General features: G+C 59.2%; 45 protein-coding genes (2 of these 45 running past the window's edge). 24 read left to right on the top strand and 21 right to left on the bottom strand.

The genetic code is table 11. The features are described from left to right. The 7 genes from GBC55_RS05440 to tpx all read right to left on the bottom strand — a co-directional run. Nucleotides 1-160: the 5' portion of an SDR family oxidoreductase gene (locus tag GBC55_RS05440; RefSeq protein ID WP_162436719.1), read on the bottom strand. The gene continues 587 nt to the left of window position 1, outside the view; only the first 160 of its 747 coding nucleotides appear in the window; it begins with the start codon at nucleotides 158-160; its stop codon lies off the left edge, out of view. A gap of 200 nt (nucleotides 161-360) precedes the next feature. Beyond that, nucleotides 361-2442: an EAL domain-containing protein gene (locus GBC55_RS05435; protein WP_162436720.1), complete on the bottom strand. Its 2082-nt coding sequence runs from the start codon at nucleotides 2440-2442 to the stop codon at nucleotides 361-363. A 352-nt stretch (nucleotides 2443-2794) separates the two neighbouring features. Continuing rightward, nucleotides 2795-4267: an efflux transporter outer membrane subunit gene (locus GBC55_RS05430; protein WP_162436721.1), complete on the bottom strand. Its 1473-nt coding sequence runs from the start codon at nucleotides 4265-4267 to the stop codon at nucleotides 2795-2797. Continuing rightward, on the bottom strand, nucleotides 4264-7371 hold the full coding sequence (locus GBC55_RS05425; protein WP_162436722.1) for an efflux RND transporter permease subunit: 3108 nt from the start codon (nucleotides 7369-7371) through the stop codon (nucleotides 4264-4266). Before GBC55_RS05425 ends, GBC55_RS05430 begins: the two co-directional genes overlap by 4 nt. Then, the gene (locus GBC55_RS05420) at nucleotides 7368-10472 is read right to left on the bottom strand and encodes an MdtB/MuxB family multidrug efflux RND transporter permease subunit (RefSeq protein WP_162436723.1); all 3105 of its coding nucleotides are present in this window, start codon (nucleotides 10470-10472) and stop codon (nucleotides 7368-7370) included. Before GBC55_RS05420 ends, GBC55_RS05425 begins: the two co-directional genes overlap by 4 nt. Beyond that, a complete protein-coding gene (locus GBC55_RS05415; RefSeq protein ID WP_162436724.1) occupies nucleotides 10469-11779 on the bottom strand; it encodes an MdtA/MuxA family multidrug efflux RND transporter periplasmic adaptor subunit in 1311 nt (436 codons plus the stop codon). The genes GBC55_RS05420 and GBC55_RS05415 overlap by 4 nt, the downstream gene beginning before the upstream one ends. A 443-nt stretch (nucleotides 11780-12222) precedes the next feature. Next, nucleotides 12223-12723, bottom strand: a complete 501-nt coding sequence (gene tpx / locus GBC55_RS05410; RefSeq protein ID WP_162436725.1) for a thiol peroxidase — start codon at nucleotides 12721-12723, stop codon at nucleotides 12223-12225. A gap of 217 nt (nucleotides 12724-12940) precedes the next feature. On the opposite strand from tpx, the gene GBC55_RS05405 reads away from it, so the two are divergent. Then, entirely contained in the window at nucleotides 12941-13366 is a 426-nt protein-coding gene (locus tag GBC55_RS05405) for a YciI family protein (protein ID WP_162436726.1), read from the top strand. 287 nt (nucleotides 13367-13653) lie between these two features. On the opposite strand, the gene GBC55_RS05400 is transcribed toward GBC55_RS05405, so the two are convergent. Next, nucleotides 13654-14325: a DUF3313 domain-containing protein gene (locus tag GBC55_RS05400; RefSeq protein WP_162436727.1), complete on the bottom strand. Its 672-nt coding sequence runs from the start codon at nucleotides 14323-14325 to the stop codon at nucleotides 13654-13656. A gap of 614 nt (nucleotides 14326-14939) precedes the next feature. Here GBC55_RS05400 and ccoN point away from each other — a divergent pair. Together ccoN and GBC55_RS05390 are read left to right on the top strand one after the other, a co-directional pair. Next, nucleotides 14940-16367: a cytochrome-c oxidase, cbb3-type subunit I gene (ccoN, locus tag GBC55_RS05395; protein WP_162436728.1), complete on the top strand. Its 1428-nt coding sequence runs from the start codon at nucleotides 14940-14942 to the stop codon at nucleotides 16365-16367. Nucleotides 16368-16381: 14 nt separating this feature from the next. Then, nucleotides 16382-16603, top strand: coding sequence for a cbb3-type cytochrome c oxidase subunit 3 (locus GBC55_RS05390; RefSeq protein WP_162436729.1), 222 nt, complete (start codon nucleotides 16382-16384; stop codon nucleotides 16601-16603). A 143-nt stretch (nucleotides 16604-16746) separates the two neighbouring features. Here the strand turns inward: GBC55_RS05390 and GBC55_RS05385 are convergent, their stop codons facing one another. Next, nucleotides 16747-17241: a hypothetical protein gene (locus GBC55_RS05385; protein WP_162436730.1), complete on the bottom strand. Its 495-nt coding sequence runs from the start codon at nucleotides 17239-17241 to the stop codon at nucleotides 16747-16749. 154 nt (nucleotides 17242-17395) lie between these two features. On the opposite strand from GBC55_RS05385, the gene GBC55_RS05380 reads away from it, so the two are divergent. Beyond that, complete coding sequence (locus GBC55_RS05380; protein WP_162436731.1) at nucleotides 17396-18088, top strand: aspartate/glutamate racemase family protein; 693 nt, start codon at nucleotides 17396-17398, stop codon at nucleotides 18086-18088. Nucleotide 18089: 1 nt separating this feature from the next. Here the strand turns inward: GBC55_RS05380 and GBC55_RS05375 are convergent, their stop codons facing one another. From GBC55_RS05375 to GBC55_RS05365, 3 genes are all read right to left on the bottom strand, one after another. Continuing rightward, nucleotides 18090-18611, bottom strand: coding sequence for a GNAT family N-acetyltransferase (locus GBC55_RS05375; protein WP_162436732.1), 522 nt, complete (start codon nucleotides 18609-18611; stop codon nucleotides 18090-18092). Between the two features lie 174 nt (nucleotides 18612-18785). Then, nucleotides 18786-19706, bottom strand: a complete 921-nt coding sequence (locus GBC55_RS05370) for a LysR family transcriptional regulator (RefSeq protein ID WP_162436733.1) — start codon at nucleotides 19704-19706, stop codon at nucleotides 18786-18788. Nucleotides 19707-19792: 86 nt separating this feature from the next. Next, nucleotides 19793-20233 carry a carboxymuconolactone decarboxylase family protein gene (locus tag GBC55_RS05365; protein WP_162436734.1) on the bottom strand — a complete coding sequence of 147 codons (441 nt, stop codon included), beginning with the start codon at nucleotides 20231-20233 and terminating at the stop codon, nucleotides 19793-19795. A 204-nt stretch (nucleotides 20234-20437) separates the two neighbouring features. On the opposite strand from GBC55_RS05365, the gene GBC55_RS05360 reads away from it, so the two are divergent. The 4 genes from GBC55_RS05360 to GBC55_RS05345 all read left to right on the top strand — a co-directional run bounded on the left by GBC55_RS05360 (nucleotide 20438) and on the right by GBC55_RS05345 (nucleotide 23841). Continuing rightward, nucleotides 20438-21871, top strand: a complete 1434-nt coding sequence (locus GBC55_RS05360) for a PLP-dependent aminotransferase family protein (protein WP_162436735.1) — start codon at nucleotides 20438-20440, stop codon at nucleotides 21869-21871. A gap of 123 nt (nucleotides 21872-21994) precedes the next feature. Continuing rightward, nucleotides 21995-22288, top strand: a complete 294-nt coding sequence (locus GBC55_RS05355) for an antibiotic biosynthesis monooxygenase family protein (RefSeq protein ID WP_162436736.1) — start codon at nucleotides 21995-21997, stop codon at nucleotides 22286-22288. Nucleotides 22289-22483: 195 nt separating this feature from the next. Continuing rightward, on the top strand, nucleotides 22484-22900 hold the full coding sequence (locus GBC55_RS05350; RefSeq protein WP_162436737.1) for a cupin domain-containing protein: 417 nt from the start codon (nucleotides 22484-22486) through the stop codon (nucleotides 22898-22900). A 230-nt stretch (nucleotides 22901-23130) separates the two neighbouring features. After that, nucleotides 23131-23841 carry an ATPase gene (locus tag GBC55_RS05345; RefSeq protein ID WP_162436738.1) on the top strand — a complete coding sequence of 237 codons (711 nt, stop codon included), beginning with the start codon at nucleotides 23131-23133 and terminating at the stop codon, nucleotides 23839-23841. A 190-nt stretch (nucleotides 23842-24031) separates the two neighbouring features. On the opposite strand, the gene GBC55_RS05340 is transcribed toward GBC55_RS05345, so the two are convergent. Beyond that, nucleotides 24032-28933 (bottom strand): NAD-glutamate dehydrogenase, encoded by a 4902-nt coding sequence (locus tag GBC55_RS05340; RefSeq protein ID WP_162436739.1) that lies wholly within the window; start codon nucleotides 28931-28933, stop codon nucleotides 24032-24034. A gap of 504 nt (nucleotides 28934-29437) precedes the next feature. On the opposite strand from GBC55_RS05340, the gene GBC55_RS05335 reads away from it, so the two are divergent. The 15 genes from GBC55_RS05335 (at nucleotide 29438) to GBC55_RS05265 (ending at nucleotide 49567) form a co-directional block, all read left to right on the top strand. Further along, on the top strand, nucleotides 29438-29794 hold the full coding sequence (locus GBC55_RS05335) for a hypothetical protein (RefSeq protein ID WP_162436740.1): 357 nt from the start codon (nucleotides 29438-29440) through the stop codon (nucleotides 29792-29794). 112 nt (nucleotides 29795-29906) lie between these two features. Continuing rightward, a complete protein-coding gene (locus tag GBC55_RS05330; RefSeq protein WP_162436741.1) occupies nucleotides 29907-30617 on the top strand; it encodes a FadR/GntR family transcriptional regulator in 711 nt (236 codons plus the stop codon). Between the two features lie 107 nt (nucleotides 30618-30724). Then, nucleotides 30725-31918, top strand: a complete 1194-nt coding sequence (gene lhgO, locus GBC55_RS05325) for an L-2-hydroxyglutarate oxidase (protein WP_162436742.1) — start codon at nucleotides 30725-30727, stop codon at nucleotides 31916-31918. A gap of 61 nt (nucleotides 31919-31979) precedes the next feature. Continuing rightward, nucleotides 31980-33308: an MFS transporter gene (locus GBC55_RS05320; protein ID WP_162436743.1), complete on the top strand. Its 1329-nt coding sequence runs from the start codon at nucleotides 31980-31982 to the stop codon at nucleotides 33306-33308. A gap of 691 nt (nucleotides 33309-33999) precedes the next feature. Beyond that, entirely contained in the window at nucleotides 34000-35175 is a 1176-nt protein-coding gene (locus GBC55_RS05315; RefSeq protein ID WP_247266863.1) for a YcaO-like family protein, read from the top strand. A gap of 31 nt (nucleotides 35176-35206) precedes the next feature. Next, entirely contained in the window at nucleotides 35207-36922 is a 1716-nt protein-coding gene (locus tag GBC55_RS05310) for an ABC transporter ATP-binding protein (RefSeq protein WP_162436744.1), read from the top strand. A 170-nt stretch (nucleotides 36923-37092) separates the two neighbouring features. Continuing rightward, complete coding sequence (locus GBC55_RS05305) at nucleotides 37093-38052, top strand: MoxR family ATPase (protein WP_003218556.1); 960 nt, start codon at nucleotides 37093-37095, stop codon at nucleotides 38050-38052. Between the two features lie 5 nt (nucleotides 38053-38057). Beyond that, nucleotides 38058-39002: a DUF58 domain-containing protein gene (locus GBC55_RS05300; protein ID WP_162436745.1), complete on the top strand. Its 945-nt coding sequence runs from the start codon at nucleotides 38058-38060 to the stop codon at nucleotides 39000-39002. Continuing rightward, on the top strand, nucleotides 38999-39493 hold the full coding sequence (locus GBC55_RS05295) for a DUF4381 domain-containing protein (RefSeq protein WP_162436746.1): 495 nt from the start codon (nucleotides 38999-39001) through the stop codon (nucleotides 39491-39493). The genes GBC55_RS05300 and GBC55_RS05295 overlap by 4 nt, the downstream gene beginning before the upstream one ends. Beyond that, nucleotides 39486-40565, top strand: coding sequence for a VWA domain-containing protein (locus tag GBC55_RS05290; protein ID WP_162436747.1), 1080 nt, complete (start codon nucleotides 39486-39488; stop codon nucleotides 40563-40565). Before GBC55_RS05295 ends, GBC55_RS05290 begins: the two co-directional genes overlap by 8 nt. Next, nucleotides 40562-42301, top strand: coding sequence for a tetratricopeptide repeat protein (locus GBC55_RS05285; protein ID WP_162436748.1), 1740 nt, complete (start codon nucleotides 40562-40564; stop codon nucleotides 42299-42301). Before GBC55_RS05290 ends, GBC55_RS05285 begins: the two co-directional genes overlap by 4 nt. Beyond that, on the top strand, nucleotides 42298-43947 hold the full coding sequence (locus GBC55_RS05280) for a BatD family protein (RefSeq protein ID WP_162436749.1): 1650 nt from the start codon (nucleotides 42298-42300) through the stop codon (nucleotides 43945-43947). Before GBC55_RS05285 ends, GBC55_RS05280 begins: the two co-directional genes overlap by 4 nt. 144 nt (nucleotides 43948-44091) lie before the next feature. After that, nucleotides 44092-45336 carry an exonuclease SbcCD subunit D C-terminal domain-containing protein gene (locus tag GBC55_RS05275; protein WP_162436750.1) on the top strand — a complete coding sequence of 415 codons (1245 nt, stop codon included), beginning with the start codon at nucleotides 44092-44094 and terminating at the stop codon, nucleotides 45334-45336. Further along, nucleotides 45333-48974, top strand: a complete 3642-nt coding sequence (locus GBC55_RS05270) for an AAA family ATPase (protein WP_162436751.1) — start codon at nucleotides 45333-45335, stop codon at nucleotides 48972-48974. The genes GBC55_RS05275 and GBC55_RS05270 overlap by 4 nt, the downstream gene beginning before the upstream one ends. Then, the gene (locus tag GBC55_RS05265) at nucleotides 48971-49567 is read left to right on the top strand and encodes a glutathione S-transferase (RefSeq protein WP_162436752.1); all 597 of its coding nucleotides are present in this window, start codon (nucleotides 48971-48973) and stop codon (nucleotides 49565-49567) included. The genes GBC55_RS05270 and GBC55_RS05265 overlap by 4 nt, the downstream gene beginning before the upstream one ends. Nucleotides 49568-49797: 230 nt before the next feature. On the opposite strand, the gene GBC55_RS05260 is transcribed toward GBC55_RS05265, so the two are convergent. The 8 genes from GBC55_RS05260 to GBC55_RS05225 all read right to left on the bottom strand — a co-directional run bounded on the left by GBC55_RS05260 (nucleotide 49798) and on the right by GBC55_RS05225 (nucleotide 56615). Further along, on the bottom strand, nucleotides 49798-50055 hold the full coding sequence (locus GBC55_RS05260) for a hypothetical protein (protein ID WP_162436753.1): 258 nt from the start codon (nucleotides 50053-50055) through the stop codon (nucleotides 49798-49800). Then, complete coding sequence (locus GBC55_RS05255) at nucleotides 50052-50264, bottom strand: hypothetical protein (RefSeq protein ID WP_162436754.1); 213 nt, start codon at nucleotides 50262-50264, stop codon at nucleotides 50052-50054. The genes GBC55_RS05260 and GBC55_RS05255 overlap by 4 nt, the downstream gene beginning before the upstream one ends. Before the next feature lie 264 nt (nucleotides 50265-50528). After that, entirely contained in the window at nucleotides 50529-50708 is a 180-nt protein-coding gene (locus GBC55_RS05250; RefSeq protein WP_162436755.1) for a hypothetical protein, read from the bottom strand. 156 nt (nucleotides 50709-50864) lie between these two features. Then, entirely contained in the window at nucleotides 50865-52034 is a 1170-nt protein-coding gene (locus GBC55_RS05245) for a lactonase family protein (protein WP_162436829.1), read from the bottom strand. After that, nucleotides 52027-52320 (bottom strand): DUF5629 family protein, encoded by a 294-nt coding sequence (locus tag GBC55_RS05240; RefSeq protein ID WP_162436756.1) that lies wholly within the window; start codon nucleotides 52318-52320, stop codon nucleotides 52027-52029. The genes GBC55_RS05245 and GBC55_RS05240 overlap by 8 nt, the downstream gene beginning before the upstream one ends. A gap of 237 nt (nucleotides 52321-52557) precedes the next feature. Continuing rightward, nucleotides 52558-54138 (bottom strand): aldehyde dehydrogenase (NADP(+)), encoded by a 1581-nt coding sequence (locus GBC55_RS05235; RefSeq protein WP_162436757.1) that lies wholly within the window; start codon nucleotides 54136-54138, stop codon nucleotides 52558-52560. A gap of 10 nt (nucleotides 54139-54148) precedes the next feature. Next, nucleotides 54149-55141 (bottom strand): AraD1 family protein, encoded by a 993-nt coding sequence (araD1, locus tag GBC55_RS05230; RefSeq protein ID WP_162436758.1) that lies wholly within the window; start codon nucleotides 55139-55141, stop codon nucleotides 54149-54151. Nucleotides 55142-55292: 151 nt separating this feature from the next. Then, nucleotides 55293-56615 (bottom strand): MFS transporter, encoded by a 1323-nt coding sequence (locus GBC55_RS05225; RefSeq protein ID WP_162436759.1) that lies wholly within the window; start codon nucleotides 56613-56615, stop codon nucleotides 55293-55295. 193 nt (nucleotides 56616-56808) lie between these two features. On the opposite strand from GBC55_RS05225, the gene GBC55_RS05220 reads away from it, so the two are divergent. Beyond that, nucleotides 56809-57671, top strand: partial view of an IlvD/Edd family dehydratase gene (locus GBC55_RS05220; RefSeq protein ID WP_162436760.1) — the 5' end (the start) only. The gene runs 874 nt beyond the window's last position; 863 of the gene's 1737 nt are visible here — the first part of the coding sequence; it begins with the start codon at nucleotides 56809-56811; the stop codon falls past the right edge of the window.

The following is a 57671-nucleotide window of genomic DNA, read 5'->3' as shown; positions in this document are numbered from 1 at the left end:
CTTGAGCGCCGAGGGCGCGCACCTGTTCGAGCACGTTATGCGCGGCTTCTTCGTCAGCCTGATAGTTGATGCAGATCCGGAAGCCCTGTTCGGCGGCCAGAAGCGCTGTCGCGGCGCCGATGCCTCGGCTCCCACCGGTGATGACGATGACTTTGTCCATGCTGTCTTTCCCCATTTGCAAGCTTAAGCAGTCGGGGCCAAGAATAACCGGCATTCGCAGGATTTGCATGGTAAGCGTGCTGCCATTGTGGCGAGGGAGTTTACTCCCGCTGGACTGCGCAGCAGGCCCCTTCTTCTCAGTATTAAAAAGGGGCTGCTGCGCAGCCGAGCGCGAGCAAGCTCGCTCGCCACAGGTGGTTGTTAAACGGCGGCCAGCTGCTCTCCACGAACAATGTCCATCATGAACCGCTCAGCCGGCAGCGGATGTCCGAGCAGGTAGCCCTGCAACGAATCACACCCCAACTGCGTCAGGAAATCCTGCTGCATGTCGGTTTCCACCCCTTCGGCAACGATGCGCAAACCCAAAGCCTGGCCCAAGGCGACGATGGCCGACACGATCGCCGCATCATCGCTGTCGCGTTCCAGATCGCGGACAAACCCACGGTCGATCTTCAGCTCATTGGCCGGCAGGCGTTTGAGGTACATCAGGCTTGAATAGCCAGTACCAAAGTCATCGATGGACAGGTCGACGCCCATTTCCGACAACGCCTGCAGCACGGTCATGCTCGCGTCGGCGTCGCTCATCGCCGTGGTCTCGGTGATTTCCAGGGTCAGGCTGTTGGCCGGCAAATGGTGGGTGGCCAGGGCCTTGGCAACGCTCTGGACCAGACCGACGTGGCAGAATTGCAGCGCTGAAAGGTTCACCGCAATGCGCCAGTCGGTGTAACCGAGCACGTACCATTCGCGCATTTGCCGGCAGGCTTCGTTCAATACCCACTCGCCAATCGGAATGATCAGGCCGGTCCGTTCCGCGAGCTCGATGAACTTGTCCGGCAACAGCATGCCCTGAGTCGGGTGTACCCAGCGCAGCAGCGCCTCGGCGCCAACCGGCCGGCCATTGGCGGCGTCGAACTTGGGTTGGTAATACAGGCTGAATTGCTGTTGTTCCACGGCAGTACGCAGGTCTTGCAGCAATTGCAGCTGTTTGCGGGCGTTACTGTTCATTGACGCGTCGAAGAAGCTGTAGCCGTTTTTGCCGGCGCCTTTGGCGTGATACATCGCGGCATCGGCGTTCATCAGCAACTCCTGAGCCGTTTCACCGTTACCCGGATAGATCGCGATGCCGACGCTGGCGGAGATCTGCAAATCGTGTTCAGCGACACGGAACGAACGCCCGATCAACCCGACCTGCCGTGCTGCCAGATTCAGCGCGTCATTCTGTTCGGCCAGTTGCACCAGCAGGAGAAATTCGTCGCCACCAATCCGTGCCAGGGTGTCGTGGCTACGCAGGTCCTCGCGCAGGCGAGCCGCGACTTCGCGCAACAACTGGTCGCCCATATGGTGGCCGAACGCATCGTTGACCGGTTTGAAACCGTCCAGATCGATAAACATCAGCGCAAAACAACCGCCCTGTTCGCGGACCATCAGCATCGCCTGGTCGATCCGGTCGGCGAGCAAGACCCGATTCGGCAGGCCGGTCAGGGGATCATGCAGGGCCAGCTGCGTGAGTTCGCGGTTGGCTTCGGTCAGCGAGTGGGCAAGACTCGCGGTGCGTGCTTCCATCCGCGCATCGAGAATCGAGGTCAGCAACGCAATGCTCAACACTGCCAGCGTGGTGATCAGCACCAGGTTGTCGAGGCCCTTGCTGTTCAGGCCGTTGACCGCCGCACCGCAGAAACTGCCGTCCGGAAACCGCGCCGCAGCCATGCCGGTGTAGTGCATGCCGACGATGGCGACGCCCATGATAATGGCCGCGCCACAGCGGATCAGAGCGACGTAAGGGGTGTTCTGGCGCAGTCGGAAGGCGATCCACAACGCCGCTCCTGATGCGCCGACAGCGATCAGCAGCGAGGCCGTGAAGAGTGTGGGGTCGTAATCGATACCCGGCTGCATGTGCATCGCCGCCATGCCGGTGTAATGCATGGCGCTGATCCCGCCCCCCATGATCAACGCGCCGAACAGCAGTTGCCACGCGGGCAGTCGGGGTTGACTGACCAGCCACAGGGCAAAGCCGCAGGAGAGGATTGCAATGAGCAACGACAGCGACGTGAGGGTGACGTCGTAACCCAGGTCAATGGGCAGCTTGAACGCGAGCATGCCGATGAAATGCATCGACCACACCCCGACCCCCATCGCCAGCGCGCCACCCGCCGTCCATAAATGCACGGCTCGGCCCTTGGCCGTGGCAATACGTTCGGTGAGGTCGAGCGCGGTGTAAGAGGCGAGAATCGCTACAAACAGCGAAATGACGACCAGCGTGGGCGAATAGCTTCCGATGAGCATGTGGCTTCTCTGAATCCCCCCCGTACCGCTTCCCTTCTCGGAGGCTGAAAAGTGGCGATTGTACTGATTCCAAATGGGAACGCACTCACAAAATGAGCAAAATGCCAGCAGTCCGATGAAACGCTTGTTTGATTTCATTGGAGTGTCGCAATTGCCGAGCTTTAGAGGCTACGGGAATCAGGAATTACGGTTGCAATCTTGAGAATCGGGGGGCGCTTCGCCCCCCAACGCAGGCTTCGCCAGCTGCTACATGAGGCGTGGTGCGGCTCTGTAGTAGCTGTCGAGCCTGCGAGGCTGCGTTCGGCTCGGGCCGCGATCGGACGCAGCAGCCGCGCTCCTGAATCGGCCTCACCTACATTGGTTCGGTGTGCCCGTCCCAACCGCCGCCCAGCGCTGCGATCAGTTGCACACTGGCGATCAGACGACTCTGCAGCAGATCGAGCATGCTGCGTTCGTTGTTCAGGGCCGTGGCTTGAATCACAACCACGTCGAGGTAGGCAATCAAACCGGCCTTGTACTGGTTCTGGGTCAGGCGCAGGGACTCGCGGGCTGCGTCCAGCGCTTGCTGGCGCACTGCGGATTCGTTTTCCAGCACCTTGAGCTGGACCAGGTAATTTTCCACTTCACGAAAGCCATCGAGCACGGTCTGGCGGTACTTGGCCACGGTCTCGTCGTAGGCAGCTTCGCTGCGGTCGACTTCCGCCGAGCGCTGGCCGCCGTCGAACAGGGTCATGGCCAGTTGCGGGCCGACCGACCAGAAGCGGTTCGGTACGCTGATCCAGTTGGAGGAAGTGCTGCTGCTGTAACCGCCATTGAGGCTCAGCGTCAGGTCCGGGTAATAGGCCGCCTTGGCCACGCCGATGTTGGCGTTGGCCGCCATCACTGAACGTTCGGCGGAAGCAATGTCCGGTCGCCGTTCCAGCAATTGCGATGGCAAGGTCAGCGGCACTTCTGGCAACACCGGAATGTTCCGGGATTCTGCCAGGCTGAAGTCAGCCGGAGGCAGCCCGATCAGCACGGCAATGGCGTTTTCGAACTGTGCCCGCTGCCAGATCAGGTCGATCATGTCAGCTTGGGTGCTCTTGAGCTGAGTCTGGGCCTGCGCCACCGCATCCTTGCCGGAGACGCCTGCACGGTACTGGTTCTGAGTCATTTTCAGCGAGCGCTCATAGGCCTCGACCGTGGCTTCCAGCAGGCGTTTTTGCTGATCGATGACTCGCAGTTGCAGGTAGTTCTGCACCAGCTCCGACTGTTGGCTCAAACGCATTGCCGCCAGATCGGCAAAACTCGCCTGGGCGTTGGCTGTGTCAGCTTCGAGCCCGCGACGCAGCTTGCCCCAGACATCCGCCTCCCAACTCACACCGGCCTGCGCCGTGTAGGTGTCGCGAATACCGCTGGAAGAACTGCTCAGGCTCGAACTGCTGCTCCCCGTGCCCTGGCTGGAGCGGTTCTTGCCAACGGTCAAGTCCACGGTCGGAAAAAACGCACCGCGCGCGCTGCGCACCAAGGCCTGGGCCTGACGGTACTGGGCTTCGGATTGAGCCACGGTCTGGTTGGCGCTGTTGAGTTTCTCGATCAGTGCGTTGAGCTGCTGGTCGCCGTACAACTCCCACCAGGCACCCCGCGCCAGGGAGTCACTGGGATTGGCTTGCCGCCATCCGGCGGCTTCCTTGTATTGCACCGGTGCCGCTGCTGGCGGGCGCTGATAGTCCGGGCCGATGGCACAGGCACTGAGCATGCCCACGCACAGCGCCAGGCTCAACAATCGCGAGCCTCGGGCCGTGATCACGGGTGCAGCCAGGGAGAAAAGCGAACGGTCAGTCATAGCGGAGTTTCCAGAGCAGCATCGGTACGCACCCCACGCCAGTGGTTGAAGCGATGGCGCAGTTTGTCGAGATAGAGGTAAACCACCGGGGTGGTGTAAAGGGTCAGCACCTGGCTGAAGATCAGCCCGCCGATAATCGTCAGGCCCAATGGCTGACGCATTTCCGCCCCTTCGGCGCGGCCGAGCAGCAAGGGCAAGGCGCCAAGGATCGCCGCCAGCGTGGTCATCAGGATCGGCCGCAGACGCTGCAGACAAGCGCTGCGAATAGATTCCAGCGGCGTCATGCCTTGATGTCGCTCAAGCTGCAACGCGAGGTCGATCATCAGAATGGCATTTTTCTTCACCACGCCGATCAGCAGGAACAGCCCCAGCAACGAGATCAGGCTGAATTCCCCCCCTAGCGCGTAGATCGACAGCAGCGCCCCCACCCCGGCGGACGGCAAGGTCGACAGAATGGTCAGCGGATGAATGTAGCTTTCATAGAGCACGCCAAGCACCAGGTACACGGCGACCAACGCGCCGAGAATCATCCACGGTTGACTTTTCTGGGTGGCGGCAAAGGCATCGGCAGTACCGGCCATTTTGACGATCACGTCTTCCGGCATACCCAGTCGGGCGATTGCGCGCTCGATGGCGGCCGTGCCCTGCTCAACCGTGGTCCCTTCGGCCATGTCGAAAGAAATGCTCTCGGAGGCGAACTGACCTTCGTGGCTGACACGATCGTCTTCCAGGCTGGCTTCATAATGGGCAATGGTCGACAGCGGAATTCGCGCGCCGTCGGCGGTGATCACTTGCACCTGCTTGAGGGTAATCGGGTCTTGGGCGTATTTCGGATTGACCTCCATCACCACCTGATACTGGTTGAGGCTGTCGTAAATCGTCGAGATCTGCCGCTGGCTGTAAGCGTTATTGAGCACCGACGTGACCATGTCCATGTCGACACCCAGGCGCTTGGCCTGATCACGATCAACGATCAGCGTCACTTGCTGGGCGCCACGGCCTTCGCGGGCGTCGATGGCCGTCAGTTCCGGCAGGGCCTTTAGCGCTGTGACGACTTTCGGGTACCACTCGCGCAACTCGCCCAGGTCGGCACTTTGCAGGATGTACGAATACTGCGACGTGGTCTGTTCACGGCCACCGCCGAACTGCAGGTCCTGATCGGCCATGAGCATCAGCTGCGCACCTGCGACTTTGGGCATCTCCTTGCGCAGCCGTTCGATGACCTTCTGCGCGGAGAGGTTACGTTCCTTGATCGGCTTCAGTCGCACCAGCATGAACGCGTTGTTGGTTCCGTTACTGCCCCCGATGAAGCCCGCCACACTTTCCACCGCCTCATCTTTCAACACGGCGCGACGGAATGTTTCCATCTTCGGCTGCATCACGCTGAAGGACAAACCGTCGTCGCCCCGGACGAAACCGATCAGCTGCCCGGTATCCTGCTGCGGCATAAATGTTTTAGGAACAACGACATACAGCGCAATGTTAACGCCAACTGTCACGAATAGACTGAGCAACGTAAGGCGTCGATGACGCAGTACCCAGTCGAGGCTGGTCGCGTATTTGCCAACCATCCATTCGTTGGTACGCCGGCTCCAGCGTTGCAGCCGGTTTTCCTGACCCGGCGTGTGCGGCTTGAGCCAGCGGGCGCAGAGCATCGGTGTCAACGTCAGCGAAACCACCAGCGACACCACGATGGACGCAGCCAGGGTGATGGAAAACTCACGGAACAGACTTTCGATGATCCCGCCCATGAACAGGATCGACAGGAAGACCGCCACCAGCGAGACGTTCATCGACAGCAAGGTAAAACCGACTTCCTGCGCCCCGAGGTACGCCGCTTTCATCGGCGGGACGCCGTCGTCGATGTGGCGGGAAATGTTCTCCAGCACCACGATCGCATCGTCCACCACCAGGCCGGTGGCAAGAATCAACGCCATCAGCGACAGGTTATTCAACGAGAATCCGTAGAGGTACATCACCGCAAACGTGCCCACCAGCGACACCGGCACCGCCAGCGTTGGAATCAGCGAGGCGCGGAAGTTACCCAGGAACAGGAACACCACCAGAATCACCAGCGCCACGGCGATCAGCAGGGTCATTTCCGCTTCGTGCAGCGTGGCTTTGATGACGGGCGAGCGATCCATCGCCAGGTTCAGCTTGACGCTGGCCGGCAGTACGGCCTGCAGCGCCGGCAACTGCGCCTTGATCTCGTTGACCGTCTCAATGATGTTGGCGCCGGCCTGACGGTTGATCACCAGCAATACAGCGGCGTCATTGTTGAAAAAACCGCTGTTGTAACGGTCTTCGACGCCGTCGCTGACCTTGGCCACGTCCTTCAGGCGCAAAGCTGCACCGTCCGCGTAGTGAATGATCAGCGACTCGTAATCCTTGGCTTTTTCCAGCTGGTCGTTGGCCTGGACCTGCCACAACCGCTGGCCGTCCTCGACCGAACCCTTGGGGCGACGGACGTTGGCATTGGCGATGGTGTTGCGCACGTCATCCAGCGCCACGCCGTATTGGTTGAGCGCCTGGGGTTCGAGTTCGATGCGCACCGCGGGCAAGGAACTGCCGCCGATCTGCACTTCACCGACGCCCTGCACCTGGGACAGGCTTTGGGAAAGAATGGTCGAGGCCAGGTCGTAGAGCTGGCCCTTTTCCAGAACATCGGAGGTCAACGACAGCACCATGATCGGTGCCTGGGACGGGTTGACCTTCTTGTAGGTCGGCATGCTGCGCATACCGCTCGGCAGCAAGTTGCGCGAGGCGTTGATCGCCGCCTGTACTTCACGGGCCGCGCCGTTGATATCGCGATCAAGGTCAAATTGCAGGATCACCCGGGTCGAGCCCTGGCTGGAGCGACTGCTCATGGTGTTCACACCGGCAATCGCACCAAAGGAACGTTCGAGCGGTGTGGCCACGGTCGACGCCATCACCTCCGGACTCGCCCCGGGCAGGCTGGCCTGGACCACGATCACCGGGAAGTCCATTTGCGGAAGCGGTGAGACCGGCAACAGGCCGAAGCTCACGCCCCCCAGCAGCATGATCGCCAGGCTCAGGAGCATGGTCGCGACCGGCCGCTTGATGAAAGGTCCGGACAGGTTCATGGCTGCTCTACCGCTTCCACAGGCTCGGATTTGTGGCCCCAGCGACGGCCGAGACGGTCGAAATACAGGTAGATGACCGGGGTAGTGAACAGGGTCAGCACCTGACTCACCAGCAAACCGCCCACCATCACCAGACCCAGAGGCTGACGCAGTTCCGCACCGGAACCGGTGGCGAGCATCAAGGGTACGGCGCCGAACAATGCCGCCAGTGTGGTCATCAGGATCGGCCGGAAACGCAATAGCGCGGCCTGATAGATTGCGGTCTCCGGGTCCAGGCCCTGATTGCGTTCAGCGTCGAGCGCGAAGTCGATCATCATGATCGCGTTCTTCTTCACGATGCCGATGAGCAAAATGATGCCGATGATCGCGATCATCCCCAGGTCATTGCCGCTCAACATCAACGCAAGCAAGGCGCCGACGGCGGCCGATGGCAAGGTCGAGAGAATGGTGATCGGGTGGATGTAGCTCTCGTAAAGCACGCCCAGCACGATGTACATCGTCACCACCGCCGCCAGGATCAGCAGCAAGGTGCTCGACAGCGACGCCTGGAAGGCCTCGGCAGCACCCTGGAACTGCGTCTGCACGCCCAGTGGCATGCCGATGTCCTTCTGCACCTGCTCGATGATCTCCACCGCATGACCCAGCGCGACGCCAGGGGCCAGGTTGAAGGACATCATCACCGCCGGGAACTGACCGATGTGCGTGATGGCCAACTGCGCTTGACGCTCTTCGATATGCGCCAGGCTCGACAGGCGCACCTGGCCGCCATCGGTGGTCTTGACGTGTATCTGGTTCAGCGCGTCCGGGCCGATTTTCTCGCCGGACTGCGATTGCAGGACCACGCGGTATTGGCTGGCCTGGGTGTAGATGGTGGAAATCTGCCGCTGTCCAAACGCGTCGTACAAGGCATCGGTAATGTTGGCAACCGAAACACCGACTCTCGACGCGGCATCGCGGTCGATCACCAGGTAAACCTGCAACCCCTTGTCCTGCAAATCGCTGGCAACGTCGGTCAGTTCTGGTTGTTGCGCCAGGGCTTCGACCAGACGGTTGCTCCACAGGCTCAGCAACTCCGAATCCGGTGACGACATGCTGAACTGATACTGGGTGCGGCTGACCCGGTCTTCGATGGTCAGGTCCTGTACCGGCTGCATGAACAGCCTGATGCCGATCAGCTTGTCTACTTCCGGCTGCAGGCGAGCGATGATTTCGGTTGCGCTCAGGTCCCGCGCGCTGTGCGGCTTGAGGTTGATCAGCAAGCGGCCGCTGTTGAGCGTGGCGTTGTCACCGTCGACGCCGATGTAGGACGACAGGCTTTGCACCGCCGGGTCCGCGAGAATGATTTTGGCGAGGTCCTGCTGACGCTCGCTCATGGCCGCAAAGGAGATCGACTGCGGCGCCTCGGAAATCCCCTGGATCACCCCGGTGTCCTGCACAGGAAAGAAGCCTTTCGGCACGATCAGGTAGAGGAACACGGTCAACGCCAGCGTGCCAATGGCCACCAGCAACGTCAGCGGTTGATGCTTGAGCACCCACTGCAATTTGCGTCCGTATGCCGCGATCATCCAGTCGATGGCCGCACCACTGGCCCGATAGAAACGGCCCTGTTCTTCTTCCTTGGGTTCCCGCTTGAGCAACCGCGCGCACATCATCGGCGTGAGGGTCAGGGACACGACCAGGGAAATCAGGATCGCTACCGCCAGGGTGATGGCGAATTCGCGGAACAGGCGCCCTACTACGTCCGCCATGAACAGCAGTGGAATCAGTACGGCGATCAACGAGAGCGTCAGGGAAATCAGGGTGAAACCGATCTGTTTGGCGCCCTTGAGCGCCGCATTCAGCGGTGTTTCACCCTCTTCGATGTAGCGGGAAATGTTCTCGAGCATGACGATCGCATCGTCCACCACGAAACCGGTGGCGATGGTCAGGGCCATCAAGGTCAGGTTATTGACCGAGAATCCTGCGAGGTACATCACGCCGAACGTACCGATCAGCGACAGCGGCACGGCGACCGACGGAATGATCGTGGCACTGGCTCGGCGCAGAAACAGGAACGTCACCATCACCACCAGCGCGATGGCGATCAGCAACTCATGCTGTACGTCTGTTACCGAGGCACGGATGGTCTGAGTGCGGTCGGTCAGGACCGTGACCTCGAGGCCCGCTGGCAGGTTGTCGGTGATGCTCGGCAGTAGCGCCTTGATCCGGTCGACCACTTCGATGACATTGGCGCCGGGTTGGCGCTGGATGTTCAGCAATACCGCCTGGTTTTCGTTGGCCCACGCAGCCAGTCGTTCGTTCTCGGCGCCATCGACGATTTCCGCCACGTCCTTGAGCCGCAACGGCGCGCCGTTGGCGTACGCGAGAATCAGGTTGGCGTAGTCCTTTGGCGATGTCAGCTGGTCGTTCGCGTCGAGCATCGAGACCCGGGTCGGGCCGTCGAAGTTGCCCTTGGGCTGGTTGACGTTCGAGGCGCCGATCAGGGTGCGCACATCGGAGAGGTTCAAGCCATTGGCCGCGAGCGCCTCCGGGTTGACCTTGATCCGCACCGCCTGGCGCTGGCCACCGGCAATGCTGACCATGCCGACACCGCTGATCTGGGCGATTTTCTGCGCCATGCGCGTGTCGACCAGGTCATTGAGCTTGGGCAACAGCATGGTCTTCGAGGTGATGGCCAGGGTCAGTACCGGTGTATCCGCCGGGTTGACCTTGTTGTAGACCGGCGGTGCTGGTAAGTCCTTGGGCAGCAGGTTGGTGGCGGCGTTGATCGCTGCCTGCACCTGTTGCTCGGCGACATCCATGTTGATGTCGAGGCTGAAACGCAGGGTCAGCACCGAAGCGCCGCCGGAACTGGTCGACGCCATCTGTGTCAGGCCGGGCATCTGGCCGAACTGACGTTCCAGCGGCGCCGTCACGGCACTGGTCATCACATCGGGGCTCGCGCCGGGATAGAGCGTCATCACCCGGATGGTCGGGTAGTCGACCTGGGGCAATGCCGACACGGGCAACAACCGGTAAGCAATGATGCCGGCCAGGATAATGGCCAGCATGCTCAGCGTGGTGGCTACCGGGCGGAGGATAAACAGCCGCGAGATGTTCATGCGCCGCCCTTTTTCGCCTTGTCGGCTGTCGCGTCAGGCGCACTGGCCGCGGACTTGCCTTGCAGGTGTTCGGTCGGGGTGGCAGGCACGTCCTTGCTGTCGTTGACCACTTCCACTTCGCTGCCTTCCTTCAGGCGGTCGGTGCCTTCCAGGACCACGCGAACTCCGGCGGAAAGGCCTTCGGTGATCACCGTGTTGTCACCGTCGCTGACACCCACTTTCAACTGGCGGATCGTGACTTTCTTGTCGCCATCCAGTGCGTAGACAAAGGTGCCGTTGGTGCCGAACTGAATCGCTGCCGACGGTGCAAGCACGACGCCCTTGAGGGTGTCGGCCAGCAAGTGGACGTTGACGAACTGGTTGGGGAACAATGCTTGATCGCGGTTATCGTAACGGGCCTTGAATTTCAGGGTGCCGGTGGTGACGTCGATCTGGTTATCGAGGCTCTGCAGCACGCCGGTGGCCTGCAACTTGGTGTCGCCACGGTCCCAGGCTTCGGCAGGCAATTTGGCTCCCGAGCGATAACGCTCCAGCACCACGCTCAAATTGTTTTCGGGCAAGGTGAAGGCAACGCTGATGGGTTGAGTTTGCGTGATGATCGCCAAGGCGGTGGTGTCATTGGCCGCCACCAGATTACCCACGTCCAGTTGACGCAGGCCGACACGACCGGCAATTGGCGCGCGAATCCTGGTGAACTCTAGATTGAGCTTGGCGTCGTTGACCGCCGCCTGATTGGTCTTGACCGTCCCCTGATACTGGCCGACCAGTGCTTCAGCAGTGTCCAGAGTCTGTTTGGCGATACTGTCTTCGCGGAACAGGCCACGGTAGCGCTCAACATCGACCTGGGCGTTTTTCAACTGCGCCTGGTTTTGCAGCAAGGTGCCTTCAGCCTGCAGCAAGGCATTCTGGTACGGGCGTGGATCGATCTCGGCCAGCAGATCGCCGGCCTTGACCATCTGCCCTTCCTCGAAGGAAATCTTGATCAGTTCGCCGCCGACACGACTGCGCACATTGATCGTGTTGAGCGCGGTGACCGTGCCCAATGCCTTGTAGTACAGCGGGAAATCGCCCTTGACCGCAGGCGCCACGCGCACAGGAATCGGTCCGGTCGCCCCGCCGAAACCTGGACGCATTCCGCCTGACTTGCCCGTTTTCCCGGCGGCGACCTTCTGCTCTGCGGCCACCTTTTGGTCACTGCCTGCCGGCCAGAATTTCCAGCACACGCCTGCGACAATCAACAGGACAAGCAGGCCGAACAGCCAGCGACGGGGACTACGGGAAGAGGATTGCATTGAATGATCAACCATTGGGCGCGTGGGCTTCTTTTACGGGAGGCTGAACGATAAGCACTGGCGGGTATTAAGCAAAGCGGCTTTACCGGCAATTTACCTTCGGCTTACGTAACAGGATGTTTGGACAAGACACTGAATCACAAATGAAAACGGCCTGGGCACAGGGGGCGTTCTCACTGAATTTCCCCACCGCGCCGGGTCTGCTGTTGTGCAGGGCAAGGCGCGAGAAGCGTAGTTTGGTCATTCCAAATAAGCTTCGAGCAACGCAGCCCTGCACAACAGCAGCCCCGGCCCTTCGGGTTGTGCCTTAAAGCGGGCCAGCCTGCGTTGCAGGCCTTGGAAAGGGAACAACCATTACCAGCGGCCTGCGCCTTGCCTGGCCCGCTTTAAGGCGACAACGCGGCGGGGAAATTCAGTGAGAACGCCCCCTCAGGCCGTTAACAATTGTAAGCGCGAACTTATTTCAGAACAGCAAGTGCAGCTTCGTAGTTAGGTTCGTCAGCAATTTCCTTGACCAGTTCGCTGTACAGAACGTTGTCGTTTTCATCCAGTACAACCACGGCACGTGCGGTCAGGCCTTTGAGTGGGCCATCAGCGATTGCCACACCGTAGTTCTCGATGAATTCAGCACCGCGCAGTGTCGACAGGTTCTGGACGTTTTCCAGTCCTTCGGCGCCGCAGAAACGTGCTTGGGCGAACGGCAGGTCAGCGGAGATGCACAGCACGACAGTGTTGGCGACATCATTGGCCTGGGCGTTGAACTTGCGCACCGAGGTCGCGCAGGTCGGAGTGTCTACGCTTGGGAAAATGTTCAGCACTTTGCGCTTGCCGGCCAGGCTGGCCAGGGTCACGTCGGACAGATTACCGGCCACCAGGGAGAAGGCTGGCGCCTTGGAACCGGCTTGTGGCAGTTGACCGTTGACTTGAACCGGGGAGCCTTTGAGGGTGACTTGAGCCATGAACTGAGTCCTTCTGAACGTTGATAGAGAGAATTCGACGAGGCAGAAGTTAACCATGAAATGGGCCGGCGACCTATGCCCAGATACAAATTGTGAAGTTCTGTCGAATGAATTGGATACAACTTCTGCCGCTGGACATTTTCGTGGCTCACCCTGTCGATTTGGATGGCCGCCATACGACTACTCGTGAATCCAACCAACCCTGCGGAGAAAAGCCATGCGATTCATGATCATTGTAAAAGCCAGCACCGACTCAGAGGCGGGAGTACTGCCCAGCGAAGAACTGATGACCGCCATGGGCAACTACAACGAGGAACTGGCCAAGGCCGGCATCCTCATCGATTGCGACGGCCTGCAGCCCAGCAGCAAAGGTGCCCGCGTGCGTTTCTCGGGTGAGCAGCGCACGGTGATCGACGGGCCGTTCGCGCAAACCAGGGAGCTGATCGCCGGCTACTGGATCTGGGAAGTGAAGTCGAAGCAGGAAGCCATCGACTGGGTCAAGCGCTGCCCTAACCCGATGCCGGGCACCGACGCCGAGATCGAGATACGCCCGGTGTACTCGGCGGAAGATTTCGGTGAGGAGTTCACCCCTGAATTGCGTGAGCAGGAAGAAAGAGTGCGGGCTCAGGTCAAGAAGTCCTGAAGCGGGACTCTGGAAATCGCCCACGCGACCCTCAGCACCATGACCACCCCTGTGGCTCGGCGGCTTGCTCCCGCCACGTCGCGAAGCGTCCTCAATAAGTACGCATGCAATGCAACAGAGAAATCCGGTTAGCTAAATGCTTCGCGACTGCAAGGCAGTCGAGCGGAGTGATGTCGCGCACGTGATACCGCCATCGCGAGCAAGCCCGCTCCCACCAGGTCCCGTGTACACCAGAGATCGAATGTGGGAACGAGCCTGCTCGCGATGAGGCCATCAGCCCCGATACATTACTTGGACTTGAGCTTCAGGTAAGACTGATGCAGATCCGCAGCCCAACCATCGAGAACGCCTTTGACGTCATCGGCTTTCATGACCTGGGAATCGTTTTCCAGCGGTTTACCGGTGCCTTTGCGCACCACCTGGGCGATTACGTGGTTGTCGCTGCCATCAAGAAACACCGCTTCAGTGGCCAGGTCGGTTTCCTGATCACGAATACCGCTGGCCGTGCTGACCGCTGCGGCGACCAGTGCGATCGGGATCACTTCATACGGCTTGAGGCCTTCGGTCGAGCTGCTGACGGCAGTGATGGCGGCACGCACCACGATCACACCAGGACCTGGGCCTGTGGCCAATGGCAAGGATTTGCCGATTTCACGCTTGAGGGCTTGATCGTAGTAGCTGGTAATACCGTTGAGGGTTGCCTGAGGGATTTTCACGGTTGGCTGAGGCTTTGGATAAAGCTGGGTCGGCTCGATGTAAACGCTGTTGAACTTGTTGACGTCCAGCTTGGGATCTATCCAGCGCATCACCGTGGCACCTGACGGTGACTCGGTTTCCTTGAGTTGGCTGTAATCTTTGAGAAAGCCCGAGTACTGGTCGGGTTCAACAACTTTGCTGGCACAGCCTACAACTCCGATCGAGGCAATGCACAGCGTGCTCATCATTAACGCTAGCTTCATGCGGTAACGCCTGTAAGTAAGCGCACAACATTACGGGTAAGAGTGTTACAGGTATAGACACAGCAACAGATGTTGTACGAAAAATCACCCTGGCTGTTTAACGGCGTACGTACGCCTACAACCGTTATTTGACGGTCGCCGGTCATCCGGCAAAGCTGCACTGAGCTTGAACGCGCGTCTGAAGGCAAACGCGCATGGGCTGCAGAAGTCGGGCCCAGCCGCAACCGGTCGCACTGGCGCCAGCGAAGACGGTCGATAAGCAGCAGTGTCAGGGCTGTCACAGCGAGCAGGTCAAGGATTGGCCAGGAACGAACGCCGTTGTTGACGCCGTGGTTGAGTGATCCGGTGAAAGCGGTACGCATCGCCACCGCACGGGATCTGCTCAGTGCTTCTCGCGATGGATTGGGCAGCGCGCAGGTCAGTTGGGGGCACCTTCGTCTCAAGACTGAAAAACCATATCAGCGAGCGGCAAAACGCCGCAGATGTGCCTTTTAATCTGATCCGTATAAATGACGTTTTTCTGAGTCTGTTTTGTTTCGGGCAGGGTTTCTACAGTGCAGGACCTGTCAGGCCGGGTGGCCTGGCACTACTTTGCAACCGTGGAAGCAATGACCATGAGCACAGCAACAACCGGCCAGGCCTATAACTACAAGGTCGTGCGCCAATTCATCGTGGCAACCATCGTCTGGGGTGTCGTGGGGATGGCGATGGGGGTGTGGATCGCCTCGCAACTGGTGTGGCCCGAGATGAACCTCGACCTGCCATGGACCACCTTCGGCCGCCTGCGACCGCTGCACACCAGCCTGGTGATTTTCGGTTTCGCCGGCAGCGCACAATTCGCCGCCAGTTATTACGCCGTGCAGCGCACCTGCCAGGTACGCCTGTTTTCAGACAAGCTGGCGGCGTTCACATTCTGGGGCTGGCAATCGGTGATCGTGGTCATGCTGGTCAGCCTTCCCCTGGGCTACACCACCACCAAGGAATACGCCGAAATCGAATTCACCGGCGCGGTATGGATGACCGTAGTCTGGGTCGCGTACGCCATTGTGTTCTTCACCACCGTGGTCCAGCGCAAGACCAAACACATCTACGTAGGTAACTGGTTCTTCGGCGCCTTCATCGTGGTCATTGCCATGTTGCACGTGGTCAATCACCTGTCGATTCCGGTGGACTGGTTCAAGTCCTACCCGGTGTATGCCGGGGCCACCGACGCCATGGTCCAGTGGTGGTACGGGCATAACGCGGTGGGCTTTTTCCTGACCACTGGATTCCTCGGGATGATGTATTACTTCGTGCCCAAGCAAGTGAACCGTCCCGTGTACTCCTATCGGTTATCGATCGTGCACTTCTGGGCGCTGATCACCTTGTACATCTGGGCCGGTCCGCACCACCTGCATTACACCGCACTACCGGACTGGGCGCAGTCGCTGGGCATGGCGATGTCGCTGATCCTGCTGGCACCAAGTTGGGGCGGGATGATCAACGGAATGATGACGCTGTCAGGCGCCTGGCATAAGTTGCGCACCGACCCGATCCTGCGTTTTCTAGTGCTGTCCCTGGCCTTCTACGGTATGTCGACCTTTGAAGGGCCGATGATGGCGATCAAGACTGTCAACGCCCTCTCCCACTACACCGACTGGACCATCGGCCACGTGCACGCCGGCGCACTGGGCTGGGTCGCTATGATCACCTTTGGCGCCGTTTATCACATGGTCCCGAAGGTCTTCGGGCGCGAGCAAATGCACAGCACGCCGCTGATCAATACGCACTTCTGGCTCGCAACCATCGGCACGGTGTTGTACATCGCCTCGATGTGGGTCAACGGTATTACCCAAGGCTTGATGTGGCGCGCGATCAATGACGACGGCACATTGACCTACTCGTTCGTCGAGGCGTTGCAGGCCAGTCATCCGGGGTTCGTTGTGCGGTTTGTCGGTGGCGTGTTCTTCCTCAGCGGCATGCTGCTGATGGCTTACAACGTGTGGCGCACGGTGCGGGTCGCCGATGTGGCGATGGCTGAACGCGAAGCGCAGATTGCCTGAAGGGAGCAACCGCAATGTTCGAGCTGATGATGAATGGCGTAGCGGTGATCGCGCTCTGGCTGGCGGTCGAGTATTGCTTCAAGCGCCAGACCGCGCAAAGCCTGGAGGATGCGAGCCTGATTCCGTTTGCCGATGACCCGGAGGTGGCGCGGCGGGTGGAAATGGCGACCGGGTTGAAAGTGAAAGCGGTCGCGCCGGAAGAGGTGAAACCAGGCTGGATCAACCTCGATATCTAATCCACCACGCCCCCCTGTAGGAGCTGAGCTTGGTCCGGGCGGCGTTCCGACGATGGCGGTGTGTCAGTCGAAATCTCTTTAACTGATACACCGTCATCGCGAGCAAGCTCAGCTCCTACAGGAGAGGTGTTTTATCTGGGAATTCAGCCACGTTCGCGAGGAATCAGGCTCTGCAGTTGCTGCGCCAAAAAGTCAGCATCGAAAGCGAACGTATCCGGGTCTTTCAAGCCATTGGTCTTGCGCCATTGCCAGCTAGCGGACGGTGGCAGGCAGACCAGCGAAATGCTGCCGTAGCGCGCGGCCGTCAGGCCCATGACCGCCAAAGAAATCTGACCGCCCGTGCCCATGACGTCCGGGACGAATTCCACAGGCTTGCCGGCGATGACAATGCTGAGTTTTTCAGTCTTGAAAATCGACGTTTCGACCGGAACGCTTGGCCCAAAGGCAACGTACGCTTCGCGTTTGACTTCCAGCAGGTTCGGCGTCTGAACCGGTTCCAGCCATTGCTGGATCTGATCGAACAGTTCACCAATGCGCGTTGCCCACACAGCCGATTGCGACTCAAACAGTTGTTTCTTGTGCGCTTCGCTTTCTGCGTATTGGCGAAGCATCTCACCCAGTTGCTTTACGTCGTCCATTGCCGTGTTCCTTTGGTTGAAGCAGTGCTGCGGACTTTGAGCATGGCAGATGCGCGCTACCGATGTTTGACTAAAAGCCTGAACGGCATTTTGCGATGGATCTGAATGTCGATCCACGGCACTCTGGTTTTCTCCAAACCCACAGGAATACACCATGCACACCATCGGCCTTATCGGCGGCATGAGCTGGGAATCCAGCGCCGAGTATTACCGTCTGATCAACCAAGAGGTTCGCGACCGGCTGGGGCCATTGCGTTCGGCAAAACTGCTCATGCACAGCGTCGATTTCGGCCCGGTCGAACAGGCCCAGCATGCGGGGCGCTGGGACGATGCGGCGGCGATTCTGGTGGACGCGGCACAACGGCTGCAAGCGGGTGGCGCTGAGTGCGTGGTGCTGTGTACCAACACCATGCACAAGGTCGCCGGGCAGATTCAGGACGCTATCAGTATTCCGTTTCTGCACATCGCCGATCCGGTTGGCCGGGCTGCCGTCAACATGGGCGCACTGAAGGTTGGTTTGTTGGGCACGGCGTTCACCATGGAGCAGGACTTCCTCAAGGATCGCCTGATCGCTCAAGGGCTGAGTGTGCTGGTACCAGAGACAGATGAGCGCCAGGCCGTGCACCGGATCATCTATGACGAGTTGTGCGTCGGCGTGATCAGCGAGGCCTCACGCAAGGTCTATCAACAGGTGATTGAATCCCTCACCCGACGTGGGGCGCAGGCCATCATCCTTGGCTGCACCGAAATCGGTCTGCTGATCAAACCCGAACACAGCGCCCTGCCCTTGCTCGACACCACCGAACTGCATGCACAGGCGGCGGTGGCGTTTGCATTGGGCGACTGAATCAATGGGTGCCAGGCATGTGACGCAGGCGCGCCATGCTCAAGGCATCCACATAGACGCCGTCACGCACGGCGTAGTCGCGCAACGAGCCTTCGGTCTCGAAGCCGAACTTGCGATACAAGCCGATAGCCGCTTCGTTATCGCTGTAGACCGAAAGCTCGACTCGTCGCAGGTTCATCCAGTTGTCGGCGATATCCAGCGCAGCAGTCAGCAGTTTTGTGCCGATGCCTTTGCCTTGCCACGCCGACGCGACACCCATGCCGAGGCTGCCCGCATGGCTGCGCCGAATCCGCGAGTACTGTTCAAGGCCGAGATTGCCGATGACCGTGCCCTGATGCAGCGCAACCAGCTGCACCACGCGCTCATTGTCCGACGCCAGGCGCTTGCGCCAGACGTCGACGGTCTGAAACGGCATCTGCAGCACCTGGCGCGTGACCACCGGGTCGTTGTAGAGGGCGGTAATGCCGTCGAGGTGCGTTTCGTTGAAGCGTTCGAGGGTGATGACGGAGTCGGAAAGCGACATGGGTGATTCATCCTTGATGCAGACATGGCTGCTTACTCTATAACGCCATCGTCGACTGTGGCGAGATCCAATGTGGGAGCTAGCCTGCTGGCGATTAGCGGTGTGTCAGGCAACATGGATATCGACTGGCAGACCGTAATCGCTAGCAGGCTAGCTCCCACAGGGGTGTTGTGTTCAGGCTTGGAACCATTCACGTCGTTCGTTGAAGGTGTTCTCGATCAGCTCGACGAGCATCTGCACATCAGGCTGTCCTCGCGACTCGGTATTGACCGCCATCCATACCTGGCGCTCCATCGGTTGTTCGAACAACCCGGGCAATGCGACCAGCCCTCGGTCAAGCTGGCTCAAGTAGTGCGGCACGAGCCCGATGCAGGCGCTGGAGCGGATCATCTCCAGCATCAGCTCGTAGGCGTGCACGCGCACCACTGCAGCCAGGCGTTGATCCACCAGGCTGTTCCAGGGATTGAACGCATCGAGCTGACGGTCGTGCTGCCATTGCACCAATAAAAAGTCGGCCAGGTCATCAAGACTTTCCGGCCTGGCCGCGACCCGCGAATAGCGCTTGGAGATGTGCGGTACGTAGCCCAGTCGTGCCAGACGCTGCGGCTCACCGACGTTAAAACTGGGCCCGGGCAGCGGCGAGTCGGTGCCCGCCAGCCACACCACCACATCGGCACTGATCGCTTGCAGTGACAGCTCGCTATCCAGAGTGACGATATCCAGTCGAACGCTGGCGTTACGCCGTACCAGCGAGATCAGGTCGCGGCCGAGAATGTCATGCAGGATCGGTTCGGCCACGGCCAGACGTATCAGGGGCTGCTCGATCACCGGCAAGTCGCGCTCATGGGCCAAGGCGATCAAGTGCGCCTGAAACTCCAAACCATCGCGACTCAACGACACGCCATTGTCCGAGGGATTGAACAGCGAACACTGCAGCTGCGTTTCCAGCTGCGCCAGTTGCTTGCGCAATTGGGTCGCCTTGATGTTAAGGCTGCGAGCCGCTTGCGTGAAACAGCCACAACGGGCGCTGACCCGGAAAGACCGCGCCAGCACGGGATCAATGTGGCGGGCGCGGGTGGTTTCGATCGTTGGCATCGCTGACTCCCTGTCGATCTGTCGGTGAAAGCTTCATCTTGCGCACTATTGATGAATTCACTGTGACAGGTGGGGGCATCAACGCATCAGGCGCTGGGGGTTTGTCTAAAGCTCACGGCCAGGCGATTCCAGCTGTTGATCGCGGTGACGGCAACGGTCAGGTCGACCATTTCGCTTTCATTGAACTGCTCACGGGCCTGGGCGTAGACATCGTCCGGCACGTGGCTTTGCGAGAGTAAGGTCACCGCTTCGGTCCAGGCCAGTGCGGCGCGCTCGCGGGGATTGAAGAAACCGCTGTCGCGCCAGACCACGATTGAATACAGCCGGCGATCGGCCTCCCCCAAACGCCGGGCGTCTACCGAATGCATGTCAGTGCAGAACGCGCAGCCATTGAGCTGCGAGGCACGGATCTTGATCAGGTGCAGCAAGGGCTGTTCGATACTCAGGTTACTGGTCAGCGCTTCCATGGCGATCATGGCTTTCATCGCTTTGGGTGATGCGCTGTAGTAATCCAGACGGGAATTCATGGCGAGCCTCGAGTATCGATGGATACGCTTTACGGTAGGCGCTCAAGGAGGACGATTACAGGTCCAATTATGCGAAAAAACCGTGGACCACCCTGGCCTCAGACCAATCCTCGGTTTTTCGCCCACGCAACTACTGCGCGAGCCCTCATGCAGGTAATCTGGCGCGACGCACACGCGCTCAACAGCCCCGGGAGCCCCGCCGGTATGGAACTTCATGTTGTCATCAATGGCCGCAAGGACCTCACCGGCCAGCTCTATACACAGCTGCGTAGCGCCATTGAATCCGGGCGCCTGGCCGCCGGGACACAACTGCCTCCCAGCCGTTTGCTGGCGGAACAACTGGGTATTTCGCGCAAGACCATTTCTGATACCTACGCGCAACTGACGTACGAAAACTTCCTCACCGGCGTGATCGGCAAAGGCACCTACGTCAACGCCAGACCGTCAAAAATCACCCGCAAACAAAGCCACTCGGAACTGGCCAGTGCCGAGGTCATCGAGTCATGGCGCAACCTCCCGGTATTTTTGCGTCATCCGACGCTGGAAGGTTCGTTGCGCTACGACTTTATCGGCGGCGCCACCAGCAAGGGCCAGTTTCCCCAGGACGACTGGCGTCGCTGCACCTCCCATGCCTTGCGCCAGATGGCCGGCTCCAAGGGTTTGTACAGCCTGCCTGAAGGTTTGCCGGCGCTGCGCAATGCGATTGCCCGGCACATTGCGTTTTCTCGCGGGGTCAATTGCCAGGACGAAGACGTGGTGGTGTGCAACGGCGCGCAACAGGCGCTGGACTTGATCTCTCGGGTAATGACTCGCCCCGGCAGCATTGTGGCCATGGAAGACCCCGGCTACCCGCCTGCCCGCCTGTTGTTTGGCAGCCACGGCGCTACCGTGATCGGCGTGCCGGTAGATGCCGAGGGTATCCAGGTGGACAAGATTCCGCTGGGAACGCGACTGATTTATGTGACGCCGTCTCACCAGTTCCCGCTGGGTATTCCGATGAGCCAGGAGCGGCGGATCGCGTTGCTCGAACGGGCCTATGAGCTGGGTGCAATCATCATCGAGGACGATTACGACAGTGAATTTCGTTACGAAGGCCGACCTACCGACTCGCTGCAAAGCATGGATGAGCGGGGCATCGTCGCTTACGTCGGGACATTCTCGAAAACCCTGTTGCCGGAACTGCGCCTCGGTTACGCCATTTTGCCACCGGCGATTCTTGAAGCGGTGATCCGCGCCAAGCAATTGACCGATCTGCACACGTCCACCCTGCCCCAATGGGCGCTGGCCAAGTTCATCGCCGAAGGCTGCCTGCTCAAGCACATTCGACGTTGCCATACGATTTATGCCGGGCGGCGCGAGCGGATTCTCACGCGCGTGGCCACCGACCTTTCTCCTTGGCTGGAGGCGGTGCCTTCCACGGCAGGTTTCCACATGGTGGTTATGTGCAAAGTGCCTATCGATATGCATTTGCTGATCGAACTGGCCAAAAAAGTTGAAGTCGGGCTCTATTCGATTGAAGGCTTTTATTATCAGCAAGCGCCACAGGCCGGACTTCTCATGGGGTTCGGGGCCATCGAAACCCTGGACATCGACACCGCCCTGGACCGCTTGCGCGACATTTTGCAGCAACTGGCCTGACGCATTGGTGTGGGGGTTTATCCGGCGATTGGCTATTGGTGGTCCGGGGGTGCAAGCCTATCCTGCATAGGCGTTATCCCTCAGTGAGCAGGATTCGTCCGGCCTGATTCAGGAGTGTGAGCAATGTCCAATGATGTGATCAACACCGTACAGGTGCAGGCCGCCCCCGGCCGAACGGAAGAGCTGGGCAAGCAACTGCAAAAAATTGTCGAAACCCTGCGCGAACTTCCGGGCTGTGATTCCTATATGGTCGACCGCTGCCCAGAGGACAGTAACCGCTGGAGCGTCAGTGCACGCTGGCAATCGGAAGCGGCCATGCAATCGCATTTCAACTGCCCTGAAGTCCAGGGTTTTATCGGGCTGATTGACAGCCAACTGGCCAATGCCGTGGATTTCAACAGTTTTCCGATTCGCTGAAAACAAGATCAAAAGATCGCAGCGAGCCGCAGCTCCTACGTGGAATATGTTCCCCCGTAGGAGCTGCGGCACGCTGCGATCTTTTGATCTTCTTGATGGATTGGTCACCTGACCTTCCAGAAAATTGGCCGTTTGTTTGCCATCGCTTGCGGACTAATGTGGTTTACGACAACTACTCTGCGCAGGTGATAAACCATGAAAGCTTTGCGTTTCTGTACCGCCTCCCTCGCCGCCCTGGCGCTGACTGTTTCTGCTGCGGCTTTCGCCCATGAAGGCGAACCTTCGGAAAAAGTCACCGTGTTGCAGGACCAACTGCTGAAAAACGTTCCCGGCAAGAAAGCAATGATGATCGAGGTCGACTACGAGCCCGGCCAATCGTCCATTGCCCACAAACACCAAGGCACCGCGATGGCGTATGTCCTTTCCGGAGAAATAACCTCACAAGTGAAGGGCGAAAAAGCGATCACCTACAAGGCCGGTGAATACTGGTATGAGCCGGCGGGCTCGGAGCATCTGGTCTCGAAAAATGCCAGTGCCACCCAGCCTGCGAAGTTGCTGGTGTTCATGGTGTTGTCGCCGGATGAGAAAGTGCTGATCCCCTTGAAAAACTGATAGCTGAGCACCGATGTATAAATAAAAAGGCCCGAATGACAACTTCGGGCCTTTTTATTTCTCAACGCTATTAATCAGTGCGGGTTAAGCCAAACAAAACTATTCATTTCCCGATATAAGCCGCTAGTGCCTGTTTCATTAGGGAACGACAGGTTTAGTCTAAAACCTGATGCCGGCCACTACCGGCGCTCTTAACTTGCCGACTCAGGTTGTTTCACTGGAGTAACACCATGAAACGTGCACTTGCCAGTACCTTTGTAATAACCATTGCTTTAACCGGCTGCTCAATTCCCACGGCGCCAACGGCGGTGTCGTCGCTCGATGGCATTTTCACTCAACCGGTTGGCCGCAGCAGTGCGACCCAGGTTGCCAGCGGTGCGAATGTGTCTCTGGGTATCGTCTATAGCCGAAACACCCAGACCAATCGCGCCTATCTGCAGGATTACCGGGCCAACGCCGGCACCGGTTTCGGCCAAAGTCTGCTGGTGCAGCCCATCCACGACGCCTACGTGGCCACCTCCAAGCCGGATCTGGCAGTGGACTGGGTCAAGGCTTCGTTGCAGCGTCAGTTCGGCTCAGTGACGGTGTACCCGGACATGCAAAGCCTCAAAGCCGCGAAACCTGATGTGGTCGCCGTTGTGGACAGCCGCAGCCAGTTAATCACTTCGCGCAGTTCGGATATCAGTGCCGATGTGAGTGCAGACTTCTATGACGCCAACTTCAATTACATTGGCACCGCAAAAGGTCATGACGCCAAAGAGCTAAGTCCAGTGTGGGCAGATTTTAAACGCAGCGAAGAGATCGTCGCCGACATTAACGAACAACAGAATGTGCAAGTTCGCGCACTGCAAAAATTTGACCAGTCGCTCAGTAATTTATTGACCAGGCCGACAAGTAATGTATCGATGGTTGATAATCAAACGGATCAGAAGTTGTATTGAGGCGGATGGCCTCTTCGCGGGCAAGCCTTGCTCCTACAGGGGTTAGTGTTGTTCGCAAATAACGTGATCACCCGTCAATTTTGTAGGAGCAAGGCTTGCCCGCGAAGAGGCCCGCCCAGACACAATAAACCCCTGAGGCAAAAAAAGCCCCCGCATCTCTCGACACGGGGGCTTTTTCATTCAGCGCCTATCAGGCCGCTGGTTCCAGCTCCGCCGGGACAGTGGCAATGGCAGGCACTACCGCTTGCCCGCTCAATGCCAGGTCCAGCAACTCACGGTTGGCTACCGCGTACATGGCGTAATCAGTGCCGCTGGCGGCACGGATTTCCACCAGCATGGCACGCCAGCGTTCGATCATGCCGTCGTGCTGCTCCATCCATAGCGCCAGACGGGTTTCCACATCCTGGGTGCCGTCGCCCTGTTGCAGGACCGAGATGGTGATCGCACGTTGCTGCCAGTCGACGTCATCGCGGAACGCTTCACGGGCCAGGGCTTGCCAGTTGTTTTCAACCGGCAGGGCACTGATCTGTTGCAGGTACCAGGTGATGTCCAGCGCGCTGCCCACAGCGAAGTAAGCCTTCGCCACGTCGGCTGCGTTCTGGCCGGTCACATCGGCGGCCTCGATGATTGGCAGTAAGGTGTACAGGTGAGTGGTGCCTGCAACCATGCGCGCCAGCAACTCAGGTACGCCAGCGGCGACGTAAGCCTGGTAGCGGGTTTGCCAGCCTTCGCGAGTCGGGCCTTCCAGCAGTTCGTCGAGCTTGAGGCCCAGCGCTGCGAGATGTGGACCGAAATGCGCGACGTCACGGGCAGCGTTCTGCTCGTTGCGACGGCTGCGCAAGAACCAGCGCGTTGCACGACGACCCAGACGCATCAACTCGTCCATCAGCTCCAGTTGAACGTCGGCCGACACCTGGTAATCCAGGGCTTCGATCTGACGGAACCAGTGCGGAAGGTGGAAGATGTCACGCACGATCACGTAAGCGCCAGCTACGTTCGCCGGGCTCATGCCGGTCGACTCTTTGAGTCGCTGAACGAAGGTGATGCCCATGTGGTTGACCAGGTCGTTGGCGATCTGGGTGCTGACGATCTCGCGCTTCAGACGGTGACGGCGCATGGCTTCGGAGAACTTGCTCACCAGGCTTGGCGGGAAAGCGGTTTCCATGTCGCGCGTCAGGTAGTCGTCGTCCGGCACCAGGGAGTTGAGCAGCTGCTCCTTGAGGTCGATCTTGCTGTAGGAGATCAGTACCGACAACTCGGCACGGGTCAGGCCGTGACCTTCCGCGACGCGTTCGTTGATAGCCTCTTCAGCCGGCAGGAACTCAATGGCGCGATCGAGCTTGCCGCGGCTTTCCAGATCGTTCATCAGACGCTTGTATTCGGCAATACGCGGCAAGGCGCGACGGGCCGCCAGGGACAGCGCCTGGGTCTGCTTGTAGTTGTTGCCGAGCACCAGATTGCCCACTTCGTCGGTCATGCTCGCCAGCAACTGGTTACGTTGCTTGTCGGTCATGTCACCGGCCTGAACCACTTCGTTCAGCAGGATCTTGATGTTTACTTCGTGGTCGGAGCAGTCCACACCACCGGCGTTGTCGATGAAGTCGGTGTTGGAGCCGCCGCCATTGAGGCCGAATTCGACACGACCCAGCTGGGTCATACCGAGGTTACCGCCCTCGCCCACGACTTTGCAGCGCAGTTCGTTGCCGTTGACGCGCAGTGCATCGTTGGCCTTGTCGCCGACATCAGCGTGGCTTTCGGTGCTGGCCTTGACGTACGTACCGATGCCGCCGTTCCACAACAGGTCCACCGGCGCCTTAAGCAAGGCATTCAGCAGTTCGGTCGGGGTCAGCTTGTCAGCCTGGATGTCGAAGCGTTCTTTCATCTGCGGGGAAATCGCGATGCTTTTCGCGCTGCGCGAGAAGATACCGCCGCCTTCGGACATGATGCTGGTGTCGTAATCCGACCACGCCGAACGCGGCAGATCGAACAGGCGCTGACGTTCGGCGAAGCTGTTCGCCGGCTGCGGATTCGGGTCGATGAAGATGTGCAGGTGGTTGAATGCAGCGACCAGTTGCAGAGTTTCCGACATCAACAAGCCGTTACCAAACACGTCACCGGCCATGTCACCGACGCCGACCACCGTGATGCTGTCTTTCTGAACATTGATGCCACGTTCACGGAAGTGACGTTGTACGCCAACCCACGCGCCCTTGGCGGTGATGCCCATTTTCTTGTGGTCGTAACCGGCGGAACCACCGGACGCGAACGCGTCGCCCAGCCAGAAACCGTAGTCGATGGCAATGCCGTTGGCGATGTCGGAGAAGGTCGCAGTGCCTTTGTCCGCGGCCACTACCAGGTACGGGTCATCGTCGTCGTGGCGAACCACATTCAACGGTGGAACCAGTGCGCCGTCCTTCAGGTTGTCGGTAATGTCCAACAGGCCCGAAATGAAGATGCGGTAGCAGGCGATGCCTTCGGCCGCGATCTCGTCCCGGCTGCCGCCCAGTGGCAGGCGACGCGGCAGGAAACCGCCCTTCGCGCCGACTGGCACGATGACCGAGTTCTTCACTTGCTGGGCTTTTACCAGGCCCAGGACTTCGGTACGGAAGTCTTCTTCACGGTCGGACCAGCGCAGGCCGCCGCGCGCAACGTTGCCGAAGCGCAGGTGCACGCCTTCGACGCGTGGCGAGTAGACGAAGATTTCGAACTTCGGAACCGGCTTCGGCAGCTCTGGAATCTGGTGCGGATTGAACTTGAAGCTGAAGTAGGACTTGTTCTGACCGTTGGCATCGGTCTGGTAGAAGTTGGTCCGCAGCGTGGCCTTGATCAGGTCCAGGTAGCGACGCAGGATGCGGTCTTCGTTCAACACCTGGACGTCGTCCAGTGCGGTGACGATGGCTTGCTCCAGACGTTGTTGCTTGTCTTCCAGATCATCGCTGGTGAGCTTGCGCGCCAGGTAGAAACGGGTCTTGAACAACCGGGTCAGCTCGCGAGCGATGTCGGTGTGGTTGTTCAGGGTGCTGGCAATGTAGCCCAGGTCGAAGCCAAGACGAATCTGCTTCATGTAGCGCGCGTAGGCACGCAGCAACGCCACATCGCGCCATGGCAGGCCGGCAGTCAGCACCAGCCGGTTGAACGCATCGTTCTCGGCATCGCCACGCACGATGTGGACGAAGGCGTCCTGCAAGGTGTCGTTGAGCTGCTGGATGTCGAGTTCCAGGCCTTCAGCGGCGGTGAACGCGAAATCGTGAATCCAGAACTCGCGACCATTGTTGTGACGCAGGCGATACGGGAATTCACCCAAGACGCGCAGGCCGAGGTTTTCCAGGATCGGCAACACATCGGACAAGGCCAGCGGGGTATCGGCGTGGTACAGCTTGCAGTGCAATTCGCGCTTGCCGGACACCTGACCCAATGGCTGATAAAAACTCATCACCAGTGGATTTTTTTCGTTCAGGCTCAGCAGGTGCTGCATGTCGACCACAGCCGAATGCGCGGCGAACCGCTCGCGGTAGCCGGCCGGGAAGCCTTTCGGGAAGTCAGCCAGCACGTTGGTGCCGTGGGCTTCACCGAAGCTTTCGACAACCAGGCTCGCGTAGTCGTCCTGCCAGCTGCGGCAGGCCTGCACCACTTCTTTTTCCAGCAATACGGGGTCGATATCCAGGCGATTCTTCGGATCGACACGCAGGATCAACTGCACGCGAGCCAGCACGGATTCGGAGAAGAAGGTCCAGAACTCGCAGTCCGAGGCTTTCAGGCGATCCATCAGCACTTGCTGGATCTTCTGGCGCACTTCGGTGGAGTAGATGTCGCGCGGCACGTAGGCCAGGCAGTAGCAGAAACGACCGTACGGGTCTTTGCGCAGGAACACGCGAATCTTGTTGCGTTCCTGGATCTGCACGATCGACATCACGGTGGTGAACAGTTCGTCGACCGGGGTCTGGAACAGGTCGTCACGCGGCAGCACTTCGACTACCTGTGCCAGTTCCTTGCCCAGGTGAGCCTTGGCCTGGAAGCCGGAACGGCGTTCGATTTCCTCGACCTTGCGGCGGATGTACGGGATAACCCGCACGCTCTCGCCATACACCGAGGAGGTGTACAGGCCCATGAAACGGCATTCCTTGATGACTTTGCCGTCGGCGTCGATTTCGCGAATCGACACGTAGTCAGGGTAAGCCGGACGGTGTACACGGCTGGGGTGTGCGGCCTTGGCGAACGACAGCAGGGTCGGCTCGCGCAGGTAATTCACGGCGTAATCTTCGATGCGCAGGTCATCGTAGGTCAGGCCGGTGCGCAGCAGTTTGGTCAGACCAAGGAAGGAATCCTGGTCGTAGACGATGTGGCCGCCGTCGGCTTCATCGCGCACCACGAATTCTTCATAGCCGAGGAAGGTGAAGTGGTTGCCCACCAGCCATTCCAGGAAGCTTTTGATTTCGGCTTTTTCTTCTGGATCAACCTTGAACTGGCTGTTGTCCAGACCGGTGAGGATTTCCTGCACCTTTTCTTTCATCGGCTCGAAATCGGCGACCGCAACGCGGACTTCACCCAGAACCTGTTCCAGTTCCTTGCTCAGGACATTCAGCTCGGCCGCGTTGGCACAACGGTCGATTTCCAGGTACATCAGGGATTCTTGCAGGATCCCTTCGCCCTGAGTGCCTTTCGGCAGGATTTCCAGCAACTCGCCCTTGCTGCCGCGACGCACGCTCAGCACGGTGGTTTGCAGGGTATGAATGCTATAGCCGCGACGGTTCAGCTCGGTACGCACCGAGTCGACCAGGAACGGCAGGTCGTGGTGCAGCACTTCGACCGCCGTGTGGGTCGACTGCCAGCCGTGGCGTTCGTAATCAGGGTTGTAGACGCGCACTTGCGATTGCGCGTGATCGAAGCGCTCAAGCAGGCGCCACGCAGAAAGGGTACAGCCAGCAAGGTCGGACAACCGACGCTGCGTCAGCTCGTCAAGGGAAATGATGCCGAAAAATTGTTCAGCGAACAGCGCCACTTGTGGCAGTGCCTGTTCACTGATGTGCTGCGCCAGTGCCGCTTGCAGTTGGTGCTGGAAGTCGGCTTTGCTGGCTGCGGTGAAGAACGCCATCTGTGGTACTCCGCTTGGGCTTGTTATTGATGGAAGCGTCGCGTGTAACACCCCTTTCGGGGCGATCCGTCACCCTGTTCCTGATTCTCGGGCAGAGGAAACAGGGAGACAGGTGGGTGAAGCTGGACGAGACACTCAGGTCACATTCACCTTCCATGAATGGGCATCTGCAAAAACGCCTGGGCGATCGATTGCGCAAGGTTTTTACGGGTATCCATTCGATGCGCAGCTTACCCAGTGCGGCAAGGCCCGTGCTTGCGGTGCTGCGACATATTCGGTCATCGGTATGCAGCTCAAGCTGCATGCATCGAACAACACTAGCAGCCATGTTGAAAATTGGACGTTTTATGCCCGGTTATGCCGCATTTGCGTCCTGAATATGACCCGCTAGACCCTGGATGTTCACGACCTAATCTCAGACACTCAACCGAGCATAAATTCCCGCGTACTGGCAGAATCGCCGTTTGTTCGTCTTCAAAGCGCTCGTTGAGCCAGGAATTTCCCATGCAAATGACCACCTCCCTCTTGATCGTCAACCCATGCGATGACGAAGAAGACAACATGGCCATGCTCGCCTGCCACAGCGATCAGGGCGATATGTTCCTGATGACCCGCTACCCGGACGAGGACGAACTGGAGATTACCCTCGACGGCGAACCGTCCACCCTCGACGGCGTAAAAGTCACCCTCAGCCCTACCCGCCTGCTGATCGAGATTGCCGCGGCGGATGCGGATGCGTTGAATGGCGATGATTCGCTGGAAATTACTCACAGCACGGATGCCGGCGATCTGGCGGAAGTGGAAGAAACCTTGCAGAACATTCTCAAGGGGACGGGGACTTATATCAGCGAGCTGGTCTGACAGCTCCAAGAATGATCGTCCGCTGAGCCGATTCCCGGAAGCCTGCAGTTTCTTGACAATAAATAAGCCCACTGGCATTGTCTGACAACCTGATCTGCGAGCCACACTTCTCATGCTTCAGCTACAGCGCCCCGACTCCCTGGTTGAACGAGTGGTCAATGCCATCCGCGAAGAAATCGAATCCGGCCGGCTGACTGCCGAATCGCGCCTGCCCACCGAACAACAATTGACCGAACAGTTGAATGTCAGCCGCTCGGTGGTGCGTGAGGCCGTGGCTCAGCTCAAGGCTGATGGCATCCTGGTCAGCCGCCGGGGTCTGGGCTCTTTCATTTCCCAGAATCCCAGCGGCACGGTGTTTCGGTTTCCCAGCCAGAAAGGCCGCAAGCCAGACCTGGTGCAGTTGTTCGAAATGCGCCTGTGGACCGAAACCCAGGCCGCGTCCATCGCCGCGCAGCGCCGTGACGAAGCGGACCTGCTGCGCATGCGCACCGCCTTGCAGGAAATGCATGACAACCGCAGCGACTTCGCCGCAGCGGCCCTGGCCGACGTCGAGTTCCACCGGGCGATTGCCGACGCCAGCAAGAATGACTATTTCGTCGCGTTCCACGATTTCCTGCGCGGCCAACTGGCGGAAGCCCGACGTACCGCCTGGGAAAACTCCGCAGCGCACTCAGTGGGCGGCTCCGCCGATGCTGGACGCGAGCACCAGGCGCTGTACGACGCCATTGCGGCAGGAGACCGTCACCAAGCGGCCGCCTGTGCTGAAGCGCACCTGCGCGCAGCTGCCAAACGCCTGAAGATTGACCTTCCCAGCATCGACTGATTTCCGGCTGCACCGAGGACGCTGCGATCGAGCGTCTTTTTTACCAATTACTTTGTCTGACAACCTGATAAGCAGACTCTCTGCCAGCAATTCAAGGTGACACCTGCATGATCTATGACTATTGCATCATCGGCGGCGGCATCGTCGGCCTCGCCACCGCCATGGCGCTGCTCGAACGCCAGCCCGGCGCCTCCTTAGTGATCCTGGAAAAGGAACCGATGCTCGCGCAACACCAGACCGGGCATAACAGCGGCGTGATCCACGCCGGCATCTACTACGCCCCTGGCAGCCTCAAGGCCGACCTGTGCAAACGCGGCGCGGAAGCGACCAAGGCGTTCTGCACCGAGCACCAGATCAAATTCGACGTCTGCGGCAAGTTGCTGGTGGCCTCGACACCGCTGGAAGTCAGCCGCATGCATGCCCTGTATGAGCGCTCGAAACAGAACGGTTTGAAAGTCGAGCAACTGGATGCCACCGAACTGCGCCGCCGCGAACCGAACATCGTCGGTCTCGGCGGCTTGTTTCTCGATGCCACCGGGATTGTCGACTATCGCCAGGTGTGCCAGGCCATGGCCCGGGTAATCGAGGCCGCGGGCGGCGAAATCCACCTGCAGACCAGCGTCACTGCGATCCGCGAGAGCGCCGACAGCGTCACCGTCAGCAGCCTCGACCAGGTCTGGCAGGCCCGGCAACTGGTGGCGTGCGCCGGTTTGCAGTCCGACCGGCTGGCGAGAATGGCTGGGGTCAAGATCGACCATCAGATCATTCCGTTTCGTGGCGAGTACTACCGCCTGCCAGCGTCCAGAAACGAGATCGTCAACCACCTGATCTACCCGATTCCCGACCCGGAGCTGCCGTTCCTCGGGGTGCACCTCACACGGATGATCGATGGCAGCGTCACGGTCGGCCCCAATGCCGTACTCGGCCTGGGTAGGGAGAACTACCGCAAGTTTTCGATCAACTGGCGCGACGTCGCCGAGTACGCGGGCTTTCCGGGCTTCTGGAAAACCATCTGGAACAACCTCGGCTCCGGCACCACGGAAATGAAGAACTCGTTGTTCAAACGCGGCTACCTGGAGCAGTGCCGCAAGTACTGCCCATCGCTGGAAGTCGATGACCTGCTGCCCTATGAAGCCGGAATCCGCGCCCAGGCGGTGATGCGCGACGGCACCCTGGTGCACGACTTTTTGTTCGCCGAGACGCCGCGCATGGTGCACGTGTGCAATGCCCCCTCACCGGCCGCGACCTCGGCCATTCCAATCGGCCAGATGATCGCCGAGAAAATTCTTACCAGTCGCTGAACCCCGCTGCACGGGTGCCATCACCCTTAAAAATAACTACAAAGACCAAAGGAAATCATCGATGTCTGTACATCAAGCGGCCCCGACCGCCCCGGAAACTCCGCTCCAAAAGCAAAAACGCCTGCGCAAGGTGGCTGCCGCAACAATTTTCGGCTCAATGCTGGAGTGGTATGACTTCTATCTGTACGCCACCATGGCGGCGATTGTCTTCTCGAAGATCTTCTTTGATCCGAGCAATCCGGCGGTCGCATCACTGCTGGCCTTCTCGACCTTTGCCATCGGTTTCATCGCCCGCCCGTTTGGCGGCATCCTGTTCGGCTACCTGGGCGACCGTTTCGGCCGCAAGCAAGTGCTGGTCATCACCTTCTGCATGATGGGCGTGTGCACCACCCTGATCGGACTGATCCCCAGCTACGCCTCGATTGGCATCTGGGCACCGATCATCCTGGTGCTGGTGCGGATCATCCAGGGTCTGGGCGCGGGTGCCGAACTCTCCGGCGCAGCCGTCACGTCCTACGAGCATGCCAGCGAAGGCAAGCGCGGCAGCCAGGGCGCCTGGCCTGCCTTGGGCCTGAACCTGGGCTTGCTGCTGTCGTCGCTGACCGTCTACGTGCTGACCATGAATGGCAACGAGTTTCTGTTGTCCGGCGGTTGGCGCATTCCGTTCATCTGCAGCATCGTGCTGGTGGGTGTTGGCCTGTGGGTTCGTCGCAGCATTCCGGAAACCCCGCAATTCAAGGAACTCGACACGACCGCCGCCAAAGAACAGGTATCGCCGCTTAAACTGCTGTTCAGGAATGACATGAAGGGCCTGGTGGTGGTGCTGTTCGTGGCGATTGGCTACAACGCCCTGAGCTATATCTTCAAAACCTTTTCCCTGGCCTACCTGACCCAATTCAAAGGTGTCGAAGCCCACGTCACCGCGTTGTCGGTCACCATCGCCAGCCTGGTGGCAATCGTTGCCGTGCCGTGCTTCGGCTGGCTCTGCGACAAGTGGAGCAGCAAGAAGGTACTGATGCTCGGCGGTGTGTGCTCAGCGCTGTTCGCCTATCCGTTCCTGACCCTGCTCAACACCGGCGAGCCGCTGATGATCTATCTGGCCATCGCCATCGGCACCGGGATTCTCGCCCCCATGATGTTTGCCCCCCAAGGCTCGTTCCTTAGCCGCCAGTTTCCGACCCAGACCCGCTCTTCGGGGTTTGGTACCGGTCGTGAAGTCGGTACAGCGATCGCCGGTGGTCTGGCGCCTCTGGGCGGTCTGGCGCTGGTGGCGAATTCGGCGACCCATTCCACCGATGGTGTGGCGGTGATTCTGCTGATTTCGGGGGTGCTGGTAGTGGTTTTTGCGTTGTTTGACCAAGGGCGCAAGCACTCCAGCTTCAAGAACTAACGTTTGTGATGGCAGCGGGCGCCTATCTATTTCTGTGGTAGCGACCGCTGATGGTTTGCGACCATTTACGGCGGGTTACTTTGAAGTGGCTGCGCGCCCCAGCGCGAAGTACCCCGTCGTGAAAGCAGAATCACTTGAGGCCGCAATGGCAGAAATGGACGACGATCTTTTGATCTTTACTCTGCCGCGCCTATCAATATCTCAGCGAGAGCCGATAGATAACGCTCGAAAACGCCTCAAAATCGATCGAAAAACTTATATCCTCGCAAAATCTTAAACACTGCAAGGCATTGTATTTAAACCACAAATACCCAGAAACAAGCGAAAACGCAAATCCCGCCCGTTTCCTCCTACCTGATGACAAGAGCTCACCTACATCAGTATCGGAAGGTCTGATCTAGCCCACCAATAACCATCCTGCTATTAATTAGTCACTTGCGAAAAAAACTTCGCAAGTGAGGCGCCTGCTATTGCAGCGCTCAAAAATAAATATCAAAGGAGTTAATTGATATGGGTAACAAACGCTCTGAAATAAACACAATGACCGGGCTGCCGTGGGGACCTAAGGATTGGTTGATGTCTGAAACTGATTTCTTCTGTTCTCTAACTAACTGAAATCACTGATCGACTATTCATCCATAAAAAGATGCCGAAGGGGCCCTTTCGGCACTCATAACTTCAAGAGGGTATTATGTTCGAGCGCGAAACAACATCGTCTGAAGCTTTATACAACATCATGTCCACGATCCACGCGCTAGGTCTAAACCCCATTGCGCACTACGCAGATGCGACCAAGCTCGTGGCTACAGCTCAGCTTTTTGACAACTGCAATAATTTTGTTGAGTCTGGAGCAGGAAAAGGCCCCGACGCGCTGATAGGTGCGCTGGCCGAAAGTATTGAGCATTTCAGCACCTTCCGCTCGCATACTGACGATCACATATCACAGCGGTCCGAAAGTATAGCCACTCAGAAAACCGCTGAAAACGACGGGCTTTTTATCAATCTGCCGCACAGCGAAGAGCTGATCAAATGCTTCAAACTTACAACTCTCGACAACAAGCAAACCCTCCTTATTCCATGTATCCTTCTTTGCCCTCGCACAGCAGATAAATCTCTCAGCAAAAACAGTTCTGCGGTAAATTTCCTTAATCGGTATTCTTCTAATTCAGGAATTGCTTATGGATGCACAGAAGACGAAGCTCTCCTGCACGGGACCCTTGAGGTAATAGAAAGACACATTCTCTCGCTTTTCTTTATGGCTACTTGCGCAATCGGCCCAAAAATTGACTTATATAAGCCCTCTAAGGACCTGCTTAGAAAATCGTTGCAAAACGATGAATCTTCACTAGAGCGCGCTGACAAGCTCCAAATAATAATCATAAAAGATGTAATGTCGGTCTACTTCTCGGTAGCAATCCCTAAAGAAGGTCCTGGAGGTCTCCATTTGTCATCTATCGGCTCAGGGTGCTCTCTGGATATTTGCACCGCCATTCAAAGGGCTGTTACTGAGCAGTTTCAAGCCGATGTTCTTTATGACGCTGCCGAAGAAGCCAACGATAGAAAAACCCTAGATCTGCTTTCCAGCTCAAAAAACTTAAAATCTCTTATAGACTTCTCACCTATAAAAAATTTAAGGCTACCTACGTTTCATTATCATTCACAAAACTCGAGAATAACTGTGTCAGAGCAAATAAAAACCCTAGACGCAGAGCTACTGAAAACCAACAAACAAATTTTTCGTAGAACTGTGACGCGCTTTTCCGACAAAAGCATAGTTTCCCAAACCTATATCCCTGGCCTTGAACGATTTAACATTATCAGAAATGGGCTGCTCGTTGCACCCCAACATATCCTGCGGGGTAATTAACTTAACGCACGTAAAATAATGGACAGCCGCCATGCACCCCATGCTCACTCTAATTAAATCCGCCTGCCAAAAACATACTGCATTACTTGTTTCGACCATTACCACACTAATAATACTAAAACTGATAGTTCTCGCCCCTCCCCTGCTACTAGGAAAAATAGTTGATGCTCTCTACAGCGGCATCGGTGCAACCCACTACACGTTACTAGCTTTCACCGCAGGCCTTGTTCTCGCTGGCTTCATCCACGCCATCGTTAGTCCTTTGCAAACGTTTTTTCTTTCAAGGCTGGTCCAAAACATTGTACTGAACGCCTCTATCAAGTGGTTGGCAGAATTGATGCGCAAAGAGTTTGTGCAATTTAGTTCGTGGCGAATCGGGCTTTTCATAAAATCAGTGGAGCGAGGAATAACGGCTCACGAACAATTACTCACCTTCTTCGTCACCACAGGCGTTCCAATTTTCATCGAGTTCCTGATCGTTGGCAGTGCATTCTTATATATGGGAGGCGCAGAAGTATTCCTCGCCATGGCCGGACTCGGTGTCGTTTATCTAGTATTCACCCACAAAATTATCAGATGGCGAAGAAAACATATTGATGCGGTTAATGAGCAAGAAGATGAACTCAGCGCTCTTTTGTTCAACACCCTTGGCGCTGGCAAAGCTATAAAACTTGAAAATGCAGAATCTATGGCAATGCAACCATTGAACCGGGCCTTTGAGCGCTATTCGCAGGCAGCGGTGACGGCTACGACCTCGAGTGGACTTTTGAGCGCAGCCAGAATTCTGTTCATCAGCCTCTCAACGGGCGGGTTGCTGGCATGGGGTGTCGTTGATCAACTGTCGGGGCAGCCAAGCATTAGCGTCGGGCAACTGGTTGCCATTTTTTCGATTGCAGGCAGTTTTTTACTCAATATTGCTGCATTGACGGAAGGTTACAGGGTTCTGGATCAATTCCTTGCAGACCAGCGTCGACTTCATGAATTGTTGACGCTACCCGATTTTGATCATCGTGAACGACTGATGAATGTCACGTTCAAGGAGGCTTCATCACTGCAGCTGCATCCGTGCGCGGTGACTGAAGGTGCTGAGGTTCGGTTGTCCATCAGGAAAACACTGTCATTCAAACAAACTCAGTCTGTAGCAATTACCGGCCCCAGTGGTGCGGGAAAATCCACCTTGCTGGAAGCTCTCGCCGGGCTGGATAGTTCGATTAGAAATCAGCTAACCATTGACGGAGTACCGATTTCCACTCTGAACCCGAAAACCCATCTGAATGCATTGAGATACTGCCCTCAACAGCCCCGGTTTTTGGAGGGCTCCTTTAGGGAGTCAGTTTTATTCGGAACGGAAGCATCACCCAATCTGATGCAAGCGATATCACGACTGTGCATTGAGGAAATCGCGTCCCATCGCAACATTAGCGAAAACGCCTCCAACATTTCCGGCGGCGAAGCCAAACGCCTGTCATTGCTGCGCTTGATCAACAAGCCAGGGCAATTCAATCTGTTCGACGAGCCAAGCGCTTCGATTGAACCGCAACTGGCCAACGTCGTATGGGACCTCCTATTCGATACGTTTGATCGGCGCGGTCTGATTTGTGTAACCCATGATGTCTCAAGCCTTGACCGTTTTGATCGAGTCATCGTGATGCAGAATGGAGTGATCGTTGGGGACGGGCCCTGGTGTGAACTCGTCCAGCGATCAGCGATCAAGCACCTGCTCAGCGACCTTCAAACGGAGAAGTAACGCGGGCGCGGTTTTGTTGATTTTCCAGCGCAGACGCGGGACAGAGCTCAAATCCCCGCATTTCAAGCAAAAAGCCGTTAGTCGCCACCCCCCGCCATGCATTAAAGTAACGCCCCCAGCCCTGGCGTTATCAGAACGTCTTCGGTCACCCTTTCCAGGAACAGTCATCGATGGAACATCGTGAAGCGCTGCTCGCGCTGCGAACCTTTCTTTCAACGCAGATTCTCGGCCAGGAAAAACTCATCGAGCGCTTGCTCATCGCCCTGCTCGCAGACGGCCACATGTTGGTCGAAGGCGCCCCTGGCCTGGCCAAGACCAAGGCTATTAAAGAACTCGCCGAAGGCATCGAAGCACAATTCCACCGCATTCAATTCACGCCTGACCTGTTGCCGGCCGACATCACCGGCACGGAAATCTATCGTCCGGAAACCGGCAGTTTCGTGTTTCAGCAAGGGCCGATCTTCCACAATCTGGTGCTGGCGGACGAAATCAACCGTGCGCCGGCCAAGGTTCAGTCGGCGCTGCTGGAAGCCATGGCCGAGCGCCAGGTCAGTGTCGGGCGCAGCACGTATGAACTGTCGCCGCTGTTTCTGGTGATGGCGACGCAGAACCCCATCGAGCAGGAAGGCACCTACCCGCTGCCCGAAGCCCAGCTTGACCGCTTCCTGATGCACGTGAAAATCGGTTTCCCGGACGCGGCCGTTGAGCGCCGTATCCTGCAACAGGCGCGTGGTGAAGCCCTCAATGGCGAAACCAAGCCTGAGCGCCGCGTCAGCCAGCAAGCCATCTTCGCGGCGCGCAAGGAAATCCTTGGGTTGTACATGGCTGATGCCGTGGAGGAATACCTGGTGCAACTGGTCATGGCCACCCGCACCCCGGCCAAGTTCGATCCGGAAATGGCCGAGTGGATCGCTTACGGTGCCAGCCCGCGCGGTTCGATTGCCCTGGACCGCTGTGCCCGGGCCCACGCCTGGCTGGCCGGTCGCGACTTCGTCAGCCCTGAAGACATTCAGGCGGTGCTGTTCGATGTGTTGCGCCACCGCATCATTCTTTCTTTTGAAGCAGAAGCCGCCGGCATCGACCAGGACCGGGTGGTCCAGCGGATTCTCGACGTCGTAGCCGTCGCTTGACCCCGATGAACGCCCTCCTGCCGCCCGAGCCGGGCATCCGTGTCAGCCTTGCCGAACTGATCGAGATGCGTCACCGCGTGCGTGAAGTGCAGCTGTTTTCCACGCCGAGCCAGCGCAGCCCGTTGATCGGTCTGCATCACTCCAAGCTGCGCGGCCGGGGCGTGGATTTCGATCAGGTGCGGGTTTATCAGGCTGGCGACGATGTGCGCACCATCGACTGGCGAGTCACCGCCCGCACCCAGGAACCGCACACCAAGCTGTTCCATGAAGAACGCGAGCGCCCGATTTTCATCATGGTCGAACAGAGCCGCCGGCTGTTTTTCGGTTCCGGCCTGATGTTCAAATCGGTACTGGCCGCTCAAGCGGCGAGCCTGATTGGCTGGGCCGCCCTCGGACACAATGATCGAGTGGGTGGACTGGTGTTCGGCGACAACGAGCATTACGAGATCAAGCCGCGGCGCAGCAAACAGAGCCTGCTGCAATTGCTCAACCGTCTGGTGCGCGTGAATCAATCCCTGCACACCGAAGGCGAAACCAACCGCGATGCGCTGAACCTGGCCCTGCGCCGTGCCCGTGAAGTGCTGCGTCCCGGCAGCCTGGTCATCGTCATCTGCGACGAACGCGCATTGACCGAGGGTTCCGAGCAGCAGCTGAGCCTGCTGTCACGGCATTGCGACCTGTTACTGCTGCCGTTGTCGGACCCGCTCGATCACGCCCTCCCCGCTGCCGGCTTGCTGCGTTTCGCCGAACGCGGCGCGCAACTGGAGCTCGACACGCTGAATTTCGATCTGCGCCAGAGCTACCGGGCCCAGGCTGAAGCGCGCATTGCTCGCTGGGAACTGCTGGCGCAGAAGCTGCGGGTATTGCTCATGCCGCTGAGCACCCAGAGCGAGATGGTCGAGCAACTGCGCGAATACCTCAACCCGCAGAAACCGGGGAAAGGTCGATGAGCAGCCTCGATCAACTGCAACCGCTGATCACACCGCCCCCGATCAGCTTTTGGCCACCGGCACCGGGCTGGTGGCTGTTGTTGCTCCTGATACCCCTGATGGGCTTCGGCCTGTGGCAACTGCGCCGGTTGATTCCGGACAAGCGTCCGATCGTTCGCGCCGAACAACCGCTGGACCCGGTGCGCCTCGCCGCCCTGGCTGAACTGGCGCTGATGCCCAAACCGTATGACGGCGCGCCTGCCGGTGCCTGGTTGCAACAGCTCAATGGCTTGCTCAAACGCCTGTGCCGCAACCATTACCCCTACAGCCAGAGTCACACCCTCAATGGGCGTAAATGGCTGGCTTTTCTCGACAACCGCTGCCCCGCCGCCGGGCTGACGCGCTGGATGGTGCTGGTGGAAGGCGCCTACAAACCCGAATGCAAACTCGACGACAAGGCCATCGCCGGCCTCACTCAAGCGGTCGACACCTGGATTCGCAAGCATGTTTGAGTTCGCCTGGCCGTGGATCTTTGCCCTGCTGCCGCTGCCGTGGTTGATGCGGGTCGTGCTGCCCGTTGCTGACAGTGGCGAGCCGGCACTCAAAGTCAGCTTTCTCAGCGACCTCGAAGGCCTGGCGCGACGCCGTGCCCGGGCCAATCTACCGGCCTGGCGCCAGCAAGCACCGTTCATTTTGCTGTGGCTGTTGCTGCTGATCGCCACGGCGCGCCCGCAATGGCTTGGGGGGCCGCTGCCAATTGCCGCCAGTGGCCGGGATCTGCTGGTAGCCGTGGACGTGTCCGGCTCCATGGACTTCCCCGACATGCGCTGGAAGGACGAGGACGTCAGCCGTCTCTCCCTGGTCCAGCACTTGTTGGGTGACTTTCTTGAAGGTCGCGAAGGCGACCGCGTCGGCCTGATCCTGTTCGGCAGTCAGGCCTACCTGCAAGCGCCCCTGACGTTTGACCGCCGCACGGTGCGGGTGTGGCTCGACGAAGCGAGAATCGGTATTGCCGGCAAGAACACGGCCATTGGCGATGCGATCGGCCTGGCCCTTAAACGCCTGCGCCTGCGTCCGGCCCAGAGCCGCGTGCTGATCCTGGTCACCGACGGTGCCAACAATGGCGGAGAAATCGACCCGCTGACAGCGGCGCGCCTGGCGGCCAACGAAGGGGTGAAAATTTACCCGATCGGCATTGGCGCAGACCCGGAGGAAAGCGGCACCTTGGGCTTCCTCGGGGTCAACCCGAGCCTGGACCTCGACGAGCCCGCCTTGAAGGCCATTGCCGAGGTCACCGGAGGGCAATACTTCCGCGCCCACGATGGCAAAGAACTGCAAGCGATCAAGGACACCCTCGACACACTGGAACCGGTGACACAACAACCGACCCAGGCACGTCCCGCGCAATCGCTCTATCACTGGCCGCTGGCGTTGGCTTTACTGTTGAGCATGCTGCTGGTGGCCCGTGAGCGCTGGCCGAACAATCCGCTGCAGCGACTGTTTACCAAGGATCTGTTTTTGCAAGCGCAACTCCCTGACTGGCGCCAGCGCCTGAAACGACTGCGTCTGCGGAGACGTCGATGAGCGCGCTCTGGCCTTTCTGGTTCCGCCCGGCGTGGCTGCTGCTGTTGCCGCTGCTCGGCTGGCTGCTGTGGCAACTCTGGCACCGGCAAAAGCGTGCCGGGCGTTGGCAGATGATTCTGCCACCCGCCTTCCACGCGGCGTTGCTCAGCGGCGGTAATGGACGCGACAGCAAACTGCCGTGGGTCGTCCTGGGCGTAGCGTGGACGCTGACACTGCTGGCGCTGCTGGGGCCGAGCTGGGAGCGTGTCGAACAAACCAGCCAGAAACCGGCCGACCCAATGGTGGTGCTGCTGGAATTGACTCCGGAAATGCTCGCCACCGACGTGACGCCAAACCGCCTCGAACAAGCGCGGCGCAAGGTGTTCGACCTGCTGCAACACCGCAGCGACGCGCAGACCGCAATTGTCGTTTACGCCGGCAGTGCGCACACACTGGTGCCGCTGTCGGACGACTTGGCCACCAGCCGCAACCTGCTGGATGCGCTCAAGCCTTCATTGATGCCCGAGCCTGGTCATCGCGCCGATCTGGCGGTGATCAAGGCCCTCGCGCTGCTGAATCAGGGCGCGCTGGGTGACGGGCGAATCCTGTTGATCGGCGCTTCGCTGACCGAACAGGAACGTCAAGGCATTCGGCAGGCACTCAATGGCAAGTCCACGCAGTTCCTGATGCTCGGCATTGGTACCGCCGACGGTTCGCCGATCACCCAGGAGGACGGTAGTTTCCTCAAGGACGAACAGGGCGCGATTCTGGTGCCGCGTCTGGACGAGCCGAGCCTGAAAGCCTTCGCCGACGCCGTGGATGGACACTATCGTCACGCCCGTCTGGACGATGCAGACCTGCGTGCCCTCGGCTTGTTCGATGGGCCTCGGATGCTGCGTGACGACGGCCAGACCTTGCGCCTCGACACCTGGGCCGATCAGGGTTACTGGCTGCTGTTACCGCTCCTTTTTCTGGCGGCCTGTGCTGGACGGCGCGGCTGGTTGTTCTGCCTGCCGCTACTGTTCCTGATGCCCCAACCGAGCTACGCCTTCGACTTCGAGGACCTGTGGTTGCGCCCCGATCAGCAGGGCCTGCACCTGCTCAAGCAAAAACGACCGGCTGACGCGGCGCAGCATTTTGAAGACCCACAATGGCAAGGTGTGGCGCTTTACGAAGCCGGCGACTACAGTGGCGCCGCCCAGCGGTTTGCCCAAGGCAGCGACGCTCACGCCCACTACAATCGTGGCAACGCCTTGGCAAAAAGTGGTGAGTTGGAAGCCGCGCTGGATGCCTATGACCAGGCACTGGAGCGACAACCGGATTTGCGCCCGGCCTTGACCAACAAGGCGCTGGTGGAAAGTCTGCTCAAGCAGAAAAACACGCCACCGCCCGAGGAACCGGAAAAAAAGCCGGATGAGCCAACTCAGCCCGCGGAGCAGGAACCACCGCCCGGCGCAGCCACTCAACCGGCGACCGAAGGGGATTCCAAAACCGAGGCACAGCAGGCCACGTCAGAGGCAGAAGAATCGTCCACGACGCCGCCGAAGCCCGGCGCCAATGAAATCCCGGGCAGCGAACTGGGGGACGAACAACAAACCACGCCACCGTTGCGTCCCGCCAGCGACACGATTGATGGTGAGCAGCGTCAGGCACTTGAGCAATGGCTGCGCAAAATTCCGGATGACCCGGGTGAATTGCTCAGACGCAAATTCTGGTACGAACAGCAACAACATCAGGATCAGGGAAAAACTCGATGACCCGCTTCACCGTCTTCATGCTTGCACTGTTGCCAGCCCTGCTGATCGGCACCGTTCAGGTCCAGGCTGCGGAACTGGTGGCCAGTGTTGACCGCAGTCGCCTGAACACCGGCGAAACGGTGGAACTGACACTGGAATCCAGCGATGTGACGCAGTTTGGCAAGCCTGACCTGACCCCACTGGAACCTGCCTTCGAAGTCCGTGGCACCCGCCAGGTCAACCAGTTGACCACGTTGAACGATGGTAATCAGGCCACCACTCGCTGGATCATCACCCTGCTGCCTCGCCAAAACGGCAGCGTGGAGATTCCGTCGCTGCAACTGGGCGATGTGCAGAGCCAGCCGCTCACCGTGCAAGTGCTCGAAAGCGAAAACCAGGACAGCCCGAAGAAGCTGAGCCCGGTCTTCCTCGAAGCCAGCCTCGATCAACCCAGCGTGTACGTCCAGGCCCAGGCGATCCTGACCCTGCGTATCTACCACTCGGTGTCGCTCTACGACGACAGCAGCCTGACGCCCTTGCAGATTCCCGACGCGCGAATCGAAGCCTTGGGTGATTCGCGAACCTACGAGAAAGACATCAATGGGTTGCGCCACGGTGTGATCGAAATGCGCTACGCGATCTACCCGCAACACAGCGGCGAATTGACCATCCCGGCGCAGGTTTTCAGCGCCACGCTGGTTGACGCACAACCCGCGCAAGAGGCAGATGGCCAGGCACCGAAATCCGGCAAGATGATGCGCGTCGCTTCCGCCGTGATCATGCTCAACGTCAAGGCCAAACCTGCGAGCTACCCGATCGAAGCAGCCTGGCTGCCGGCGCGCAGTATCAGCCTGAGTGAAAACTGGAACCCGGACCCGGAGCATGCCCAGGTGGGCGACTCCCTGACCCGCAGCCTGACCTTGAAAGTCGAAGGCCTGGCCAGTTCGCAACTGCCGCCGCTACCGGCCACCGACGTCAATGGTTTGCGTCGCTATCCGGATCAGGCGGTGCTCGGTAACGAAAATACCGAGCGTGGCCTGGTCGGCAGCCGTGAGGAGCGCGAAGCCCTGGTGCCAACCCGTAGCGGTGAAATCGACTTGCCGGCGGTGGACGTGGTCTGGTGGAACACCTTCGAAGACCATCTGGAACACACCAGCCTGCCGGCGCAAACCCTGCAGGTCGCCAACAATCCAAGCCTGGTGGTCGATACCCCTGCCAGCACCCCGCAAGTCCTGGTGGGTGACAGCGAAGCGCTGTGGTGGTGGAAACTCAGCACCCTGATCCTCGCCTGCACCACCCTGCTCGGCTTTGGCCTGTGGTGGCGTGCCCGCTGGCAACCCGCCATCCTGCGCGCTGCGCAAACCGGCCCCAGCCCGCGCACCGTACTTGACGACCTCAAGCGCGCCTGCCAGGCCAACGACTCTCACGCCACTCGCCAGGCACTCGATGCCTGGGCCCGGCAACAACCGGAAACCCTGGCCGATATGGCCGCGCGCTTCGTGCCGTTGTCCGATGCCCTCGACGGGTTGAATGGCGCGCTGTATAGCGAGACCGGGCAGCACTGGCAAGGTGACGATTTGTGGCGGGCGATTCGGGCGATCCCCATTGCGGAACGGGTTCACGATCCCGTGGGTGACAGTGGATTGCCGCCGCTGTATCCGAAATAGGCCTGCTGCGTCCTGATGTGGCGGCTGTCGTGGCTGAAAGCCGGGGTGCCCGACCACATCCCATCCGTTTGCCAGTAAACTCTCTGCCTTTTCGCCGCTTCCATTTTCCTCGCGGCCATTACCTTATTTCCTACGGAGTTTGCCTTGCGTCTGTTTCACACCTCCGACTGGCACCTTGGGCAGAACCTGCACGGCCAGGATCGCGACTTCGAACACGGCTGCTTTCTCGAGTGGCTACTGCGCCAGCTGAAGCTCGAACAGCCTGATGTGCTGTTGATTGCCGGCGATATCTTCGACACGGTCAACCCGCCGGTCAAAGCCCAGGAACGCCTGTACGACTTCATCGTCAGCGCCCATGAGCAACAACCGAAGCTGACCATCGTCATGATCGCCGGCAACCACGACTCTGGCTCGCGTATCGAATTGCCCGCACCGTTGATGCGTCGTCTGCGCACTCACGCGCTGGGTCGGGTGCTGTGGCTGGATGACGGGCAACTTGACGCCGAACGCCTGCTGCTGCCGCTGCCGAACGCGAAAGGAAAGGTCGTGGCCTGGTGCCTTGCGCTGCCATTCCTGCGGCCTGCCGAAGTGACCGGGGCCCACTTGGGCGACAACTATTTACGCGGTATCGGCCAGGTGCATGAGTGGCTGATCGAGGCGGCGAATGCCAAGCGCAAGCCCGGTCAGGCACTGATCGCGATCAGTCATGCGCACATGGCTGGCGGGTCGGTTTCCGAAGACTCGGAACGCAGCCTGATCATTGGCAATGCCGAAGCGTTGCCCGCCAGCCTGTTCGGCCCCAGCATCAGCTATGTCGCCCTCGGCCATTTGCACAAGCCGCAGAAGGTCAACGGCGAAGATCGCATCCGCTACAGCGGCTCGCCGATTCCCTTGTCGTTTTCCGAAATCGGCTATCAGCATCAGATTCTCGACGTCGTGTTCGAGGGTGAAACCCTGGTGAGCGTCGAACCCAAACTCATCCCGCGCGCGGTCAACCTGCAACGCATCGGCCCTGCCCCCTTGGCGGACATCCTGCTGCAACTGGCTGACCTGCCGAACATCGACCTGCTGGCCGACATCCAGCGCCAGCCCTGGCTGGAAGTGCGAGTACGCCTTGATGAGCCGCAGCCCGACCTGCGCTATCAAGTCGAAACCGCGCTGCAAGGCAAAGCCGTGCGACTGGTGCGTATCGCTGCGGAATACGCGGGCAGCGGCAGCCGCGACGGCCTTGAGGATGGCGCCTCGTTGATCGAACTGGATCAGCTCACGCCTCAGGAACTGTTCAGCCGCGCCTGGCAGGACAATTACGGCAGCGAGGTTGACGAGCAAACGCTGAAAGACTTTGCCGAGCTGTTGCAGGACGTGCAGATGGAGAGCGAACAGCCATGAAGATCCTCGCGATCCGCCTGAAAAACCTGGCCTCCCTGGCCGGTCCGTTTGAAATTGACTTCACCGCCGAACCCCTGGCGAGCGCGGGTTTGTTTGCGATTACCGGGCCAACGGGCGCGGGAAAAAGCACCTTGCTGGACGCCTTGTGCCTGGCGTTGTTTGGCGCCGTGCCTCGACTGAGCAATGCCCAGGTGTCCGCCAAAGCGCCAGACGCTGACGGCGAAATCAGCACCGGCGACCCGCGCACACTGTTGCGTCGCGGCACCGGTGAAGGCTATGCCGAAGTGGATTTTGTGGGCATCGATGGCCGTCGCTACCGCGCTCGCTGGGAAGCCAACCGAGCGCGGGAGAAAGCCGGTGGCAAGCTGCAAGCCAGCCGCCAGAGCTTGCGCGATATCGATCAGGACCAGCTGCTGGCCAGCCAGAAAGTCGACTTCAAAACCCAACTTGAAGCGGTTCTCGGCCTGAACTTCGAGCAGTTCACCCGAGCTGTATTGCTCGCCCAAAGCGAGTTCAGTGCGTTCCTCAAGGCCAATGACAACGAGCGCAGCGAACTGCTGGAAAAGCTCACTGACACGGCGCTCTACACCCGTCTCGGCCGACGCGCGTTCGACAAGAGCAAAGAAGCACGCGAAGCCCACAAGCTGCTGCAGGATCAGGCCACCGGCGTCACGCCGCTGCCACCTGAAGCCAGAGCCGAGCTCGATGAGCGCTTCAACGAGGCTCAGCAGCAGCTCAAACTCCAGCAGGCACAGCTCAAGCAACTGGAGTTGCAACACGCGTGGCTCAAAGAACTACGGCTGGTGCAAGACGCGCAGCAAAGTGCCGCCGAGCAATTGCACAGCGCGCAGCAACAGTGGGAAAGCCTGGCAGGCGAGCGCCTGATGCTCACGCGCCTGGAACAACTGGCCCCGCAACGGCACCAGTTCGCCCGCAAATCCGAACTCACCACGCAGCTCACCCCACTGATTGCGCAGATCCGCCAGCACCTGCAACAGCAGACGGAACTGACCGCGCGCCAGGGGCAACTCGAACAGACCTTGAGCGCCGCGCAAACCGCACGCGCCGAAGCGCAAAACCAACATGCCAGCAACGCGCCGCTACTGCGCCAGGCCTTCGAGGAGCAGAGTGCCCTGGCCCGGTTGATTAAAGACGCGAGCCTCAGTGCCGATCTCAAGCAACAGGTGGACCAAGCCTGTGCGCAAGGCCAGAGCACGATTCAAGGTTTGGTCGAGCAACAAGAGCGGGTGGCCGCTCGCCTGCAAAGCATTGCCGCACAACTCGAACAAAGCGTCCATCTGGCACCCTTGAGCGATGCCTGGAACGCTTACCGGGATCGCCTGCAGCAGCTGATGTTGATCGGCAATCGCTTGAACAAGGGGCAGGCAGAACTGGCTGCCCTGGAGCAAAGCGCTGTCCGTGCAGCGGATGAATTCGCCACGCAAAAGCAGAGCCTGGAAGTGCTTTACAAAGAAGCCGGTGCCGAGCCCGAAGCCGTGGCCGAACAGATCCAGTTGCTGGGCAATCTGCTGCAGGACAACCGCAAGCAACTGCGTGCCTTTGAAGAGCTGACACGCCTGTGGGCCAGTCAGCAGGATCTGGACAAGCGCGGTACCGACCTTCAGCAGCGCCAGTCTGTCGTGCAGCAAGAGCGGGATCGGCTGACCCAGGACGGGGTAAAAACCAAACACGAATTGGTCATCGCCGAACAGACTCTGACCGTCACCCGCGAGCTGCTGGAGCGTCAGCGGCTGGCCCGCAGTGCCAGTGTTGAAGAACTGCGCGAACAGCTGCAGGACGACCAGCCCTGTCCGGTCTGTGGCAGCCCGGATCATCCCTATCATCAGCCTGAAGCACTGCTGCAGAGTCTGGGTCGGCATGATGAAAGCGAGCAGGCCAACGCCCAGAAAGCCGTCGACCTGCTCAAGGAAAAGCTCACGGATTTGCGTGCGGAAGTGGGCGGCCTGATTGCTCAGCAAAAAGAACTGCTGCAGCAGCAGGAACACCTTGAGACTCAGCGTCAGAGCCTGGCGCCGGCCCTCGAAGCGCACTCGCTGTCGACACAGTTGCTGGCTAGAGACGCCAATCAGCGCGACACCTGGCTGGCACAGCAAAACGCTCAGTTGAATCAGAGCATCTCCCAGGATGAGCAACGGCAAACCGCCCTGCTCACCCTGCAGCAGGACGCCGCGCGTCTGGCGCAGCAGTTGCGCACTGCCGAAACGGCGAGCCTGCAAGCCGCTCAACACCTGAGTAACCAGCAGCGCGAACTCAGCAGTGATCGCCAGCGCCTGGATGAAGAACTGACAGCCTTCAGTACGCTGCTACCCGCTGAAACGCTGGAGGCCTTGCGCAACGAACCGGCCGCAACGTTCATGCAATTGGACCAGCAGATCGCGCAGCGCCTGGAACAGCTCGATCAGCAACGGGATGAAATCAGCGACCAGCAGCAACGCCAGCAAGTGTTGGAGAAAGAACAGGATCGCCAGCTCACCCGCCTTCAGCAGCAGGAAACCGCGCTGGCGCAGTTCAATGCCCTTGCTGAACAGCAGCAGGCTTGCCAGCAGAAACTGACGCAGTTACTGGGCGATCGCACCAGCGCCGAACAGTGGCAGCAGCAACTCGATCTTGCCGTCGAACAGGCACGCAACGCCGAAACGACGGCCCATCAGGAACTGCAAACCGTGCGCACGCAGCTGGTCCAATTGGCCGCAGAGCTCAAGGCCCACCAGGAACGCCTCTCGGCCCTGGAAACCGAGGACCGCGAACTGGGCAGCAAGATTGCCGATTGGCGAGCGCTGCATCCGGAGCTCGACGACGGCGGACTGGAGACGTTGCTCAGCGTCGACGATCAGCACGTCAGTGAGTTGCGGCAACGCTTGCAGCAAAGCGAAAAAGCCATTGAGCAAGCCAAGGTGTTGCTGCTGGAGCGGGATCAGCGTCTGCTGAATCATCAGGCGCAGCACAACGGCAATCTCGACGCCGAACAGTTGGCCAGTGCGCTGGCGGACCTGCAAACCCAGTTCACCGCCAGCGAGCATCGATGTGCGGAGTTGCGCGCAGAACAGGCCGAAGACCAGCGTCGGCAAAACGCCAATCAGGCACTGGCCCAACAGATTGACGCGGCCTACACCGAGTTCCAGCGCTGGGCGCGGTTGAGTGCCTTGATCGGCTCGGCCACGGGCGACACCTTCCGCAAGATTGCCCAGGCCTACAACCTCGATTTGCTGGTGCACCACGCCAACGTGCAGTTGCGCCAATTGGTCCGACGCTATCGCCTGAAACGCGGCGGCAGCATGCTCGGTTTGCTGGTGATGGATACCGAGATGGGCGACGAATTGCGCTCGGTGCATTCACTGTCCGGTGGCGAGACGTTCCTGGTGTCGCTGGCCCTGGCCTTGGGGCTGGCATCGATGGCGTCGAGCACGTTGAAGATCGAGTCGTTGTTCATCGACGAAGGCTTCGGCAGCCTTGACCCCGAATCCCTGCAACTGGCTATGGACGCCCTCGATGGCTTGCAGGCCCAGGGTCGCAAGGTCGCGGTGATTTCTCACGTTCAGGAAATGCATGAACGGATTCCCGTACAGATCCAGGTCCACCGCCAGGGCAATGGCCTGAGTACGCTGGAGGTGAAATGAATACGCTGTATTCCTTCCGCCGCTGCCCTTACGCCATGCGCGCACGAATGGCCCTGCGTTACTCGGGGGTTGCCGTGGACATTGTCGAAGTGAGCCTGAGGGCCAAACCGGCCGAGATGCTCGCGTTGTCGAGCAAAGGCACGGTGCCGGTCCTCAACGCTGATGGCCAGGTGATCGATGAAAGCCTGTCGATCATGCGCTGGGCGCTGGCGCAGAATGATCCGCAGGATTGGCTGCTCAAGGATGATTCGGCGGGCCAGGCGCAGATCGACACGTTGATTGAAGAGAATGATCAGGTGTTCAAGGTGCACCTCAATCGCTACAAGTACGCCGAGCGCTACCCTGAACAGCCGATGGAGGTGTATCGCGCCGAAGGCGAGGTGTTCCTGCGCAAGCTCGATGGGTTGCTGGCAGGACGGGATTACTTGCTGGCCGGGCACCCGAGTCTGGCGGACGTGGCGCTGATGCCGTTTGTGCGGCAATTCGCTCACGTGGATCGCGAGTGGTTCGGGCAGACGCCTTATGGCCGGTTGCAGGTGTGGTTACAGCGGTTTCTGGAGTCGGCGTTGTTTATTGGTGTGATGCAAAAGTAGGTACGCCGAATTACATGTAGCAGCTGGCGAAGCCTGCGTTCGGCTGCGCTCCCTGTATGGACTGTGCTGGCCAGGTTACCTGTGGCGAGGGGATTTATCCCCGTTCCAGTGCGTAGCACTGGCAATAAATCTTGGGGTCGCTGCGCAACCCAACGGGGATAAATCCCCTCGCCACAGGGCATAGGGCATAGGGCATATGGCACAGACCATAAGGCGCTCAGGATTGGTGTTTACGCCAACACCTCACACATCTGCAACGCCGAGCAATCCACCTGGAACGGTCCGAAAAAATCACCCTGGCGTTTGATCGGTGGATTGCCAGCCAGCATGCCCAACGCTTTAGCCGTCTGAATGTTGTGCGCCATGTTGTGATTGGCTTCGATGGACCGCGCCACCGCCCCTGCCGAACCTTGCCCGAACCCCAACAACGAAGCGCCGTTAGTCATGAACGCCAAAATGGCGAGCACCCAGAATTTGTGCCCTTTCATGCGCCAGCAACTCCCAAACGCTCAGCCTGATCGACCAACGCGTTTTGCGTGCGATGTTCGAACTGGATACCGGGATGGGCCACTTGAATGGGTGCATCGAAGGTCTGTTGCGACTGAGGCGACAGGCTGACGATCAGTACCATGACCACGTAGAGAGCGATGGCCAGGTAGGCGCCGTGTTTGGCTGAGGTGAGGATTGCGCTGGCCATGGTGTTCTCCGTGGGCATGTTTCAGAGCCCACAGAATCGTTGAAAACCACCGCGGCGACCAACAAGGCTTATCTATAGTAACTATCAGTTTCGTTGATCGTGAATTCCTGGAACTACGCAGGGGCATGCGCCAGGGAAACCAGTATTTAAAAGGCCCGCAAACGCGTTATGCAGGAGCGACATCACTCATGGCTTCTCGACGCAACGGCTATCGAGCTGTCAAAAGTGACTTCGCTCCTGCATAAAAAGTGCAGGGCCAGAATTTCAGGCTTGGGTTTTGTGATCCAGGGCTGCGTGGAAGTTGGCGCTCTGTTGCAGGTATTTCGGGGTGTAGCTTTGGGTGTGGGATTTTTTGCTGCTGATCTCGACGCTGGCACTGGTTGGCAAGGCCACGGTGGCAGAGATAGCGGACGCGGCAATGATGGAGAAGAGATTGAAGTTCATGGCGGTATTCCTCGGAGTCAGTTGGCTTGCTTGCCCGGTGGGGCCGTGAAGCAAACTTAACCTCCGGAGGTGATCACCTTGAAATGCTTTGTAGCACTTCCAAATATCAGTCTCATTGATAGAAGGATGCAGGCCCCATCAACCGGGGCCTGCGGCCTATTGACGCACCAGGAATTTGATATCGCTGGGCGCGTCCATGGGTAGCTTTTGCACAGTTTTGCCCAGCAAACCGGTTTTGGCGTCGCGTTCGACGACGACAATCTGATTGCTCTTCTGGTTGGCAATCAGCAAAAACCTGCCACTCGGGTCGAGGCTGAACTCACGCGGGTGATCACCTTCTACCGAGCGACGCTGCAACTCCTTGAGGTGGCCGGTGGCCGGATCGATGGCAAACAGCAACAGTTGATTGGCAGTCCCGCGGTTACTGACGTACAGGAACTTGCCATCCGCGGAAGCATGCAGCGCCGCAGCGGCCTTGTCCGAGACCGGCTGACCCGCCGCCAGATCGACCATTTGCGTCTGCTCGAGCTTGCCATCCTGGTAATCGAACACGGCAACCTGCGCGCTCATTTCCATGGTCAGCCAGGCATGCTTGCCATCCGCGCTGAACAGCAAATGTCGCGGTCCACTGCCCGGTGGCAGCTGAACCGACGCCGGGGCGGCGGCGGTCAAGGGCAGTTGCGGATTGGCCTTGGGATCGAAGCGATAGACAAAAACCTTGTCCGCCCCCAGGTCATTGGAAAACACAAAGCGGCCGTCCGGCGAAGAGATCGTCGAATGCACATGCGCCGACATCTGCCGCTCAGGATTGACCCGACTGGACGGATGACTGCTCATCTGCACCACCGGTTTGAGCGTGCCATCGACGCTGACGGGCACGACCGCCAGGGTACCTCCCGGGTCTTCAGCGACGGAATAGTTGCTGACGAACAGGTGACTGGCGTCAGCACTCAGGCTCGAATGCGTAGGCTCGTTGCCCAGGCTCTGAGCCTGGTTGATCAGGCTCAATTGGTAGGACTTGGGATCGATCGAATAGCTGCTGACGCGGCCTACCGGATCAGCCTGTCCCGGACCGTTTTCGTTGACCACGAACAGACGTTGCTGATCCTTGGACAAGGTGAGCCAGGACGGGTTTTCGGTTTTGATCACTTGCAGGGGTTTAGCGTCGATCTGCCCGGTAGCGCTGTCGAAATTCAACCGATAGATGCCCTGGCTCTGGCCGGCTGTGTAGGACCCGACCAGCAATTGGAAGTCATCGGCCGGCGCTGCCTGAACACCCATCGCGCCGACGCTGCCGGCGATCAACAGTGGCCAGAAATTACGCATCCTCATTCCCCTCGTCCTCGTCGTCACCGCCGAACGCTGTCAGGCAGACCAGTCGATGCTCGCCGGAGTCACCCGTGATCACCCAGCTCTGCAAGGTGGGGTCGAACGTGGCGGCCTGAATCTGCGCCGGGGTGAATTCCCAGTGTTTGGCCGCACGGCCGTCCATGCACTCGATGTGCAGGTTATCGTCCTCGTCCAGCGAGAATTCAAAGGCGTGCAGGCCGTCGATTTCAACCATGTCGCAGTGTTCGAGGGTGTTGAGCAAGGTGTCATTTGCGGCAGTCATGGCAGTCAATCTTTGAAAGGGGAAAGACGCCATGATAGCTCAATGTGGGGGTGGGTCTGCGCGTGCCACGTTATAGATATCGATGCGCCCCCTGTGAGAGCGAACTTTTGTGGCGAGGGGATTCATCCCCGCTGGGCTGCGAAGCGGCCCTAAAAGTTCTGCGACTGCTTCGCATTCGAACGGGGATCAATCCCCTCGCCACAAAGGCTCCCTCTTACAGGAACGTGCGTTTCGTCGTTAGAGGGCATCAGTGGACGGTTTGCCATCCACAAGGCGCTGAATGCGCAGCGGATTGCCGTTCTTCAACGCATCCGGCAGCAAACTGTCAGGGTAGTTCTGGAAACACACCGGACGCAGGAAACGGTCGATCGCCAAGGTGCCCACCGACGTACCACGGGCATCGGACGTTGCCGGATACGGCCCGCCATGGACCATCGAATCGCAGACCTCCACACCGGTCGGATAACCATTGAGCAGGATGCGTCCCACCTTTTGCTCCAACAGCGGCGTCAACTCGGCGAATTGTTCGAAGTCTTCCGGCTCGCCAATGAGGGTCGCTGTCAGTTGCCCGTGCAGGCCATTGAGTGCAGCGCTTAGCTGCGCCTGATCCGCGACTTCGACGAACACCGTGGTCGGACCGAACACTTCTTCCTGCAACACCTCATCGCCGCGGATCAACAAATCCACATTGGCCTTGAAGAGTTGCGGCTGCGCTTGATTGCCCTGTTGCGACTGGCCAGCCAGGTGTTCGATTGACGGGTGCGCGAGCAGCTTCTGCAACCCTTTGCCATAACTGCTGAGCGTGCCGGCATTGAGCATGGTTTGCGCCGGTTGGTCATTGATCAGCCCCGCTACCTGTTGCACGAACGCGCTGAACTGCGGCGAACGAATGCCGATCACCAAACCGGGGTTGGTACAGAATTGACCACAGCCTTGAACCACCGAAGCGGTGAGGTCGCGGGCGATAGTGTCGGCCCGCGCTTGCAGCGCCTGCGGCAAGATGATCACCGGGTTGATGCTCGACATCTCGGCGAACACCGGGATAGGTTGTGCACGGGCTGCGGCCATGTCGCACAAGGCTCGGCCACCCTTCAATGAACCGGTAAAACCGACAGCCTGAATCGCCGGATGTTTGACCAGCGCTTCACCGACCCCGCCGCCGTAAATCATGTTGAAGACGCCCGCCGGCATGCCGGTTTTTTCCGCCGCGCGAATGATCGCATCAGCAACGGACTCGGCGGTGGCCATGTGACCGCTGTGCGCCTTGAACACCACCGGGCAACCGGCGGCCAATGCAGACGCCGTGTCGCCGCCGGCAGTGGAAAATGCCAGCGGGAAATTGCTCGCGCCGAACACCGCCACCGGACCGAGGCCGATGCGGTACTGGCGCAAATCGGGACGGGGCAGCGGCGTGCGATTCGGCAATGGCTGATCGATCCGGGCGCCGAAGAAGTCGCCGCGACGCAGCACGTTGGCGAACAGGCGCATTTGTCCGCTGGTACGGCCACGCTCACCTTGAATGCGTGGCGCGGGCAACGCGGTTTCGCGGCAGACCAGGGCGACGAAATCATCGCCCAGAGCGTCCAGTTCATCGGCAATCCCATCGAGGAATTGCGCGCGGCGCTCCGCACTCAGACGCCGATAGGCCGGGTACGCGGCGGCAGCTGCCTTCGCCGCCGCGTCGACCTCTTCTGGTGTCGCCTGATAGAAGTCATGGGGCAACGCCTCGCCGGTAACGGCGTCGACGCTCTGGAGTGTGAGGGTGCCGGCAGCGCTGCGCTGCCCGCCTATGTAGTTATGACCAAGAATGCGGGACATGCATGTCTCCTTAAAGTGTGCCGACGGTGCCAGGTTCAAACGCTGCTTCCACGGGTGTGATGCCGTTAATCAGCGGCGCGCCGAATTCGGCCTGGCTGATCTCGAACAGATCACCGGGTCGGGTGCGAATGCCCTCGGCAAAGGACAGGGTGGCGGTGCCGAAGAAGTGAATGTGCACATCCCCCGGCCGCAGGAACTGGCTGTATTTGAAATGGTGGTACTCAAGGTTTTCCAGGCTGTGGCACATGTTGGCCTCGCCGCTGAGAAACTCGTTCTGCCACAGCACTTCGCCGTCGCGCAGAATACGGCTGGTGCCCGCCAGGTGTTGCGGCAGTTCGCCCAGCCGAAGCTCCGGGCCGTAGCTGCAGCTGCGCAGTTTTGAATGCGCCAGATAGAGGTAGTTCTTGCGTTCCATGACGTGGTCGGAAAACTCGTTGCCCACCGCATAACCGAGGCGATAGGGCCTGGCGTCGGGACCGATGACATACAAACCACTGAGCTCCGGCTCTTCCCCGGCATCTTCAGCGAACGGCGGCACAGGAAACGGATGACCAGGGCGTACAACGATGCTGCCGTCACCCTTGTAAAACCATTCAGGCTGTACACCCGCCTGCCCTGCTGCGGGTTTGCCGCCCTCCACGCCCCATTTGAAGATGCGCATGGTGTCGGTCATCGCGGTTTCGTCGCCGATCTGCTGGTGCATCTTGTCGCGAGCCGAGGCGCTGCCCAGGTGGGTCAGGCCGGTACCGCTGACCAGCATGTGCGCCGGGTCCGGGTGATCCAACGGTGGCAGGATGCGACATTGGGTCAGCAGCTCTGCATAGTCGTGACTGAGGCCCAGCCCCAATGCCTGGACCTGTTGCTCAAGATTTTTACCGGCCTCAATGGCCGCCAACGCCAGATCGCGAACCGTGCGCGCATCCAGCACCTCACGCACCAGCCCCTCCTCGACCACGCCAACCCGGCGCTCGCCGTTAATCAATTCGAACTGAACCAAACGCATGGTTTTCTCCTTTAAACAAACCTTTCAACAGCACTGCAAAATCCTGTGGGAGCTGGCTTGCCAGCGATAGCGAACTGTCAGGTACATCAACGCACAACGCGCTGCCGTCATCGCTGGCAAGCCAGCTCCCACAGGGGGCGGAGTAAGTTGTTCAAGTACGCGTCGCACCCCGTGCGCTGGCGGCGAATTGGTCAGCCGGCAGCACATGTTTGCGCTCCAGCAAGCGGTACACCACGCCGGTCAACACGAGCCCGAAGACCATCACGCCGGACAGGAAATACAGCCCCGAGGCGAGATTTCCGGTGTATTCCTTCAACGCACCAATAACGAACGGACCGATGTAGCCGCCCAGGTTGCCCACCGAGTTGATCAAGGCGATACCCGCTGCGGCACTGGCGCCGGCGAAGAAACGACCCGGCAAGGTCCAGAACACGGCGGTGCACGAGAACAACGCGAACGCCACCAGACACAGCGCCGCCAATTGCGCCACCGGCATCGTCAGCCAGGCGCTGAAGAACAGACCGATCGCGCCCAGTACATAGAGCACCGCGAGATGACCGTAGCGATCATTCAGTCGGTCTGAGCTGCGCGGGATGATCAACAAGCCAATGATCCCGAAAATGTACGGCACCGATGACACGAACCCGGTCGTCAGGTCGCTGCCGCCAAATTGCTTGATCAGCGTCGGCAGCCACAGACCGAGCCCATAAATGCTCAAAGTCACTGGCAGATAGAACAACGCCAGCAGCAACACCCGTTTGTCCTTGAGGGCGTGCAATGGATTGCCGTGGCGAGTCTGGCCATATTCCTGAAGGTCCTTTTGCAGTTCGCCGGTCAGCCAGTCCTTCTCGGCTTGGTCCATCCATTTGACCTGTTGCGGACCGTCCGGCAGCCAGCGCAGCACCGGCCAGGTCAGCAGGATCGCGGGGGTGCCGATGACGATGAACAGCCATTGCCAACCGTGCAGCCCGAGGGTGCCGTCCATGCCGAGCAGACCGCCGGACACGGGGCCGGTGATCATCATTGCGATGGGTTGCGAGAGGATGAACAGCCCCAGGATCTTGCCGCGATGGCGCACCGGGAACCATTGGGTGATGTAGTAGAGAACGCCCGGAAAGAACCCGGCTTCGGCGGCTCCGAGCAGGAAGCGCATGACATAAAAACTGTGCGGCCCCTGAACGAAAGCCATGCCGATGGTGATCGCGCCCCAGGTCACCATGATCCGCGCAAACCAGCGCCGCGCGCCGAAGCGTTCGAGCATCAGGTTGCTGGGAATCTCCAGCAGGAAGTAACCGATGAAGAACAGCCCGGCGCCCAGTCCATAGGCAGCGTCGCCAATGCCGATGTCCGCGCCCATGTGCAGCTTGGCGAACCCTACGGCGGAGCGATCCACATAGGCGATCAGGTACAGCAGGATCAGGAAAGGAATCAGTTTCAGCGTGATGCGACGTATCAGCCGCAGTTCCTGGCTCATGAGATCGGTCTCCGATTGTTGTTGTTATAGAACCTCGGGGGACGCCTCTCGCAGAAAACCGCCAGGGCAATCCCTCCGTTGCGACCGACTATATAGTATTACTATTTACTCAACAACACTTCCAAACCGTCGATTTAGCGCTTATGTTATCCATCAGTCTGAACAATATAGTCATACAATAAGAGAATCGATCATGTCTGATAAAAAACCCAATCTGCGCTCTGCCCAATGGTTCGGCACGGCTGACAAGAACGGCTTCATGTACCGCAGCTGGATGAAGAATCAGGGGATTGCCGACCACCAGTTCCATGGCAAGCCGATCATCGGGATCTGCAATACCTGGTCGGAACTGACCCCCTGTAACGCGCATTTCCGCCAGATCGCGGAGCACGTCAAACGTGGGGTGATCGAGGCAGGCGGCTGGCCGGTTGAGTTTCCGGTGTTTTCCAATGGCGAATCGAATCTGCGTCCGACCGCCATGTTCACGCGAAATCTGACGAGCATGGATGTGGAGGAAGCGATTCGCGGCAACCCGATTGATGGCGTCGTGCTGTTGACCGGCTGCGACAAAACCACGCCTGCCCTGTTGATGGGCGCAGCCAGTTGCGACGTACCGGCCATCGTCGTGACCGGCGGGCCGATGCTCAACGGCAAGCACAAGGGTCAGGACATCGGTTCCGGCACCGTGGTGTGGCAACTCAGTGAGCAGGTCAAGGCGGGCACCATCACCCTTGATGACTTCCTCGCGGCCGAGGGTGGCATGTCCCGTTCGGCGGGCACCTGCAACACCATGGGCACCGCCTCGACCATGGCCTGCATGGCTGAAGCCCTGGGCACTTCCCTGCCCCACAACGCGGCGATTCCAGCCGTCGACGCACGCCGTTATGTGTTGGCGCACATGTCCGGCATGCGGGCGGTAGAGATGGTTCGCGAAGACTTGAAGCTGTCGAAAATCCTCACCAAAGAAGCATTCGAAAACGCCATTCGCGTCAACGCCGCCATCGGTGGTTCGACCAATGCCGTTATCCACCTGAAGGCCATTGCCGGCCGCATCGG

The organism is Pseudomonas sp. TNT3, assembly GCF_010095445.2.
In the GTDB taxonomy this organism is placed as follows: Bacteria; Pseudomonadota; Gammaproteobacteria; order Pseudomonadales; family Pseudomonadaceae; genus Aquipseudomonas.
The sequence above is the reverse complement of the archived record's forward strand: the minus strand, read 5'-3'. Positions and strand labels throughout refer to the sequence as shown.

Coding starts and splice junctions, on each gene's coding strand:
- GBC55_RS05435 (WP_162436720.1), bottom strand. CDS start 2,442: ATGCTCATCGGAAGCTATTCGCCCACGCTGGTCGTCATTTCGCTGTTT.
- GBC55_RS05430 (WP_162436721.1), bottom strand. CDS start 4,267: ATGACTGACCGTTCGCTTTTCTCCCTGGCTGCACCCGTGATCACGGCC.
- GBC55_RS05425 (WP_162436722.1), bottom strand. CDS start 7,371: ATGAACCTGTCCGGACCTTTCATCAAGCGGCCGGTCGCGACCATGCTC.
- GBC55_RS05420 (WP_162436723.1), bottom strand. CDS start 10,472: ATGAACATCTCGCGGCTGTTTATCCTCCGCCCGGTAGCCACCACGCTG.
- GBC55_RS05415 (WP_162436724.1), bottom strand. CDS start 11,779: ATGGTTGATCATTCAATGCAATCCTCTTCCCGTAGTCCCCGTCGCTGG.
- tpx (WP_162436725.1), bottom strand. CDS start 12,723: ATGGCTCAAGTCACCCTCAAAGGCTCCCCGGTTCAAGTCAACGGTCAA.
- GBC55_RS05405 (WP_162436726.1), top strand. CDS start 12,941: ATGCGATTCATGATCATTGTAAAAGCCAGCACCGACTCAGAGGCGGGA.
- GBC55_RS05400 (WP_162436727.1), bottom strand. CDS start 14,325: ATGAAGCTAGCGTTAATGATGAGCACGCTGTGCATTGCCTCGATCGGA.
- ccoN (WP_162436728.1), top strand. CDS start 14,940: ATGAGCACAGCAACAACCGGCCAGGCCTATAACTACAAGGTCGTGCGC.
- GBC55_RS05390 (WP_162436729.1), top strand. CDS start 16,382: ATGTTCGAGCTGATGATGAATGGCGTAGCGGTGATCGCGCTCTGGCTG.
- GBC55_RS05385 (WP_162436730.1), bottom strand. CDS start 17,241: ATGGACGACGTAAAGCAACTGGGTGAGATGCTTCGCCAATACGCAGAA.
- GBC55_RS05380 (WP_162436731.1), top strand. CDS start 17,396: ATGCACACCATCGGCCTTATCGGCGGCATGAGCTGGGAATCCAGCGCC.
- GBC55_RS05375 (WP_162436732.1), bottom strand. CDS start 18,611: ATGTCGCTTTCCGACTCCGTCATCACCCTCGAACGCTTCAACGAAACG.
- GBC55_RS05370 (WP_162436733.1), bottom strand. CDS start 19,706: ATGCCAACGATCGAAACCACCCGCGCCCGCCACATTGATCCCGTGCTG.
- GBC55_RS05365 (WP_162436734.1), bottom strand. CDS start 20,233: ATGAATTCCCGTCTGGATTACTACAGCGCATCACCCAAAGCGATGAAA.
- GBC55_RS05360 (WP_162436735.1), top strand. CDS start 20,438: ATGGAACTTCATGTTGTCATCAATGGCCGCAAGGACCTCACCGGCCAG.
- GBC55_RS05355 (WP_162436736.1), top strand. CDS start 21,995: ATGTCCAATGATGTGATCAACACCGTACAGGTGCAGGCCGCCCCCGGC.
- GBC55_RS05350 (WP_162436737.1), top strand. CDS start 22,484: ATGAAAGCTTTGCGTTTCTGTACCGCCTCCCTCGCCGCCCTGGCGCTG.
- GBC55_RS05345 (WP_162436738.1), top strand. CDS start 23,131: ATGAAACGTGCACTTGCCAGTACCTTTGTAATAACCATTGCTTTAACC.
- GBC55_RS05340 (WP_162436739.1), bottom strand. CDS start 28,933: ATGGCGTTCTTCACCGCAGCCAGCAAAGCCGACTTCCAGCACCAACTG.
- GBC55_RS05335 (WP_162436740.1), top strand. CDS start 29,438: ATGCAAATGACCACCTCCCTCTTGATCGTCAACCCATGCGATGACGAA.
- GBC55_RS05330 (WP_162436741.1), top strand. CDS start 29,907: ATGCTTCAGCTACAGCGCCCCGACTCCCTGGTTGAACGAGTGGTCAAT.
- lhgO (WP_162436742.1), top strand. CDS start 30,725: ATGATCTATGACTATTGCATCATCGGCGGCGGCATCGTCGGCCTCGCC.
- GBC55_RS05320 (WP_162436743.1), top strand. CDS start 31,980: ATGTCTGTACATCAAGCGGCCCCGACCGCCCCGGAAACTCCGCTCCAA.
- GBC55_RS05315 (WP_247266863.1), top strand. CDS start 34,000: ATGTTCGAGCGCGAAACAACATCGTCTGAAGCTTTATACAACATCATG.
- GBC55_RS05310 (WP_162436744.1), top strand. CDS start 35,207: ATGCACCCCATGCTCACTCTAATTAAATCCGCCTGCCAAAAACATACT.
- GBC55_RS05305 (WP_003218556.1), top strand. CDS start 37,093: ATGGAACATCGTGAAGCGCTGCTCGCGCTGCGAACCTTTCTTTCAACG.
- GBC55_RS05300 (WP_162436745.1), top strand. CDS start 38,058: ATGAACGCCCTCCTGCCGCCCGAGCCGGGCATCCGTGTCAGCCTTGCC.
- GBC55_RS05295 (WP_162436746.1), top strand. CDS start 38,999: ATGAGCAGCCTCGATCAACTGCAACCGCTGATCACACCGCCCCCGATC.
- GBC55_RS05290 (WP_162436747.1), top strand. CDS start 39,486: ATGTTTGAGTTCGCCTGGCCGTGGATCTTTGCCCTGCTGCCGCTGCCG.
- GBC55_RS05285 (WP_162436748.1), top strand. CDS start 40,562: ATGAGCGCGCTCTGGCCTTTCTGGTTCCGCCCGGCGTGGCTGCTGCTG.
- GBC55_RS05280 (WP_162436749.1), top strand. CDS start 42,298: ATGACCCGCTTCACCGTCTTCATGCTTGCACTGTTGCCAGCCCTGCTG.
- GBC55_RS05270 (WP_162436751.1), top strand. CDS start 45,333: ATGAAGATCCTCGCGATCCGCCTGAAAAACCTGGCCTCCCTGGCCGGT.
- GBC55_RS05265 (WP_162436752.1), top strand. CDS start 48,971: ATGAATACGCTGTATTCCTTCCGCCGCTGCCCTTACGCCATGCGCGCA.
- GBC55_RS05260 (WP_162436753.1), bottom strand. CDS start 50,055: ATGAAAGGGCACAAATTCTGGGTGCTCGCCATTTTGGCGTTCATGACT.
- GBC55_RS05255 (WP_162436754.1), bottom strand. CDS start 50,264: ATGGCCAGCGCAATCCTCACCTCAGCCAAACACGGCGCCTACCTGGCC.
- GBC55_RS05250 (WP_162436755.1), bottom strand. CDS start 50,708: ATGAACTTCAATCTCTTCTCCATCATTGCCGCGTCCGCTATCTCTGCC.
- GBC55_RS05245 (WP_162436829.1), bottom strand. CDS start 52,034: ATGCGTAATTTCTGGCCACTGTTGATCGCCGGCAGCGTCGGCGCGATG.
- GBC55_RS05240 (WP_162436756.1), bottom strand. CDS start 52,320: ATGACTGCCGCAAATGACACCTTGCTCAACACCCTCGAACACTGCGAC.
- GBC55_RS05235 (WP_162436757.1), bottom strand. CDS start 54,138: ATGTCCCGCATTCTTGGTCATAACTACATAGGCGGGCAGCGCAGCGCT.
- araD1 (WP_162436758.1), bottom strand. CDS start 55,141: ATGCGTTTGGTTCAGTTCGAATTGATTAACGGCGAGCGCCGGGTTGGC.
- GBC55_RS05225 (WP_162436759.1), bottom strand. CDS start 56,615: ATGAGCCAGGAACTGCGGCTGATACGTCGCATCACGCTGAAACTGATT.